The following is a 57,671-nucleotide window of genomic DNA, read 5'->3' on the forward strand; positions in this document are numbered from 1 at the left end:
ACTCGATGCCCTGGCCGGGGGTGACGCGCGCCTGGCGCGCAACTTGCGCATGGCCCGCCAGGGCTTGGGCAATGGCCTGCCGGTGCTGCTGCTGGGCGAGACCGGCACCGGCAAGGAGGTGGTCGCCCGGGCCCTGCACCAGGCCAGCCCGCGCGCCGGCAAACCGTTCGTGGCGGTCAACTGCGCGGCCATTCCCGAAGGGCTGATCGAGTCCGAACTGTTTGGCTACCGCGAGGGAGCGTTTACCGGTTCGCGCCGGGGCGGCATGGTCGGGCGGCTGATGCAGGCGCATGGCGGCACGCTGTTCCTCGACGAGATCGGCGACATGCCGCTGGCCCTGCAGGCGCGCTTGCTGCGCGTATTGCAGGAGCGCCGGGTGGCGCCGCTGGGGGCAGGAGACGAGCAGGATATCGATGTGGCGCTGATCTGCGCCACCCACCGCGACCTCAAGCGCCTGGTACAGGAACAGCATTTCCGCGAAGACCTGTACTACCGGGTCAACGGCGTGTCGCTGCGCCTGCCGGCATTGCGTGAGCGCGATGACCTGGCGGCGATCATCCAGGGGCTGCTGGACAAGTCGGATGCGCGCGGCGTCACGCTTGACCCGGGGTTGACCGCGTTGCTCGAAGGGTTCGACTGGCCAGGCAACATCCGCCAGCTGGAGATGGTCGTACGCACCGCGCTGGCCATGCGCGAGGACGGCGAGCAGGTGCTGACCCTGGAGCACCTCACCGATTGCCTGCTGGAAGAACTGGCCAGCGGCACGACACCCTCCGGCAGCCTCAAGGACAACGAACTGGAGCTGATCCGCGGCGCCCTGGCGCGCCACCAGGGCAACGTGTCGGCCGCCGCCGAGGCGCTCGGCATCAGCCGGGCAACGCTGTACCGCAAGCTCAAACCGTTGCGCGGCTGACGTGGGCGGCCTGTTCGCCCGGCTGGTGGAATCCAGCGACCCGCACCTCATGCGTCAGGCGCTGGCCTGGCTGTATGGTTTCGTGCGCCCGCATCGGCGCGCCATCGGCCTGTTGCTGGGCTTGTCGCTGGGTGCCTCGCTGCTGGCCCTGGCGCAACCCTGGCTGGTCAAGACGCTGATTGACCAGGGCCTGCTGGCCAAGGATTACCAGACCCTCTGGCACATGGCGGCGATCATGATCGCCGCCGGCCTGCTGGGCACCGGGCTGGCCGGGATCAACCGCTACCTGCACACGCGCCTGTCGGGGCGCATCCTGTTTGCCCTGCGCGATGATCTTTACCGGCACCTGCAGCAGTTGTCGCCGACGTTCTATGGCCGCCGACGTACCGGTGACATCCTTTCGCGGCTGGATGGCGACGTGGCGGAAATCCAGCGTTTTGCCGTGGACTCGCTGTTCTCGGCGGTATCGGCGGTGATCGGCCTGGTGGGCGCGGTGGTACTGATGCTGATGCTCTCCTGGCAGCTATCCCTGTTGCTGGTGCTGCTGGTGCCGATCGAGGTGCTGTGGCTGCGCTGGATGCGACGCAAGGTGGAGCGTGAAGTGCGCCAGCTGCGCGAGCGTTCGGCGGATGTGTCGTCATTTCTGGTGGAAACGCTGCCAGCGATGAAGTTCATCCAGGCGGCTGGCCAGCAAAGCCGCGAGGCCGGGCGCCTGGACCAACTGGGCCAGGGCTACATGCGCCAGCTGCTCAAGGTCCAGGTGACCGAGTTCTTCACCCAGGCCATCCCGGGCACACTGACCTCCTGGTGCCGCGCCTGCGCGTTCCTGGTCGGTGGTTGGTGGGTGATCCAGGGCACCTGGCAGCTGGGCGCGCTGATCGCTTTTTCCACTTACATGGGCATGGCGGTCGGGCCGGTGCAGAGCCTGCTGGGCCTGTACGTGGCAGTGCAACGCATGGCCGTGAGCCTGGGGCGGGTCATGGAACTGAAGCAGGAAGCGGTGGCGGTGCGCTCGCCGGCCAACCCGCAGCCGATGCCCGATGGGCCGGGCGAACTGCGCCTGGAGGCGCTGAGTTTCGCCCATGAAGGGCGCCAGGGCGCGGTGCTGAACAACCTGCAGCTGTGTGTGCCAGGTGGCCTGAAAGTCGCCATCAGCGGTGCCTCGGGGGTGGGCAAGTCGACCCTGATCGATCTGCTGCAGCGTTTCTACGACCCGCACGCCGGGCGCATCCTGCTGGACGGCATCGACCTGCGCGAGCTGGACCTGGTGGCGTTGCGCCGGCGCATCGCGGTGGTCAGTCAGGACATCGTGCTGTTCCGCGGCACCCTGGCGCAGAACCTCGCCTACGGCGCGCCGCAGGCCAGCCGCGCCGAGCTTGAGCGGGTCGTGCAGCTGGCCCGGCTGGACAGCCTGGTCGAAAGCCTGCCACTGGGCCTGGACGGCTTGCTCGGTGAGCGCGGCCAGCAATTGTCCGGCGGCCAGAAACAACGTATCGCCATTGCCCGCGCGGTGCTGCAGGCCCCGGCGATCCTGGTGCTGGACGAGGCCACGTCGGCAGTGGACGAAGCTACCGAGCGCGAGGTGATCGCGGCCATCGACCAGTTGTTCGCCGGCCGCACCCGCATCCTGATCAGCCACCGCGCTTCGACCTTGGCCGATGCCGACCTGCATCTGCAGCTGCAGGCTGGCCAACTGCAGGTACTGCCCCGCGAGGTAATCAGGCATGGGCACTGAGTTGCGCGTTGGCGTCATCGACAGCGGCTGCTCGCTGGCGCAGGGCCGCGGCCTGCTGGGGGCACGACGCTTCTGGCTGGAGGACGGTCAGTTGCGCGAAGGTGAACCTCTGCCCGACCAGCTCGGGCACGGCAGTGCGGTCGTAGAGGCTGTGCAGCGCGAGGCCGGGCCGGTGCCGCTGCTGGTAGCCCAGGTGTTCGCCGGCCAGGCCAGTACCAGCGCATTGCAGGTGGCGGCTGCGTTGCTGTGGCTGGTGGAGGCGGGGGCCACGCTGGTCAATCTCAGCCTGGGCCTGCAGCAGGACCGGCCGGTGTTGCACCAGGCTTGTGCCGAAGCCGTGGCTGCGGGAGTGCTGCTGTGCGCGTCCAGCCCGGCACAAGGCGGGCCGGTGTACCCGGCCAGCTACCCTGGCGTGATTCGGGTCACCGGCGATGCGCGCTGCGCGCCAGGCCAATGGTCATGGCTGGGCTCGCGGCAGGCCGACTTCGGGGGCTATGTGGGGGCGGGCGGCAAGGCAGGTGCGAGCCTGGGCTGCGCGGCCCTGAGCGGCAGGATTGCCGCGTTGTTGCGTGAGCAGCCGGGCATGCGCCAGCAGCAGGTGCACGACTGGTTGCGCCAGCACGCGGCGTTTGCCGGCCCCGAGCGACGGGGGGCCGAGCATGCCTGAACCGCGCATTGTGGTGCTGGGCGCGGGCCCGGCCGGTGCGGCCACGGCGATTGGCCTGCGGCGCCTGGGCTACGCCGTCACGGTGGTGTCCGAATGGCGCCGCTTTGCCGCGGTCGAAGGGGTTTCGCAGCGGGTGCTGGACGCCTTGCGTCATGCTGGCCTTGGCGGTGCCCTGGGCCAGGCGGCGATAGCGGCCACCCGGCGGGTGCACTGGGGCGGCCAACAACTCCAGCTGAACCAGGAGTTCCTGCTCGACCGGCAACAGTTTGACCGGGCACTGCGCGACGATCTGCAACGCGCCGGGGTAAGCGTGGTCGAGGGGCGGGTCGGCGAGCTCCGGCACGACGCAGGGCACCAGGTGCGTCTGGTCGATGGCCAGCTACTGCTGGCTGATTTCCTGGTCGAAGCCCGCGGCCGTCAGGCCCCGTTGGCGGCTGATCGCCTGCGTGGGCCGGAGACGGTCAGCCTGCTCAATGCCTGGCAGGGTGCCCCTGGGACCCCTGCCTCGGCGGTGGAAAGCCTGGAGGATGGCTGGGCATGGATGGCGCGGCTGGAAGATGGCCGCTGCTACTGGCAGGTCACCCTGGACGCCGCCGGCTTGCCGGGCAAGGCCGGGTTGGCAGCGTACTGCGCAGCGCGGCGAGCCCGCAGCGCGCTGGTGGCCGAGCTGTTCGATGCCCGGGCGCTGGCGCCGGCGCAGGTGCATGCGCGCAGTAGTACTGCGATTCTGGCGGGTGAATGTGTCGGCCAGGACTGGATACGGGTAGGCGATGCCGCGATGGCCGTCGACCCATTGTCGGGCAACGGCATATTCCAGTCGCTGTCTTCGGCGTTGCAGGCGCCGGTGGTGATCAATACCTTGCTGCGCAGGCCCGGGCGGGCTGCATTGGCGCGGCAATTTCACCAGCAGCGGGTCGAACAGCTGTTCTTGCGCTTTGCCCGCATTGGCCGGGATTTCCATGGCCAGGAGCAGGGCCGGGCCGAGCAGCCGTTCTGGGCACGGCGTCAGGGCTGGCCGGACAGCCAAGCGCTGCACGTGGCGGCGGACTGGCAGGCGCTGCGGGTGGAGCGACGGCCGGTGTTGCGTGACGGCCTGGTGGACGAGGCCGAGGTGGTGGTGACGGCGGACCAGCCGTTAGGGGTGTGGCATTTGCAGGGTGTGGAGTTGGCGCCGGTAGTGCGCGAACTGTGGGGCGGTCGGCCAGTTGAGGCAGTGCTGGCAGGCCTGCCGGGGGAGCAACAGATGAGGGTGCGGCGCTGGTTGTCGGAGCAGGGCCTGGCTTGAGATGGCCGGGCTGCTCTGCGGCCCACTCGCGACGGTGCCATCTACCGCGTCGCCTGCTTCGCGGATAAATCCGCTCCTACAGGTGTGAACCACCCGGCTTCGGGTTGACGCGGTCCCTGTGAGAGCGGCCTTGTGTCGCGATGGGCCGCGTAGCGGCCCCGAGGATTTCGGATCAGAAGAAGGTGCCGACGATCACCTGCATATAGGTCCCGCTATCCCGCCCACTCAGCTGGGTGCCGCCATCGGCCGCACTGCGCTCCGGCTGGTAGAAACCCACCAGCGGGCTGACCAGCAGGTGCTCGTTGACCATCCATTCCACATACAGGTCCAGCTCCCGTCCGCCCTGGTTGCCCCGGTCGGTGTCCAGCGTGTCGAAGTCGAAGTACAGCGCGCCCAGGGTCAGGTTGTCGCGTGGCTTGCCCTTCAGCGCCAGGTGATGTACCTGGGTATTCTTGTTGAATGGCCCGGCATAGTTGGCCGCCACTTCTCCCTGGAACCAGGTGCCATAGCCACGGCTCAGGCCGTAGAACAGCGGGTCGAAGTTTTCGGAAAAGCGGCTGTAGCGGTAGGTCGCGGTGGGTGTCCAGGGCCGTTCGGAAAAGGTCCAGTTGCCCTCCAGGTACCAGGCGTTCTCGCGCCTGCCGGTCTGGTCCTGGGTCACGTATTCGGCGGCCAGCTCCAGATCCTTGACGCCCAGGCTGCCGCGCCCGCGCAGGCTGGCCGTGTCCATGCCATCGCGGTGTTGCAGGCCCATGATCTGCGCGTAGCGCTGGTCCACGTCGAGGCCGTGGATCCAGCTCAGGCCGACACTACCGGCATCGGCGACGTGTTCCAGGTTGGCCACCGCCAGCGAGGTATCGGCCTGGTAGTGGTTGTCGGACTTCAGCCACATCAGGTCGCCGCGCCAGCCCTGTTTGCCGCCCAGGCGCAGGACTGCGGTGCGGTCGAAGGCCTTGCGTGCGGCCAGGTAGTAGGCGCCGCCGCGGTCGAAGTTGGCCCCCAGGTCGACCTTGCCCAGGTTCACCGGGTCACCCTGGATCAGGAAACCGTCACCCAGGGTCACCACCTGGCGGCCGCCGGAAATATCCACGCCGTCCTCGCCCAGGGCCGGGAACAGGTTGGCTGAACGCCAGCCCAGGTACAGGTCTTCGATGGCGGTGCGGCGCTCATCACCCAGCGTCAGGCCGGCAGCATCGCCATCTCCCCAGGTGGCGGAGCTGAGCAGGTTGAAGGCGCCGTAGAGGGTACCGCTATCGGCCATGGCCTGGCTGCCGCTGAGCCCGTACTTGACGTAGCCTTCCTGCCAGGCGCTGCTGCCGGGTTGGCGGTTGCCGGCCAGGTTGAAGCTTTCGTCGCTGTGGAAGCTGCCGAACAGCGCTTCGAGGTCGGCGTTGAGCATACTGCCACCGTGGTTGTACAGCTCGTAGGCCTGGCTGACGGGGGCGGCGAACAGCAGGGCCAATGTGCAGGCGAGGGTGTGCCTCATGGGTTTGCTCCATGGTTTCTTATTGTTGTTTTTGTTGCCTTGGCCGGCCTCTTCGTGGGCAAACCCCACGCAGAGGCCGGCAACAGGCGGAAGATCAGAGCTTGATCAGTACCGATTTGAGCTCGGTGTAATGCTCGATGGCAGCCGCCCCCATCTCGCGGCCGACGCCGGACATCTTGTAGCCGCCGAACGGCAAGGCCGGGTCGAGGGCGCTGTGGCAGTTGACCCACACCGACCCCGACTTGATGCGCGGGATCATCCGGTGCACGGCGGCGAGGTCGTTGGACCAGATGCTCGCGCCAAGCCCATAAGGGTTGTCGTTGGCCATGCCGATCACCTCGTCGAGGTCATCGAACGGCATGGCGACCAGCACCGGCCCGAAGATTTCTTCCTGGACCAGGCGATGGCGCTGGTCGACATCGACGATCACCGTCGGCTTGACGAAGTAGCCCGGCCCGAAGCCCTCGCCGCCGCAAGCGACGGTCGCGCCCAGTTCGCGGCCAAGCTCGATGTAGCCGGTGACGCGGTCCTGCTGCTTGGCCGAGATCAATGGCCCCATCTGCACTGCCGGGTCCAGGCCGCTGCCGAGTTTCATGCCATTGGCGATGCCGGCGATGTCGGCCACCACATTGTCGAAGTGCTTGCGGTGTACATACAGCCGTGAGCCTGCGCAGCACACCTGGCCCTGGTTGAAGAAGATCGCCGTGGCCGCGCCAGCGGCGGCCTCCTGCAAGTTGGCGTCGGGCATGACGATGGTCGGCGACTTGCCACCAAGCTCGAGGGTGACGCGGGTCATGTTGTCCATGGCGGCCTTGCCGATCAGCTTGCCAACCTCGGTGGAGCCGGTGAAGGTCAGCTTGTCCACGCCGGGGTGGCGGCTGAGCGCGGCACCGGCATTCAGGCCGGTGCCGGTGACCACGTTGAACACCCCGGCCGGGTAGCCGGCTTCCTCCACCAGTTCCGCCAGCTTGAGCACGCTCAGTGGCGTTTCGTCTGCGGGCTTGAGCACTACGGTGCAACCCGTGGCCAAGGCCGGGCCGAGCTTCCAGCAGGCCAGCAGCAGCGGGAAGTTCCAGGCGACGATGGCACCGACCACGCCCACCGCTTCGCGCCGGACAAAGCCGTGGAACTGCGCGTCGGGCATCAACGGCATCGAAGGTTCGACGGTGCTACCCTCGAGCTTGGTGGCCCAGCCTGCCATGTAACGCAGAAAGTCGATGGCCAGTTGGACGTCCATCACCTGGGCCACCGCGGCGCTCTTGCCGTTGTTCAGGCATTCCAGCTCGGCCAGTTGACGGGCGTCGCGCTCCATCAGCTCGGCCAGGCGCCACAACAGGTTCTGCCGCTCCCGTGGGCGCAGGCGGCTCCACGGCGAGTCGTCGAAGGCCTGGCGCGCGGCGCGGACGGCGCGGTCGACATCTTCGGCGTCGGCGCTGGGCACTTCACCCAGCACGTCGCCCGTGGCCGGGTTGCGGAACGACAGGGTGCGGCCGCTGGTGGCGTCCTGCCAGTCGGCGCCAATGCGCATCTTCAGCTTGCGCTCGAGGAAGGCGCGGGTGGCGGGCAGGATGGGCAGTTCGGAAAGCATTGGGCTGTGCCTCTTGTCATTGGATGTGACCGGCACCGGCGCAATGGGCGTGCCAAGCTGGCGCGATGGTCGCAACCCGTTGAAACGGTTGGCTTTTGTCCTGCTGCAAGGCTGGGATTGCAGGCTTGCGCTGTTGCACATTGAGACGGTGTGAGACGGTGGTGACACAGTGCGTATTGCCGGCTTCTGCGCGGGCATGCCCGCGAGGGCCTGCGCTGTCTCAGGATGAAACACCCTGTCGCGAAATGGCACGCTGCAATTGGCTTTCGCTGATGGCGGCCAAGCGCTGGAGACCGGCTAAGGGGTTGAAAGAACACACTTTTACAGCAACTGGCACAGTTCCTGTATCGCCACCGACACATGCACATCTGCTGTACCCGAGCGTGCGAAAACATAAGAACAACAACCGTGGAGGTCTGACCTTGAAGACGACTCGACTCCGGCGGCATGCGGGCAAACTGGCGCTGGTCGCCGCCGCGCTGCTGAGCACCCAGGCCATGGCGGCCGAGCAGGGCCCGAGCCTGTTGCAGAACAAGTGCATGGGGTGCCATATCCCCGAAGGCAACGACAGCTACAGCCGTATCAGCCATCAGCGTAAAACACCCGAAGGCTGGCTGATGAGCATCGCGCGCATGCAGGTGATGCACGGCTTGCAGATCAGTGACGACGAGCGCCGTACCCTGGTCAAGTACCTCGCCGACAAACAGGGCCTGGCGCCCAGCGAGACCGATGGCGTGCGCTACGCCATGGAGCGCCGGCTGAACACCGTCGAGCAATTCGACACCCAGCTCAGTGAAACCTGTGGCCGTTGCCACTCGGGGGCCCGCGTTGCCTTGCAGCGCCGCCCGGCCAAGGAATGGGAACACCTGGTCAATTTCCACCTCGGCCAGTGGCCATCCCTCGAATACCAGGCCCAGGCGCGTGACCGCGACTGGCTGCCGATCGCCCTGCAGCAAGTGGTGCCCGAGCTGGCCAAACGCTACCCACTGGAAAGCCCGGCATGGGCCGCATGGCAGCAGGCAAGGCCGAAAGCCGACGCGCTGCCGGGGCAGTGGGCGTTCAGCGGCCACATGCTGGCCAAGGGCGATGTGCGGGGGGTGATGACGGTGGTTGCCGACCAGGACGATACCTTCAAGGTCGAGGTCAAAGGCAGCTACGCCGACGGCACGCCGTTCAACGGCAGCGGCACGGCGCTGCTCTATAACGGCTATGAATGGCGCGGCAACGTCAAGGTCGGCGACAGCAACCTGCGCCAGGTGTTCGCTGCGCTGGACGGCGAGATGAAAGGCCGTATGTTCGAGGCCGATCACGACGAGCGTGGATTGGACTTCATCGCCGCCAAAGAGGGCAAGGCGCGCTTGTTGGCGGCTCAACCTGCGTTTATCAAGGCCGGTGGCGAGAGCGAGATCACCCTGGTCGGCACCGGCCTGGCCGGCAAGCCTGAGCTGGGGGCTGGCGTTGAGGTGACCGAGGTGCTGGAACAGACCCCGACCCTGGTGCGGGTGAAGGCCCGTGCGGCGGCGGATGCCAAGCCTGGCCAGCGCGACGTGGCGGTGGGTGGGCTCAAGGGCGTCAGCCTGGCGGTCTACGACAAGGTCGAAGAAGTGAAAGTGGTGCCGGCATTCTCCATCGCCCGTATCGGCGAGAACGGTGCCTCGGTGCCCAAGGTCCAGGGCCGTTTCGAAGCCGAAGCCTGGGGCAAGGACGCCGCCGGCCAGCCGCTGCGCATCGGCTATCTGCCGGCCAGCTGGAAGGTCGAGCCGTTCAACGAGCGTGCGGTCGAGGACCAAGACGTCAAGTTCGCCGGGCAGATGCAGGCCGATGGCGTGTTCGTGCCTGGCGGTGCCGGCCCCAACCCGGCGCGCAGGATGATGACCAACAATGCCGGCAACCTGAAGGTCGTCGCCACCCTGGCCGACGGCGGCCAGAGCGGTGAAGGGCACCTGATTGTCACCGTCCAGCGTTGGAACAACCCGCCGCTGCCCTGAGGGCAGGGCACAACGGTTTTGCCAACGAATCGATTATCGGGAGGTCGCCATGGGCGCACTACTGAACCTGGTCGAACGCAACCTGCACGAAGTGCAGGTCGATGCCGACCGCATGCTGTTCCATATTCCCAGCAGTTCGCTGTTCACTGCCGATGCGGTGACCGGGGGCATCATCGACACCCTGCGCCAGCACGGCTGCTCGGCCGAGGAGCTGTTGCAGCGCCTTGGTCAGCAGTTTGCCGGTGATGATATCCAGGACACCCTGCGCGAGCTGATTGCGCTGGAGCTGGTCAGCGACGGCTCGCCGCTGACCCCGGAAATCGCCGTCAGGCAGGTCGAACGCACCGCCCTGAATACCGTGGTGCTCAACGTCAATACCGGCTGCAACCTCAGCTGCACCTATTGCTACAAGGAAGACCTGGACAAACCTTCCGCCGGCAAGAAGATGAGCACCGCCACCGCCGAAGCCTCGGTGGAGATGCTGCTCAAGGAGTCGCCCGACGAGGAACGCTACAGCGTGGTGTTCTTCGGTGGCGAGCCGCTGTCCAACCGGCCGCTGATCGAGCACATGGTCGGCTACTGCGAGCGGCGCTTCGCCGAAGCCGGCAAGCAGGTGGAATTCATCATGACCACCAACGCGACCCTGCTCACCGAAGAGATCATCGACTGGCTCAACGCCCACCGTTTCGGCTTGTCGATCAGCATCGACGGCCCGAAGACCGTGCACGACCGCAACCGCATCACCGTGGGCGGGCAGGGCACCTATGACGTGGTGCGGCGCAAGGCCGACCTGCTGCTGTCGCGCTACACCAGCCGCCCGGTGGGTGCGCGGGTCACGCTGACCCGTGGCATCACCGACGTCGAGACCATCTGGAACCACCTGTTCAACGAAATGGGCTTTGCCGAGGTCGGTTTTGCCCCGGTCACCTCCGGCGACATGGCCGACTTCAACCTCACCGGCGAAGAGCTGGTGCAGGTGTTCGCCAACATGAAGGCGCTGGGCCGCAAGTACCTGCAGGCGGCGCTGGAGCACCGCAACATCGGCTTCTCCAACCTGCACCAGCTGATCACCGACATCCACGAAGGGCACAAGAAGGCCCTGCCGTGCGGTGCCGGGTTGAAGATGCTGGCGGTGGATCACCAGGGCGAGCTGAACCTGTGCCACCGCTTCACCGGTTCCAGCCTGCCGACCTTCGGCAATGTGCACCAGGGGGTGAAGCAGGCGCAGCTCAACGACTTCCTGTCGCAGCGCCTGGACCGCAGCGACACCGGCTGCGACAGCTGCCGCATCCGCAACCTGTGCTCCGGCGGCTGCTACCACGAAAGCTACGCCCGTTATGGCGACCCGCAGCACCCGACCTACCACTATTGCGAACTGATGCGCGACTGGGTCGACTTCGGCATCGAAGTCTACAGCCGCATCATGGCCGCCAACCCGGCCTTCATCGATCGCTACATCACTCCGCGGAAGGCGCACTGACATGAAGCACTTGAAGCCCCTGAACAACAAGGCGCGGATTCTCCAGCAGGCCGCCGCCGAGGACCGCGTCGAAGAAGTCATGGCCATGAGCGCAGTGGCGGGTTGCACCGCCACCACCGACCCGGGCTGGGAAGTGGATGCCTTCGGCGGCGTGAGTTCGCTGTGCCAGCCGATGGAGGCCGACCTGTATGGCTGCTCCGACCCTTGCTGGTGGCCGGCCCAGGTGCCGGACATGATGAGCACCTACCAGGACTGGAACGCCCAGGCGAGCAACTCGGCCGAAGACTGGCGCAACCTCGGCACCGTGTTCCCGAAAGACAAGTGACCGGCCCAACCAGAACGACAAGGGGAAACCGCATGAAAGCTGGACGCTGCGCGTCACTCGCGCTCACCATCGCCGCCACGGCATGCGCCGGGCTGGTACAGGCCGCCGACACCGGGCCGGCGCTGAAGGCTGGCCACGAATACATGATCGTGACCAACTACCCGAACAACCTGCATGTGGTCGATGTGGCCAGTGACAGCGTGTTCAAGAGCTGCGTCATGCCCGACAGGTTCGGCCCCGGCACCGCGATGATGGCGCCGGACAACCGCACCGCCTATGTGCTCAACAACCACTACGGCGACATCTACGGCATCGACCTGGACACCTGCAAGAACACCTTCCATGCCAGCCTGTCCAGCGTGGCGGGCGAAGTGGGCAAGTCGATGTACTCGTTCGCCATCAGCCCCGATGGCAAGGAAGTGTACGCCACGGTCAACCCGACCCAGCGACTGAACGACCACTATGTGGTCAAGCCACCGCGGCTTGAGGTGTTCAGCACTGCCGATGGCCTGCAGGCGAAGCCCGTACGCAGCTTCCCGATGCCGCGCCAGGTGTACCTGATGCGCGCCGCGGACGACGGCAGCCTGTATGTTGCCGGGCCGGACATCTACAAGATGGATGTGCACACGGGCAAGTACACGGTGGCGCTACCCCTGCGCAACTGGCAGCGCAAGGGCTACAGCGCCCCGGACGTGCTGTACTTCTGGCCGCACCAGAACCCGCGCCACGAGTTCTCGATGCTGTACACCATTGCCCGGTTCAAGGACGACAAGCAGGACCCGGCCACTGCCGACCTGCTGTATGGCTACCTGAGCGTCGACCTGAAGACCGGCAAGACCCACACCCAGGAGTTCGCCGACCTCACCGAGCTGTACTTCACCGGGCTGCGTTCGCCGAAAGACCCGAACCAGATCTACGGCGTGCTCAACCGCCTGGCCAAGTACGACATCAAGCAGCGCAAGCTGATCAAGGCGGCCAATCTGGAGCACACCTACTACTGCGTGACCTTCGACAAGAAGGGCGACAAGCTGTACCTGGGCGGTACCTTCAATGACCTGGCGGTGTTCAACCCCGATACGCTGGAGAAGGTGAAGAACATCAGGCTGCCGGGCGGTGACATGTCGACCACTACGCCGCAGGTGTTCATCCGCTGACCAGGTGTTGGCTTCATCGCGGATAAGTCCGCGCCTACAGGTCAACGGTGATCTTGTAGGCGCGGATTTATCCGCGACAGGGCCGGTACAACCCACACAAGAACAACAAGAGAACGCCCATGCCCCAGCCAAGCTACTCCCAGGGCAACCAGACCAAGGCCCTGCTCAGCCAATGCATCGGCGACGCTTTCGACAGCACCGTTGCCCGCTACCCCGATCGCGAAGCCCTGGTGGTGCGCCACCAGGCCCTGCGCTACACCTGGCGGCAACTGGCCGAGGCCGTCGACCAGCATGCCCGGGCACTGATGGCCCTGGGCGTGCAGCCCGGCGAGCGCCTGGGGATCTGGGCGCCCAACTGCGCCGAATGGTGCATCACCCAGTTCGCCAGCGCCAAGGTCGGCGCGATACTGGTCAATATCAACCCGGCCTACCGTTCCAGCGAACTGGACTATGCCCTCGGCCAGTCCGGCTGCCGCTGGGTGATCTGTGCCGACGCATTCAAGACTTCCGACTACCACGCCATGCTGCAAGGCCTGGTGCCGGGCCTGGCCTGCGCTCAGCCGGGTGCCCTGGCCTGCGAGCGCTTTGCGCAACTGCGTGGGGTCATCAGCCTGGCCACTGCGCCACCGGCGGGCTTTCTCGCCTGGCATGACCTGCAAGCCCTTGCCGCGGCCGTCAGCCGCGAGGCCCTGGCCGGGCGCCAGGCACAACTGCACTGCGATGACCCGATCAACATCCAGTACACCTCGGGCACCACCGGTTTCCCCAAAGGTGCCACGCTCAGCCACAGCAACATCCTCAACAACGGCTACATGGTTGGCGAAAGCCTGGGCCTGACCGAGCATGACCGGCTGGTGGTGCCGGTACCGTTGTACCACTGCTTCGGCATGGTCATGGCCAACCTCGGCTGCATGACCCACGGCAGTACCCTGATCTACCCCAGTGACGCGTTCGACCCGCTGGCCACGCTACGCGCGGTGGCGGAAGAACGGGCCACCGCGCTGTATGGCGTGCCGACCATGTTCATCGCCGAGCTGGACCACCCGCAGCGCGGCGAATTCGACCTGTCCAGCCTGCGCACCGGGATCATGGCCGGCGCCACCTGCCCGATCGAGGTGATGCGCCGGGTGATCAGCGAGATGCACATGGCCGAGGTGCAGATTGCCTATGGCATGACCGAGACCAGCCCGGTATCGCTGCAGACTGGCGCCAGCGACGACCTGGAGCGTCGCGTGACCAGCGTCGGGCGCACCCAGCCGCGGCTGGAGAGCAAAGTGGTCGATGGCGCCGGCAACACCGTGCCGCGCGGCGAGGTCGGTGAACTGTGCACGCGTGGTTACAGTGTGATGCTGGGCTACTGGAACAACCCTGAAGCGACCGCCGAAAGCATTGACCAGGACGGCTGGATGCACACCGGCGACCTGGCGCTGATGGACGAACAGGGCTACGTGCGCATCGTCGGGCGCAGCAAGGACATGATCATTCGTGGCGGGGAGAACATCTACCCGCGTGAACTGGAGGAGTTCTTCTTCACCCACCCGGCGGTGGCCGATGTGCAGGTGATCGGCGTGCCCTGCAGCAAGTACGGCGAAGAGATCGTCGCCTGGGTGCGGCTGCATCCGGGGCATACCGCGAACGCCGATGAACTGCGCGACTGGGCGAAGGCACGGATCGCCCATTTCAAGGTGCCCAGGTACTTCCGCTTCGTCGACGAGTTCCCGATGACGGTGACCGGCAAGGTGCAGAAGTTCAGGATGCGTGAGATCAGTATCGAGGAGCTGACGGCCAGTTGATGTATTGCCTGTGCCGGCCCTTTTCGCGGGCTCGCCCGCTCCCACAGGTACAGCGTATAGCTCAAGTAATGCGCAAGTCTGTGGGAGCGGGCGAGCCCGCGAAGAGGCCATCAAAGGCAGCAGAGGTTTCAGCCTTGTAGCAACGCCGGGCTATTGAAGTTGCTCAACCTGCGATCATCCTCGGCACACTCAAGCCCTTGCACCGCCTCCCGCAGCAAGGCCTTCTGCAAACTCCGCTCACCCGCCGCCCAGGCCTGCTCCAGCACCGGCAGCACCCGGCGCGGCAGTACACTGAACATCGGCTGCCAATACCCCCCCTGACGCACCATCGCAGCACCGTAACTGGACACTGCAGCCTCCCGCAGCGCATTGATCAGCGCCTGGTCAACCAAAGGCGCATCGCAGGCCAGCAGCACCACCCACTCATGCCTGGCTACCCTCAGCCCAGCTATCACCCCGGCCAGCGGCCCGGGGAAGTCTGCCTCGGCATCGCCCACCAGTTGGTCTGCATAAATGGCATACGCCTGCTGGTTACGGTTGCAGGAAATCACCAGGTCATCGCTGAGCGGCCTTACCACGCGCTGCACATGCGCCACCAGCGGTACGCCGTGCCAGTCGAGCAGGCCTTTGTCGCGGCCGCCCATGCGTTGGCCGCGTCCACCGGCGAGAATGAGGATCGAGCAGGGTGGCAGTGCATCAGGCATGAAAAAGGGTTCCGGGCAGTCATTGCCGGGAACCCTCCCATGTCATGTGAGGCTTGTCCAGTCAGCTTTCGCGGTTGGCGCTGGCCAGGTCGGTGTCACGCGTTCGACCTCGTCCCGCCAGGCGCATCACCACCACGAAGAACACCGGCACGAACACCACCGCCAGGGTGGCGCTGAGCATGCCGCCGATCACCCCGGTGCCGATCGCCTGCTGGCTCGCCGAACTGGCGCCGCTGGCGATGGCCAGGGGCACTACGCCGAGGATGAACGCCAGCGAGGTCATCACGATCGGCCGCAGGCGCAGGCGGGCGGCCTGTACGGCCGCGTCGACGGCATCGACACCCTGGTCGACCAGGTGCTTGGCGAACTCGATGATGAGGATGGCGTTCTTCGCTGACAAGCCGATCAGGGTGATCAGGCCAACCTTGAAGAACACGTCGTTGGGCATGCCGCGCAGGGTTACGGCCAGCACCGCGCCGAGTACGCCAAGCGGCACCACCAGCAGCACTGCGGTCGGGATCGACCAGCTTTCGTACAGCGCCGCCAGGCACAGGAACACCACCAGCAACGACAGCGCCATCAGCAGTGGTGCCTGGCTGCCGGACAGCCGCTCCTGCAGCGACAGGCCGGTCCACTCCAGGCCGGAACCGGCCGGCAGCTGGGCCACCAGGCGCTCGATCTCTGCCATGGCTTCGCCCGAGCTGTAGCCGGCTGCCGGTTCGCCGGAAACCGACACCGCCGGATAGCCGTTGTAGCGGGTCAGTTGCACCGGGCCAGTGACCCACCTGGCCTGGACGAAAGCACCCAACGGCACCATCTTGCCGCTGTCGTTGCGCACGTGGATCTTCAGCAGGTCTTCGACCTGGCTGCGCTGGTCGCCTTCGGCCTGCACCACCACCCGCTGCATGCGGCCCTGGTTGGGGAAGTCGTTGACGTAGCTGGAGCCAACGGCCACATCCAGCACCGTGCCGATATCGGCGAACGACACGCCCAGGGCGTTGGCCTGGCGGCGGTCGATTTCCAGCTGGATCTGTGGGCTTTCCGCCAGCGAGGCTTCGCGCACGTTGGCCAGCACCTTGCTCTTGCCGGCGTTGGCCAGCAGCTCGTCACGGGCCGCCATCAGCGCGGCGTGGCCCATGCCGCCGCGATCCTGCAGGCGGAACTCGAAACCGGTCGACTCGCCGAGGCCGTCGATCGGTGGCGGCAGCACGGAGAACGCCACGGCATCCTTGAGCTGGGTGAAGGCCAGGGTGGCACGGTCGGCAATCGACTGGGCGCTGTCGTCGGCACCGCGTTCGGACCAGTCCTTGAGCGTGGTGAAGGCCAGTGCCGCGTTCTGCCCGCTACCCGAGAAGCTGAAGCCCAGAATCAGCGTGGTGTTGCCTACGCCCGGCTCCTCGCTGTTGTGCGCCTCGATCTGGGCCGCCACCTGTTCGGTGCGCATGCGGCTGGCGCCGGGTGGCAGCTGGATGTCGGTGATGGTGTAGCCCTGGTCCTCGGTGGGCAGGAACGCCGTCGGCAGCTGGCTGAAACCAAAGCCCAGCACCGCCAGCAGCACCGCGTACACCAGCAGATAACGGCCGCTGCGCTTGAGCGCCTGCATCACCCAGCGCTGGTAGCCGTTGCTCATGCGCTCGAAGCGGCGGTTGAACCAGCCGAAGAAGCCTTTGCGCTCATGCTGCTCGCCCTTGGCCACCGGCTTGAGCAAGGTGGCGCACAGTGCCGGGGTCAGGCTGAGGGCAAGAAACGCCGAGAACAGGATCGACACCGCCATCGACAGCGAGAACTGCTGGTAGATCACCCCCACCGAGCCTGGCATGAACGCCATGGGCAGGAACACCGCCACCAGCACCAGGGTGATGCCGACAATCGCGCCGCTGATCTGGCCCATGGCCTTGCGCGTGGCCGCTTTCGGCGGCAGGCCTTCCTCGGCCATGATCCGCTCGACGTTTTCCACTACCACGATGGCATCGTCGACCAGGATGCCAATGGCCAGCACCATGCCGAACAGGGTCAGCACGTTGACCGAGAAGCCCATGGCCAGCATCACGGCAAAGGTGCCCATCAGCGCCACCGGCACCACCAGGGTCGGGATCAGCGTGTAGCGCAGGTTCTGCAGGAACAGGAACATCACTGCGAACACCAGCAGCATGGCCTCGAACAGGGTGCTGATCACCTGCTGGATGGACACCTTGACGAACGGCGAGGTGTCGTAGGGGATGTCCCACTTGACGCCTTCAGGGAAGTAGCGCGCCAGGTCCTGCATTTTCGCCCGCACCAGCGTGGCAGTTTCCATGGCGTTGGCACCCGGTGCCAGCTGCACGCTGAAGGCGGTGGCCGGCTTGCCGTTCAGGCGGGTGCCGTACTGGTATTCCTGGGCGCCGATCTCGACCCGGGCGACATCACCGATGGTAACGCTGGAACCGTCCGGGTTGGCGCGCAGGACAATGGCAGCGAATTCCTCGGGGGTGCTCAACTGGCCCTTGACCACCACGTTGGCGGTGATTTCCTGGGTGCTGCGGCCGGGCAGGTCGCCGATGCTGCCAGGCGCAACCTGGATGTTCTGCGCCGCGACGGCTGCGGCCACGTCGTTGGGCGTAAGGTTGAAACCGATCAGCTTGCGCGGGTCGATCCAGATGCGCATGGCGCGCTCCGAGCCGTACAGCTGGGCCTTGCCGACGCCCTTGAGGCGGCGGATCTCATCCATCACGTTGCGCGCGAGAATATCCGACAAGGCGGTTTCGTCGAGCTTGCCGTCCTCGGCGGTGAGCGTGGCCAGCAGCAGGAAGCCGGTGGATACCTTCTCCACCTGCAGCCCCTGCTGGGTGACCGGGCGCGGCAGGCGCGACTCGACCACCTTCAAGCGGTTCTGCACGTCGACCTGGGCCAGGTCCGGGTTGGTGCCCGGGGCGAACGTGGCGGTAATGGTGGCGCTGCCCAGGCTGCTCTGCGACTCGAAGTACAGCAGGTTGTCGGCGCCGTTGAGCTCCTGCTCGATCAGGCTGACCACGCTTTCGTCCATGGTCGCCGCCGAGGCGCCCGGGTACACGGCGTAGATCTCCACCTGCGGCGGAGCCACATTGGGGTACTGGGCCACCGGCAGCTGCGGGATGGCCAGCGCGCCGGCGAGCAGGATGAACAGTGCGACCACCCAGGCGAATACCGGGCGGTCGATGAAGAATTGCGGCATGAATCAGGCCCTCACTGGCCAGTGTGCTGTGCGATGGGCGGTGCCCCGGATGCGTTGTCGACCTGCACCTGGTCACCGGCCTTGACGTGTTGCAGGCCCTCGACCACCACCCGCTCGCCGGGCGCCAGGCCTTCGCTGACGATCCAGCGGTCGCCCTGGGCGCTGCCCAGGACCACCTGGCGCTCGCTGACCCGGGCCTGTGGGTCGACCACCAGCACCTTGGGCACGCCGGCGCTGTCGCGCAGGATGGCGCGCTGCGGCACGCTCAGGCCTTGGGGCTGCACGGCCTGTTCCAGGCGCACGCGCACGTAGCTGCCGGGCAGCAGGTCGAGGTCCGGGTTGGGGAACTCGCTGCGCAGGGTGATCTGGTTGGTGCTGGGGTCGACACTGATATCGGAGAACAGCAGCTTGCCGGGCAACGGATAGGCGCTGCCATCATCCTGGATCAGCGTGGCGCGGGCCTGGCCCTCGCCAACCTGCTGCAACTCGCCCGCCCGCAGGGCGCGGCGCAGGGCGTTGAGCTCACGGGTCGACTGGGTGACGTCGGCGTGGATCGGGTCCAGCTGCTGGATGGTCGCCAGCGGCGTGCTCTCGTTCTGCCCGACCAGCGCACCTTCCGTGACCAGGGCGCGGCCGATACGGCCGGAAATCGGCGCGGTCACGGTGGCGTAGCCCAGGTTCAGACGCGCGCGCTCGAGGGCGGCGCGGGCTTCGGCGACGGCGGCGTCGGCCTGCAGGAAGGCGGCCTTGGCATTGTCGTATTCCTGGCGGCTGACGGCCTTGTCGTCGACCAGCTCGCGGTAGCGCTGCTCTTGCAGGCGGGCCTGGTACAGCGTGGCCTCGGCCTTGGCCAGGGTGGCCCGGGCGCTATCATGGTCGGCCTTGAACGGTGCCGGGTCGATCAGGAACAGCACATCGCCCTGCTTGACGTCGCTGCCTTCGCGGTACACCCGCTTGAGCACCACACCGGCAACCCGGGCGCGGACTTCGGCGGTGCGCGGCGCCAGGATGCGACCGCTGAGTTCGCTGCTGATGGCCAGTGGCTGCAGCTGCAGGGTTTCCACCCGTACTTGCGGGGTGGCGGCCTGTTCATCTTGCTCGGCGCTGTCGCCGCAGCCAGCCAGGGACAGGCTCAGAAATGCCAGAAGCGCCACGGGGCGCAGGCATTGGGGGAGGGTAGTAGACATACGGATCTTCCGATGATGACCGCCCATATGCTAAGGCAGGCGCTGCCTGGGTGGCTGTTAATACCTGTAGGACGAGTGTGAAAAAGTGTGAAGAACAATCCTGTGTTGCCCTCGGGTTCTATATTCTGCGTACGTCTGTACCGGCCTGTTCGTGGTTTTTTTCGCGAACCGGTCGGTAAGGTCTACCACACCCGGATGCCCAGCCGCTTATGCCGAACATTTTCCTGGTCGAAGACGACAGCGCCCTGTCCGAGTTGATCGCCAGCTACCTGCAACGCAACGACTTCCATGTCCAGGTGATCGCCCGTGGCGACCACGTGCTGGACGAGTACCGTCGGCAAAAGCCCGACCTGGTCATCCTCGACCTGATGCTGCCGGGCATCGATGGGCTGCAGCTGTGCCGCCTGTTGCGCCAGGAATCGCAGAGCCTGCCGATCCTGATGCTGACCGCCCGCGACGACAGCCATGACCAGGTACTGGGCCTGGAAATGGGCGCCGACGACTATGTGACCAAACCCTGCGAGCCGCGCGTGCTGCTGGCCCGCGTGCGCACCCTGCTGCGCCGCAGCAGCATCCACGAACCGCGTCTGGACAACGAGCTGATCCTGATCGGCGGCCTGCGCATCGACCTGGCCGAACGCACGGTGAGCTGGCGCGGCGAGGAGGTGGAACTGTCCAGCGGCGAGTACAACCTGCTGGTGGTGCTGGCGCGCAATGCCGGCGAGGTAATGAACCGCGACCGCATCCTGCAGCAGTTGCGCGGCATCGAATTCAATGGCACCGACCGTTCAGTGGACGTGGCCATTTCCAAGCTGCGGCGCAAGTTCGACGACAACGCTGGCGAAGCGCGCAAGATCAAGACCGTATGGGGCAAGGGCTACCTGTTCAGCCGCGTCGAGTGGGAGTGCTGATCGGCCATGCTCAAGATCCTGGTGCGCCTGTACCTGGTGATCATCGTCGCCTATGCCGGCGCGCTGCTGCTCATTCCTGACACCATCGTCGGGCTGTTCCAGGAGCGCTTCATGGCCTACAACCTGGACCAGGCCAAGGGTGTGCAGGCGCTGATCGTGCGCCAGTTCCGCCAGGTCCCGCGCGAGCAGTGGCCGGCGGTGGAACAGGAACTGGCCAGGGATTTCGCGCCGCTGCAGTTGCAGCTGCTGCGCATGGACCAGGCCGGCTTGAGCGAGGCCGAGCAGGCGCGCCTGGAGCATGGCCTGCATGTGGTGCGCATCGCCGAGTGGGGCTACTACGAAACGGTACTGGCACCGCTGGACAAGGAGTGGCTGGTGCGCCTGCACTCGCCCCCCGACCCGCTGGACATCAACGTGCTGTCGTGGGGGGTGACCGTACTGATCGGTGCGGTCATGCTCGGCTGCCTGCTGCTGTGGGTATGGCCGCATTGGCGCGACCTGGAGCGTTTGAAGGAAACCGCCCGGCGCCTGGGCCAGGGACAGATGGCCGAGCGCACGCACATCTCGCCGCACTCCAACATCGGTGAGCTGGCCGGGGTGTTCGACACCATGGCTGGCGACCTGGAACGCCACGTCAACCAGCAGCGCGAGCTGCTCAATGCGGTATCGCACGAGTTGCGCACGCCGCTGACCCGGCTGGATTTCGGCCTGGTGCTGCTGTTCGACGAAGTCCCGCCGGCCAGCCGCAAACGTCTGCTGGAGCTGGTGGGGCATGTGCGCGAGCTGGATGAGCTGGTGCTGGAGTTGCTGTCCTATAGCCGCCTGTACAACGCCGACCAGGCGCGCGAGCGGGTCGAGGTGTCGTTGCTGGAGCTGGTCGACAGCGTACTCGGCGGCTTTGCCGAGGAGCTCGATGGCCGCGGCATCAAGTGGGAAGTGCGGGCCGAAGGTGATCTGCCACGTTTTGTCCTCGACCCGAGGCTGACGGCACGGGCAGTGCAGAACCTGGTGCGCAACGCCATGCGTTACTGCGATGAAAGCCTGTTGCTGCGTCTACGCCGCGAAGAGGATGGCAGCTGTCTGGTGACGGTGGAGGATGACGGCATAGGCATTCCGGTAGAAGAGCGTGAGCGGATCTTCCAGCCGTTCTATCGGCTTGACCGTAGCCGCGACCGCAATACTGGCGGGTTTGGCCTGGGGCTGGCGATCAGCCGGCGGGCGATCGAGGGGCAGGGCGGGACCTTGACCGTGGCCCAGTCGGCGCTGGGCGGGGCGCAGTTCCGGATTCGCCTGCCTGCCGCTTGAGGCGTCGCCTGGCCTGCTATTCGCTGTTCGCCAGCCGGGCCGACCACAGCACAAAGCGGTCCTTGCCACTGTGCTTGGCTTCATACAGCGCCTGGTCGGCGCGGACCAGCACCGTGGTCAGGCTGTCGTCCTGGTCGACCCGGGCCAGGCCGATACTGACGGTCACCGGGTGCTCGGCAGTGTCCTCGCGCACCCGTTGGCACAACCCTGCCAGCCGTTGCTCGACGTCTTGCTGGCCCAGCCCCTGGAAAAAGATCGCGAACTCCTCGCCGCCCAGCCGCGCATACTCGAAACCGCTCATGCTCGCCTTGATATGCGTGGCCACGCGCTTGAGCACCTCATCGCCGACCTCATGGCCGAAGCGGTCATTCACCCGCTTGAAGTTGTCGATGTCGATCATCGCCAGGTAGCGCTCGGACGTGGTCGTGCGCAGTTGGCGGTCGGCCTGGGTCATGAACGAGCGGCGGTTGGGGATTTCGGTCAGGGCATCGATATAGGCCTGTTCCAGCAGCACCTTGGACAGGTAGAAGTTGTGCAGCTTGGCCTTGCGCATCTGCAGGTAGCTGTAGATCACCAGGCCGCTGAGGAACACCGCATAGCTGAGCAGCATGGCGCCTTCGAGCTCGCCCGCGTCGATACGGGTGTGATAGAACGGGTTGAGCACCACCCAGGTGATGAGCATGGCGCAGAAGAACGACCAGCGCCGGACCGGTAGCACCGACACGGCATACAGCACGGTGGACACGCCGAGTACCAGCCACACCGGGCGCTGGGCCACCGGGATGCCTTCGATCACCAGGCGCATGCCCAGGGTGATCACGCTGATGAACAACAGGTTGAGCACATCGAAGTGTTGGCTGCGGCGGGTGAACCGCAGCACCAGGGTGAGGCAGCCGAGCAGGGCGATGAACAGCCCGGACAGCCAGGTGAGGTCCTGGCCGCCGAGGAAGCTGACGATCAGGTCGAAGACCAGCCAGATCAGGATGCTGACGCAGAACACCAGCAGGCAGAACGGGCGCATGGACTCGAATTCGTGCTGGCGGAACTCGGCGCGCAGGGCGGCCGGAGCGACCTGTTTGCGTACATGCGCTTCGATGGTCTTGAACATTCGTGGCTCCCCAGGCCGGCCCTGGCGACTCAGTTTTCGGGCAGAACACCGCGGGCCCAGGGCCGGTAACGCAGGTCGAACACCGCCTCGGCATGGCAGCCGCGGCCCAACTGCGGTTCGGCGGGCTCGGCGCGGAACGCCTGCCCTGGTGCGCTCACCTGGCGGAACGCCTCGCGCACCACGCCTACCCGGCACGGCAAGGCCTGCTCATAGCCTTGGCGCACCAGTGCGGGCAAGCGCTCGGTGCCAGTGCCATCCTGCCACCACACGCTCAAGCCCAGGCCGGCCAGTTGATCCAGCCATGCGCCATTGACCCGAGGCGACAGTTTGCCCGCACTGAACGCACTGATGTGCAGCGGCTTGTCGAGCTGGCGGTTGAACGCCTGCAACTGGCCATATAGCGCATCGCGCCGCTCAGCGTCACGGAAATGCAGGTCGTCCAGCTCCATCGGCAGGTACCAGCCCGCCACCGGCAATTGCCAGGTCTGGCGCAGTTGCCGGTACTGGTTGAGCGAGCGCCCCAGCTGCGCCTTCCAGTAGCTGTTCAGGCCGTCGCCATCCAGCTCGTCGAGGCGCTGGTAATAGGCCGGGTCCAGGTACAGCCCGAGCACCAGCTGCAAGCCTTCGGCCTGGGCGCTGCGCAGGCTGTTGGCCAGCCAGCCGTGGGCACCGCCGAAATCGCTGTCGCCATAGGCGCTCCATTGCACGATCAGGGTCTTGCCGCCCTGGGCCACGGTGGCCCGCCATAGCTGTTGCCATTGGCCGGGGGTGACGCCGGCGTCGCGGTTGAGGGGCTGGTAGAACAGGCGCTGGTCGGCGCTGGCCGGCAGGCACAGGGCGAGCAGGCAGAGGGCCAGGAACGTACGCATCAGAACGTCATCTCCGCACCGACCAGCACGCCGTTGGCGCGCTGGTATAGATTGCCACCCAGCGACTGCTGGTATTCGGCACGCACTTTCAGCGAACCGCGATAGGCGTTGTAGCGGTCGTCGTCGAACCACCATTGCCAGCGCACGCCGAACCCGGCCCGCGTGTCCTGGCGCCAGTCATTGCTCGGGTCCTGGCTGGAGAACTCGACGAAGCCGTACGGCATGAGGGTTTGCGGTGAACTGCCCGGCAGCTTCCAGGCGTGGCCCTGCTGGTAGCGCGACAGCCAGGCATGGTCGCCAGCACGTGTCCACCAGGCGGCGTCGAGGTAGAGGAAACGCTCGTTCCAATGGTCTTCATCGACCCGCCAGTCATTGCGCCAGGCGCCCTGGTCGAGGAACGAGGCGGTAGCGCGCAATAACAGGTCATTGCTCGATTCGGCGTGGTGACGCAGGTCGCCCCAGTTGCCGCCGACCTTGGCCGGGCTCAGCAACTGGCCCAGGCTCAGGCCGCTGTTGTGCGCTTCGTCGATCTGCCGCTGGTGGTACAGCTCGGCATACAGGTTGAGGTTGGCCTGGCCGAGCGGCTTGTAGCGCAGGCCGACGCCGGTGCCCATGCTTTGCGCGTAGTCGGTCCGGCTTTGCCCGCCGAACAGCACCCGGCCATACAGCGACAGGGTGCTGCCGTTGCGGCTGGGTTCTGCGCCCAGGGCATGGTCCCACATGGCCAGCTGCACGTTCTGTGATTGCGCCCGGCGTGAAGTGCCATTGCGCTGGCCGTCGTCGAGGAACTTGTCGTTGGTCGAGGTCCCCGCCGGCGACCAGGTGCTGGCGAGGGTGATGGTATCGCGCCGCGACAGGCTTTCATGGGCCCGGCGCTGGCGATACTTGCGCGCTTCCAGGCTGCCATATTCATCGCCGCCGTCGACCAGGTCCTGCTCCACATCCAGCACCCGGCGCAGCTGGCGACGTGCGGCGGCGCTGTCTTCGACTTCGTCGTAGCGCAGGGCCAGCGTCTCGCCCAGGCGGTAGTCCTCGGGGAAGTCGTGGGTGGCACGCTCCAGCAACGGGATCGACTGGCGGCGCTGGGCCTTGTCGGCCGAGCCGGCCAGGCGCATGCCGTAGTCGGCGCGATAGCGCGGCTGCTCCGGGGCCAGGCGCACGGCTTCGGCCAGCCAGGCAGTGCTTTGCGCGCTGTCGCCGGCCAGTTGCGCGGTGCTGGCGGCAGCGTAGTAATGCTCGGCGCGCGGGTCATGCGCCAAGGCCTGGCGCTGCAAGCCCAGCGCGGCCTGATAATCGCCTTGCTGTTGGGCGATCGCGGCACCCAGCGCCCAATCGTCGGCGCTATGGTGCCCGGCGGCGTCCCAATAGCGGCGCGCCGCCTGCGGGTCGCCGGCGTTCAGCGCGCCACGGGCAGCGGTGAGGCGGGCGTTTTCGGTCCAGGCACTGTCTGGCAAGCTGCGCCAGATGGCCAGCGCAGCCTCGGAATCGCCGGCGGCCTCGAGGGCATAGGCCAGCGGCAGGCGACTGCCGCGGTCACCCAGGCGCTCGGCGGCCTGGTAGTAGACGACCGCTTCTCCGGGCTGGTCGGGCATGGCGCAACGGCCCAGTGCACGGTACTGGCCGGGCTCGCTGGGGGTGGCCGGTATGGCCTGGCGCACGGTGTCGCAGTGGCCGGCCTCGGCCAGGCGGCCGAGCAGCTGGGCGCGGGTTTTGGCATCGACCTGGGGAACCAGGCCAAGCATGCGCTGGGGCTGCAACGGCCCGTCGTTGCGTGCATAAAGGTTGCCCAGGCGCTGCAGCAGCGACGGGGCGAGACGGCCCTGGCGGCGGTCGTAGGCCTGCTCCAGCAGTTGCCGGGCATGATCGGTTTGGCCTTGCTGCGTGAGCAGGAAGGTGGCTTGTTCCAGTGCGGCCAGGTCGCCGCTTTGCCGGTAGCGCTTCTCCCACTCGGCGGCTGTGCGTGGTTGCGGTGGCTGGGGTGGGTCGCCGTACAGACGCTGCCTGAGCACGGCGTAGGCCCTTGGATCGGTGCTGGTATTGCAGCCCTTGAACTGCTCGCGCGCCAGCGCCGGGTCACGGCGCGACAGCCAGTCGACGGTTTCCAGGCAAGGGCGTTGCAGTGCGTTGCTCAGGCGTTGCACCAGCGCGGCGTCCTGGCCTTGACGAGCCAGTTCCCACAGCTGCTGGCGCTGCAGCGGCTGGTCCAGCTGCTCGGCCGGCAGCGCTTGCAGCCAACGCTGGGCCTGTTGGTTCTGGCCGACGGCGATGGCCCGGTTGGCCATGGCCAGGCGGGCCTGGTTGGCGGCTTCCGGGGATGGGGCGCTGGGCAGCAAGGCGTTCAAGCCGTTTTCGTCCAGCTGCTGGACATAGGCATTGGCCAGGCGCTGCCAGTCCTGGGCAGGCAGTTGGCGCTGGGCGGCCAGTGGCTGCAGCTGTTCGATGGTTTCCTTCCAGTCACGCAGCTGTTCGGCGAAGTTGGCCCTGGCCAGGCGCAGGACCTGGCCATCTTCCTGTGGCGGCAGATGATTGAGCCAGTCCAGCGCCCGGGCGGCCCCGCCGGACTTGGCCAGGCTCAAGCCATAGGCCTGCCACAGACGGACACGCTGGGCACCCGCGCTGCTGGCGAGCCAGCGCTCCACCTCGCTGGCCGGGGGTGGGTCCTGCTCGATCCAGGTCAGGCGCAGTTCAAGCAGGGCGTCGGCATGCGCCGGGCTGGCGCCCAGTTGTTCGGCCAGCGCTTCGGCTTCCTGGTAGCGGCGTTGATGGGCCAGGGCCTCCACCAACAGCGAGCGGGCTTCGTCATTGTTCGGTACCCGAGCAAGCACATGGCGGGTCAGGCGCTCGACCTCGGCCCAGTTGTCCTTCTTCGCCTCGCGGTAGCTGCGCTCCATGAACGGGTAGCTGGTGAACCGCTGGAAGTCGGTCATCGACGACGAGGCAGCGGCGGGCAGGGCGGTGGAGCACAGCAACAGGCCAGTGAAAGTGAGGGAAAAGCGCGGCTTCATGCCACCTCCCGGGTCAGGTCAAAGGCGGCCTGCTGTTCGCTGGCCTGTTCGATCAGGGCCTGTTGCAGCACCTGCTCGGTGATGATGCCGCGGGTGATCAGGTATTCGCCGAGGCTTTGCTGTTCGGGGTTGAAGTCGATCAGCGCCTGGTTGAACAGGGTGACCGGTACCATGCCGCGCACCTGCAGCAGGGCACCCAGCATCACCTGGTGCTGGCTGACCCGTTCCAGCAGCGCTTCGTCGTCCTGGTTGCGTTCCAGCACGGCCAGCATCTCGCGGGTTTCCGGCTTCTGCCAGGGGCTGGGGTAGTGGTAGCGCAGGCCCAGGGTTACCCGGCCCTGTGGCGCCAGGCGGGCGCTGACCGGGCGTTTCAGTTGGCGGCTTATGACCCCCAGCGACACCTGGCTGACCGGGCTTTCGCTGGCCAGGATGAGCGTCTTGCCGTCTTCGTCCACCGGTAGCACGCCATAGTGGGTCGCCAGCTTGCGTGGCAGTTTGGCGATCAGTTGTGGGTCAAGCTTGAACGGGTTGAGCGGTGCCCAGGGCAGGTCGAGTTGTTCGGCCAGGGTCGCTACCAGCTGTTCGCTGTCCAGCCAGCCGCGCAGCAGCAGCTCGCGGCCCAGGCGTCGGCGCACCGGGCTGGTGATCGCCTGTTGCAGCTGTTCGTCGCTGATCAGGCCCTTGGCTACCAGGCGTTGGCCCAGCGGGGTGCGGGCCGGCGCGGCAATGGCAGGAAATTCGTGGGTGGTCTTGTCCCAGGCCACGCGCCGCGAGTCGCCCATTTCCATCACCTGGCGCAAGGCGCGCAGGTTGGCGAAGAAGTTGACGAAGTTGCTCCACATCATCCGCGGCGCCGACAGCAGGCCCTCGCCGATACCATAGAAGCGGGTGACGAACCAGGCGCGCTGGAACAGGCGGTTGACCAGCAGCAGGCCGTTCAGCCACAGCAGGGCGGCCAACAGCGGGCTGTCATCGAGGATGGACATGAAGCGCCATGACTCTGGCGCAATCACCGTGACCAGCCACATGGCCAGCAGCACCAGCAGCAACAGGTTGACCAGGAAGCTCAGCAGGTAGGCGAACAGCCCGCGGCGGTCACGCCAGAGGAAGTAGTTGAGGGCGCCCTTGCGGCTCCAGCCAAGGTTACTGGTGCCCTGGAACACAATGCCGACGATCCACCGTGACTTCTGCCGAATGGCATGTTGCCAGTCGCGCGGGAAATGCTCGCGTACGCAGATCACCTGGGAGAATTCGCGGCTCATGCCTGGGCGCCATTCCTGCTTCAGGGTCAGCGCCGGGTCGGTAATGGAATAGCGGGCGAAAATGCACTTCATGCCCTTTTGCTTCAGGCGAAAGCCGATATCGTAGTCTTCGGTGAGGCTCTGCACGTCGAAGGCGATGCCGTCGCCATCCTCGAGCAGCGCGGCGATGGCGCGGCGGCTGAAACAGGTACCCACGCCGGCACTCGGTACCTGACCGGTCAGGGCTTCGCGCACGATCACGTCCTTGCCGTGATTTTCGGCGAACTCGTCGACATAGTGGCCGGCGGTGAAGCCTTTCCATTCCGGTGCATAGGGGTACACCGGGATCTGGATCATGTCCTTGTTCGGCAGCAGGTAGTTGAACAGGCGCAGCTCCATGGGCGAGATCACGTCTTCGGCGTCGTGCAGGATGAACCCGGCGAACTCGATGCCGGCGTCCTGCTGGAAGCGCAGCAGGGCGTCGATGATGTTGTTCAGGCAGTCAGCCTTGCTGGTGGGGCCGGGGCGCGCGCAGACCACCTTGTGGACGTTGGGGTAGTGCAGGCACACCGCGTCGACATCGGCCTGGGTTTGCGGGTCATTGGGGTAGGTGCCGACGAAGATCTGGTAATTCTCGTAGTCGATGGTCGAGGCGGCAAGGCGCGCCATTTCTCCTACCACGCCCACTTCATTCCAGGCCGGAACCATGATGGCCAAGGGTTTTTCCGGCACTTCGAACAGGCGCTTCTCATCGGCCTTTTCGTATTTGTCATAGATGCGAAAGCGCCGGATCAGTTTGCGGCCCCAGAAACACAGGTCGATGAACAGGTCATCCAGGCCGAGCAGAAACATCAGCGAGGCCAGAACGATCGCGAGGATCTTCAGGCCGAACAGCACGTAGGTCAGAAAGTCGATGAATGCCAGGCTCATGTGCCGGCCACCGGCGGAAAGGCGTTAGCCATTGTCTTTAATCCTCGTTCGGGTCCTTGGACGAAGTTGTACGACATTCGGCCTTTGTACTGGATAGATACAAGCAGCCGAATGCGGGGTTGTCCAAATTTCAGGCTTTTTCTTACAAGCCACTTCTTGTAGTTTACAGGTCGTTTACCCAGGGAGCAGGAACATGCAAGGCAAGGCACGCAAGATCGTCCAGGCCATTCTCTACGAAGCCATCGCCGTCGCCTGCGTGGCGCCCGCGCTGGAACTGGCGTTCGGCGCTGGCATGGCACAGTCAACCGTGCTCTCGGTGCTGATGTCGGCCATCGCGATGAGCTGGAACATGGCCTACAACTGGGTGTTCGAGCGCTGGGAAGCGCGCCAGCGCCGACGTGAGCGCACCTTCCTGCGCCGCCTGCTGCACGCCCTGGGCTTCGAAGGCGGGTTGGTGCTGATTCTGCTGCCACTGGTAGCCTACTGGCTGGATGTCAGCCTGTGGGCGGCGCTGCTGACCAACCTGGCGTTGTTCGTGTTCTTCTTCGTTTATGCGTTTGTCTTCCAGTGGGGGTTCGACAAGGTATTCGATGTGCCGCTTTCGGCGCAGCAGGCGAAGTGTTGACTTCAAGCCGCACTAGCAGCTAAGTTCCTACCCCATGAGAACTTTCCCGCACGCCCACGCCATTATTATTACCGCCATTATCAGCTTGGCGGGCTAGCGCGTACGTGCACCGAACCCGCCCTGGAGGCGGGTTTCTTCTCTCTGACTCCTGGGCAACGTGAATAAAAGCCAAGGAGTTGCCATCGATGACCAGCCTCAACAGCCCTCGTACCTCGTCCAGCGTGCAGCAATTGCTGTCGGAGCAGGTGCGCCGTATCCTGTCCGCGCCCGTGTACGACCTGGCCATCGAGACGCCTTTGCAGGCCGCCCCTGCGTTGTCGGCGAGCCTTGGCAACCAGGTGCTGCTCAAGCGTGAAGACCTGCAACCGACCTTCTCGTTCAAGATCCGCGGTGCCTACACGCGTCTTTCGCGTCTGAGCCCAGTACAGCGCGAACGCGGGGTGATCACCGCGTCGGCGGGCAACCATGCTCAGGGCGTAGCCCTGGCGGCCGCGCGCCTGGGCCTGAAGGCCACCATCGTCATGCCCACCACCACACCGTCACTCAAGGTGGAAGGCGTGCGTTCGCGCGGTGGGCATGTGGTGCTGCACGGCGAGAGCTTCCCGCATGCCCTGGCCCACGCGCTGAAACTGGCTGACAACGAGGGCGCCACCTTCGTGCCACCGTTCGACGACCCGGATGTGATTGCCGGGCAAGGCACCGTGGCCATGGAAATCCTCCGCCAGCACCCGGGTGCGCTGGACGCGATCTTCGTCCCGGTTGGCGGTGGCGGGCTGATCGCTGGCATTGCCGCGTATGTGAAGTACCTGCGCCCGGAAGTGCAGGTGATTGGCGTCGAGCCGGAAGATTCCAACTGCCTGCAGGCCGCCATGGCCGCTGGCGAACGGGTGGTCCTGCCGCAGGTCGGCACCTTCGCCGATGGTGTGGCGGTGGCGCAGGTGGGCGCCCATTGCTTCGAGCTGTGCCGGCATTTCGTCGATGAAGTACTGACCGTGAGCAGCGATGAGCTGTGCGCGGCGATCAAGGACATCTACGACGACACCCGTTCCATCACCGAACCATCCGGAGCCCTGGCTGTGGCCGGAATCAAGAAGTACGTGGCGCGCCATGGCGTGCAGGGGCAGACCCTGGTGGCGATCGATTCCGGCGCCAACGTCAACTTCGACCGTCTGCGCCACGTCGCCGAGCGCGCCGAGCTGGGCGAGCAGCGCGAGGCGATCATTGCCGTTACCATCCCGGAGCAGCCGGGCAGCTTCCGTGCCTTTTGCCAGGCGCTGGGCAAGCGGCAGATCACTGAGTTCAACTACCGCTACTATCCTGGCAAGGAGGCGCGCCTGTTCGTTGGCGTGCAGACCCACCCGCTGCACGACCCGCGCGAACAATTGCTGGCCAGTTTGCGCGAGCAGGGCTACAGCGTACTGGACCTGACCGACAACGAACTGGCCAAGCTGCATGTGCGCCATACGGTCGGCGGCCACGCCGCACCGGGGGCTGACGAGCGGGTGCTGCGCTTCGAGTTCCCGGAGCGCCCGGGGGCCTTGCTGGGCTTCCTCGAACGATTGGGCAAGCAGTGGAACATCAGCCTGTTCCATTACCGCAACCATGGGGCGGCGGAGGCACGGGTGTTCGCCGCGCTGGAAGTGCCGAGTGATGAATTGGCAGGCCTGCCGCTGGCGCTGGATGAGATGGGGTACCGCTATTGGGACGAGACCGACAACCCGGCGTACCAGCTGTTTCTCGGCTGACCAGGTAAACGCCGGGGCCTCCACCGCGTCGCCTGTTTCGCGAGTAAATCCGCTCCTACCCACGGCTTTGACTTGACGCTGCACCGGTAGGAGCGGCTTCGGCCGCGATCAACGGCAAGGCCGGTGCCATCCACCGCGTCAAGGCCCGCAGGAGGTTCCATAGTTGACGGAAAATGTCGTTCAACGCTCGCGCATGAAGAACCCCGCAACGTATTTGCGGAAGGTTTCCGGGCTCTTGAAGTCAGCGTAGCGCTTGAAGTTGTCGGTATCCGGCTCGGGCCCGATCGGCTGCTCCAGCAGCGATACCGACAGCACCCGGTCCTGGTCCGAGGTCAGCACCAGTTCATCCATCACTTCGCCGCCGACCACCGGGCGGCGCATCTGCACTTTCACGCCCTTGCTGGCCATCCAGTCGATCAGTGACACCAGGGCCTTGAGCGGTTCGCGCTCTTCAGCGCGATAGACCGGGAACAGGTGTGCGCGCGAAAGTACCGGTACGCTGGCTACATGGATCAGTTCATAGAAATGGCTGCCAGCGCTGGTTGGCGAGTACAGCGCGAGGGCCAGCAACGGCCCAGCGGTACGGCTGCCGCCCCAGTACAGGTGGTGCCCCTGGAAGTCGAAGCCTTCGGCATTGCCGTTATTGAACAGCTTGCGCCCCTTGACTTGGTCCACGCAGTCCAGCAGCAAGCCGTGGCGGCGATGGTTGCCGAACACCGTGGCTTCGCGCAGGCGAGCCTTGAGCATCATCATGTGCTTCATGTCCAGGCGGGTTTCCAGGTAGTTGCTGGCCGGCACCCGCTCCAGCAGCGGGTAGCGGCTGGCCACGCTGCGCAATTCGGCAAACTGCCCGGTCAGGTCCTTTTTCAGGTGAGTGGCATACAGGTTGAGGCCGCTGGTTTCGATCCAGGTCAGTAACAGCGCCAGCAAGCGCTGCTGTTCGCGCCGCTCGTGGTTGTCGCCGCTGGCACCTGGGGCGCTGCCGCTGCGGAAGTCGCCGATCAGGCGCAGGGGCGTGTCCGGAGGCAGCCAGGCCGCAGGCGGCGTGGGCTGGCTTTCGCGCTCGGCAGCTTCCCGCTCGTCCTTGGTGAACGGGCAGCCGGGCGCGTGCTCGGCTGTACCCGGGTTGTTTTTGAGAAACAGTGTGCCCGTGTTGCCATTGAGGGTGACATTGAGCACCGGCAAGGCATCGCTGCGGCAGTCGCAGGCCAACCACTGGTTGGCGCTGCGCACTTTCATCAGCATCTGGTTGGCTTGCAGCAGGCGCGGGCCGGCGAGGGTGCCGCTGGCAAAGCCGACCAGCAGCTCCTCTTCCGCGGGGGTCAGGCTGCGCACCTGTGCGGCGGTTTTGTCGATGATTCGCATGAAGCGGCTCCAGGCTACGAGCGCCAAGCTTCAGGCAAAGTCGCGCCGCTTTCAACCTGCCGCTCAGTTGCCGCCGAACAGCTTCGCGGCGCGGGCGCGAATTTCGTCCGGGGTCAGGTCCTCCTTGTGGGTGGACACGAACCAGATATTGCCGAACGGGTCCTTCAGGGTGCCGCTGCGGTCGCCGTAGAACTGGTCCGTCACTGCGTTCAGCTGGGTGGCGCCGGCCGCCAGGGCCTGGGCGTAGACCTTGTCGCTGTCCTCGACATACAGGTGCAGGCCGACGCCTGCGCCGCCGAGCTTCTGGCTGGCGGTGAGGCCGCCTTCCATGTCGCAGGGGTCGCCCAGCATCAGTGACGAGTCACCGATCTTCAGTTCGGCGTGGCCAACGCGGCCACCCGGGGCGTCGAGGCGGAACATCTCGACGGCACCGAAGGCCTTCTTGTAGAACTCGATGGCCTTGGCGGCATCGTTGATGGCCAGGTATGGGGTGATGCTGTGCTGGCCTTCAGGAATGGGTCTGGCTGCCATGTTCGACTCTCCTTCGCAGTGGGCGCCGGCGGGCGCCCTGTTGCTTAGAGTCGTTTGCGCGGAGGGAAAATCGACCGTATTGATAGATCGATTTTCCATAAGCGCGGTTCAGAAGATGTAATCGGTGGTCAGGAAGCTGGACTGACGGTTGCGGATGATCTCGCTGATGAGTTCCTTGTTGGCGGCCTGGAAGCGTGTTGCCACCAGCGTACGAATCGAGAACACGCGCAGGGCGTCATGCACCGACAGGGTACCTTCGGCGCTGTTCTTGCGGCCGTTGAACGGGTAGGTGTCAGGGCCGCGCTGGCACTGCGCATTGATGTTGATCCGCCCGACCTGGTTGGCGAAGGTATCGACCAGGCTGCCGATGGTTGCCGGGTCGTTGCCGAACAGGCTCAGTTGCTGGCCGTAGTCGGAGTCGAGGACATAGTCGATCACCGTCTGCAGGTCGCGGTAGGGCACTACCGGCACCAGCGGGCCGAACTGCTCCTCGTGGTATACGCGCATGTCCGGCTTTACCGGGTACAGCACGGCCGGGTAGAAGAACGAGCCGCGGCTGTGCCCGCCACCTTCGTTGAGCACCTGTGCGCCCTTGGCCCTGGCATCGGCGACCAGCCCATCGAGGTAATCGACCTTGCCGGGTTCGGGTAGCGGCGTCAACGCCACGCCAGGCTCCCAGGGCATGCCGGGCTTCAGTGCGGCCAGCTTGCGCTGGAATTTGTCGAGGAACGCCTCGACCACGTCCTCGTGGACGAACAGGATCTTCAGCGCCGTGCAGCGCTGGCCATTGAACGACAGCGCACCGGTGACGGCTTCCTCGACGGCGTTGTCCAGGTCGACCTGGGGCAGGACGATGCCGGGGTTCTTGGCATCCAGCCCCAGCGCAGCGCGCAGACGGTGTGGGCGTGGGTGGAGTTTCTTCAGGTCGCTGGCGGCCTTGTGCGTGCCAATGAAGGCGAACACATCGACCTTGCCGCTGGCCATCAGCGCGCTGACCGTCTCCCGGCCCCGGCCATAGATGACGTTGATCACGCCTGGCGGGAAGCTGTCGCGGAACGCTTCGAGCAGCGGGCGGATCAGCAGCACACCGAACTTGGCCGGTTTGAACACCACGGTGTTGCCCATGATCAGCGCCGGGATCAAGGTGGTGAAGGTTTCGTTGAGCGGGTAGTTGTAAGGCCCCATGCACAGGGCCACGCCCAGCGGCGCGCGGCGGATCTGCCCGAGCGTGCCCTGTTCCAGCTCGAAGCGACTGGAGCGGCGGTCGAGGTCCTTGAGCGCGTTGATGGTGTCGACGATGTAGTCGCAGGTACGGTCGAACTCCTTTTCCGAGTCCTTGAGGTTCTTGCCGATCTCCCACATCAGCAGCTTGACCACTGCCTGGCGCTGCTCACGCATGCGCGCCAGGAAACTTTCCACATGCTGGATGCGCTCGGCCACGCGCAGGGTTGGCCAGGCACCACGGCCTTTGTCATAGGCCTGCACGGCGGCATCGAGGGCGGTGAGCGCGGTGTCGGCATCGAGCAGCGGAGCGCTGCCCAGCACCACTTGCTGCTCTTCGCTGCCTTGCTTGAGCCACACCGGGCTGCGCACCGTGGCCAGGGGGCCGTCCCAGCGCCTGAGCTCGCCGTTCACCAGGTATTCGCGTTGTTCCAGGGGAGCCCCCAGGCGCCAGGTTTCCGGGATGTTTTCGGCACTGGGGAAAAGTGAATCGAGCAGACGGTCCATGGGTACTGCACCTCACATTGCTGGGCGGGTTTAGAGCCGGGTGAAACGCTTCAGCTGCGAGCATGCACCGGCTACCGGAAAAACACCAGTCTGGCCCAAGCTGGCCGCAAGTGCCTGCCTGTTGTTCAGGCAGGCACCCGGGCCATGTCAAAGCGGCAGGTTGAACAGGTCGTACGGCGGGTGCGTCAACCATTGCTGGCGCAGGGCGGGTTCTGCGTCGATCAGGGCCAGGCGTCGCCAGAACTCTGCACGGGCCTGTCGCGGGTGCGACAGGAATGGTTCAAGTTCTAGCAAGGGCCGGAGATCGCGGCGGTACTGCAGCGGTAACCGCTGCCACAGCGCCGCTTCGGCCGGGCCGGTCTGTTCGAAGAATTCCAGGTAGTCACCTTCGCACACCAGCAGGTCCACCTGGTGCATGGCGTTGTAGGTTTCGATCTGGGCAAGTACCGTAGCACCCAACCAGTCGCTTTCCAGGCGCAAGGCGTCTGCGACTGGCCGAGGCACGTTGAAACCGTCTGGCAGCCGCAGCAGCTGGTTGCGGCCAATGTCGAGGATGACCGGCGTGGTTACCAGGTCCAGGCCCTGTGGCAATTCGCTGAGCATGCAGTCGTTCAGGAACAGCGTTCTCAGATTACCCAGCTGGCGCAGGTCCGGTGCCTCCAGCAAGGGGTTGGCCGACAGGTCCAGAACTGCCAGCCCTGTGCAGCGGTTCAGGGCCTGCTGGGCATTGGCATCCCAAGTGATGCGGTTACCTTCCAGGTCCAGCCAGTGGAGCTGGGAGGGGTTGCCCAGGTGCGGCAGTGTGTCGAACCGGCAGTCGATCAGCAGCAGGCGTTTCAGGTTGGGAAAGCGTTCGTGGAATTCGGCTGGCAACTGGCTGAGCGCCCGGTTGTTGCTGAGGCACAGGTGCTCCACGTGGCTGAAGTCATCGGGCAAGGCCAGGCTGGCCAGGGCCTGGTTGTCCAGGTCCAGGCCGGACAGGTCCAGGCTGTGCAGACGCTCTCCGCCTTCAAACCAAACGGTCGACAACCGCCGCCAGGCATTGAGGATGGGGCGGATGGCCCGGTGCCTCTGGTGGGGGCGCTGCGGGTCCGGGCGGGCCCATTCCTGCAGGTCGCGGCGCAGGGTATCCAGACGCTGTTGCAGGTCATGCAGCCGCTGGCTGGGCGAGCGCATGTCATACAGGTTCGGGTTGTCCTCATCGCTGCCGAGCCAGGCTTCGAATTCCTGATCGGTGGCGTCCGGGTACAGGCGGCGATAAGCCCCGACCAGCGAGCCTGTCAGGCGCGGCCGCGGTGGTTCGGGGTCAAGCGGGCGACCGCCCTGCAAGCTGCCTTTGGGCCTGCGCAGCAACGCTTGTTGGCCCCAGAGCCGTTGGGCCAATGTCGCTCTGTGCTGGTCGGCCCAGTCCAGTACCCGCTGGCGCAGTGCGCTGCCATCGTCCGTGGTGATTCCCAGCGCCGGGCGTTGCGAGCGCGGCAGTGCCTGCTCCACGGCGCGGCACAGGTCCGGACTCCGCGCGGCGGGCACAGGACGTTCGCCCAGGTCGGCCTCATAGCCTTCGGCGGATTTGATCACACGACACAGTGTGCGCGCCTGACCGCTGCCGACATGCTCCAGTCGCGGGCCTTCGGGGCTGGCGCCGCGCAACTCGAGGCGCAAGTCTGCGGGCCATTCAGGCATGGCATCCAGGGCACTGAATAGCAGGCGTTCGCTATCGCTGCTGGCCCGGGCTGGCTGAAGCACACCCTCCAGCGCACGTACCAGCGGCAGGTCGCTGTGCACCTGCTCCAGCGTCTGGCGAAGGTACGCAGGTAACTGACCATGCTGTTGCCAGGCGAGCGTTTCGGCCTGGCCCAGCGTTGCCAGCAAACGCCTGGCCAGGGCGGGGGGAAGCCGCGGGTAGGCCTCGAGCAGTTGCTGCAACGACGGGGTGATGGGCGCGCTGCCGTTGTAGAGCCTGTCGAACAGCCCCGGCGGGGCCTTGCTCGCCAGTGCTTGTACTTCGGCCTGTGCCGCCATGCGTTGCAGGGTATCGAGCAACAGCGCAGGCGCCGGCTGGCCCTCAAGGTGCACCCGGCGCAAGCGCGCGGCGTCGATGCCACAAAGGCGGCCTGCCTGGGCCAGCTGGTCTGGCGTGAACGCGGTGTATGCCTCGCCAAGCCGGCGCGCCAGCTTCGCGAATGGCCACTGGCCGGGCTGTTCATGCTGGCCGCGCCAGGCACCTTCGCCGTTGTGCGTCAGCGGTGGCTGCCAGGCATCCGGCGTCTGCGGGTGAACGACCCGCCATTGCTGCAGGTCGTTGTCGAACCGTTGTTCGAAGAGATGGCCGTCCATACGGATGAAATGGCGACCCTCGTAGCGGTATTGGCCAAGTGTATTGGGCCGCAGATGCTCCGGCAGCAGCACGGCACTGCGGTAGGGGGTGAGGTCTTCATTCCAGAGCCGGTAGCGGCCATCGCTGCCGCGTACCTGCTGGAGGCTTTCCATCAACCGGCTGTTGAACAGCTTGGGTACGCCCTTGGCCGCTGCCGCGAAGCCGCCTATCAGGGCCAGGTTCAGCCCGACGGCCTCCAGGTGGCGCAGTGCCAGGTGGCGGTCGCCTTCCTGCCAGGCCTCGTAGCCCTCGAAGGCTTCGCCAAGCAGTTGGCAGGCCGTAACGGCCAGCATCAGGGTACCTACAGACGGAATGAAGAACCCGGCAATGTTCAGTACATCCAGGCCAAGGCTTGCCCATTCCTCCAGGCGTCTGGCCCGCGCGTTGGCATCGGCTGCGGCGGTCGGCACCGCCAGCAGGCTGGCTTCGTGCCTGAGGCGGGCCAGGTGCAGGTCCTGGCAGTGGCCGAAAGGCTCGGCCGCCAAGGCCAGGCGTGTGGGGCGCAGGTCTGCGTGCGCGGCCCGCTGCCAGGTGCGGTCGAAGGCTGTGTTGCCGGCAGCGTCGAGGTTCTGCTGCAGCAGGTCGAGAAACTGCGCGCGCTGGTCCTGGCTGATGTAGGCCGTGAATGCCTGGCGGGCATCGGCTTCCAGCAGCAAGGTCGCCAGTGCCTCGTGCACCGCGTCCAGGTTGTGGCACTGGCGCAGTGCCGGGTCATGGCCGGGCAGGTACAGCGCCAGCCCCGCGCGGCCGGCGTCGATCAGCATGACGTCGTGCAGGGTGATGCCGAACAGCGCCAGCTGCCAGCACTTCACCTCGCCACCCTGCAACAGCCGCTCGACCTGATCACGCGTGCTGCCATCGACCAGATGCCGCAGGTAGGCAAGGTCGGCGGCCAGGCGCAAGCGGTTCTTTTGCACCTGGATGGCCAGCGCGCGGGTAGCGGGCCGGGCGAAGTAGTGTTCCAGGTGGGCCTGGTACGCACCGCCCAGGTCCAGGTCACGGCACAGTGTGGCGAAGGCGGCGGGTACCAGCGGCAGGCGCTCCACCCGGTAACGCTCGGACTGTAGCGGAAAGTGGGCCGCGGGTACCTGCATGCCCAATGTTACCGAACCTTGTACTTCAACCGTCGTCACCTGGATGTTGCTGCTCAGGGCAACGGCACTCTCGGGGGTGAACGCCTCGTCGTCGGCGAAGTTCTGCAGGGCGGCCTGGAGCAGGTTATGGCGCTGATGACGATAGAGATAGCGCAGGCCGACCCAATGCCAGCTGCGTTCGACCCGCAGTAGCTCGGCGGTGCGCGGGGGCGCGTGAATGCCTTGTTCGGCCAGGCGCTCCTGGAGCAAGGGTTCAGCGAATTCAGTGATCTGTTTCAGGCCTTTCAGTGCGTGGGCCAGGGCTGCTTGCGCTTGCAGCAGGCGCGTGCTGCTGGTGTGCACGGCCTGGCGCAGGTCTGGAGGAGAATTGGCGAACCAGTCCTGTGCCTGCCATGGGGTGGCCTGGGTCCGTTGTAACGCGGCCCACTGCTCGGCTGTCGCGTGGTGGGCCCAGTGCGGCAGTTGCGCTTCGAGCATGGATTGATGGGGGTTGCTGGCGCGCATGACGATGCTCCTTCTAGGCAAAGAAGGCATCAAACGTTATTTCTCGATTGCCAAGTGGTAGCGGGATAACGCGGGAACGGCAGGTATCCAGAAGCGTCACCGTGGCAGGAAATTTGGCGCCATGAACCGTTGCAGGCGCTTGCACAGGCGTCGGGAAATGCAATCAGGGTGCTGCTTGCGAAACGGTTTATGGGCACCTTAAATGGAATCGATAGTCGGCTTTGTGACTGAAGCGCGCGTATCCGGTAACAACAATTGTTCTTTTCCGATAGACCAAGTGCACATCGAAGGACGTCGAAGCAGAAATGAAAGCGACCTTGACGGCATTGGCGCGAAAACACCTGTCGCCCTCGATACGCTACGAAATGAGACACTTGGCCAGCCAAGTGCGCGAAGTGCTGGCGCGTGCCTGTTTCTGGCGCTGGGAAGTTGCCAGGTTCCGCCTGCAGCAGGAAAGCCCGTACGAAATTGTCTATGTCGGCCGCAAGCAGCAAAGGGAGATGGCCAAGCTGCTGATCGCCGGCAAGGGCCAGGGCAGTGCCGGGATCGTTGACAGCACGAGCGCGACGACGGCGGCCAGCCATGTGGTGGTGGTCAGCGAAATGCCCACGGCAGGAGCATTGTCGGTACCGCACTACCTGAGCGCGGTGGTGCCGCTGGGCCGTGCGCTGGAGGACATCACGGCGCGCTACGACAGCGAACTCAGGCGGAGCATTCGCAAGCATCGCCCGCTATACCGCATGCGCCAGGCCCTGACGGACGAGGAGATCGCCATGGCCGACCGTGATCTTCTGCGCCCGTATGCCAGCGCCAGGCAGGGTATTCATGCGGCACAGTTTCCCACGGCGGAAGTGTTTCGTATCGCCAGAAGCGTCGGCCGGCTCGACCTGATCACCTGTGGTGACGAGGTGATTGGTTGTCATCTGGGCTGCGAGGTAGTGCGTGGTGGCAAACGTTACTGGAGCACATTGCGTTTCGGTTATTGCCAGGCGGTGTTCTCCGACGCGCGCAAGTTGCGCGAGGTGAATTCCATCACCACGTTCATGGCGCTGGAGTGGGCACTGGAGAAGGGGTTTGATTACTACGATATCGGCCTTTGCCTGGCGCGCCCGGATGACGGTTTGTTGAAATGGAAGCGCCGTCGCGGCGGCGATATCGATTCGCTGGGCAACCATGCCTATCTGTTTGTCCGCCTGCCCAGGACCGGCACGGCGAAGTTTCTCTGGGACACACCGATGTTTGCGGTGGAAGGTGACAAACTCACCTTGCACCTGGGGCTGCCCGACGGCCCGAGTGACGAGGAAGTGGCCAGCCGCTATCAGGAAATGGTGTTTGGCGGCGTGCACAAGATCTATCTCTATGGCCGTAACGGCGCGGGCGAGTCATTCCTGGAAACCTTGCGCAATCGTTACGCCAACCTGCAGTCACCGCCCACCCTGGAGCGGGTCATGTGCAGCTGAAAGCTGCCGAGGCTGCGTTGGCCGGCCGCGCCGTGCCAGGCTTTTGGCTTCGTCACCAAGGGAGGACGCTTCATGGACAGCGACATCTCGCAGTTCAGTGCATCGCCGCTGGCCCGGCAGCACACCTGGACCCTGGCTGCCTACCGCTACATGCTGCGCAAACGGTTGGGCAGGCGCAGCAACATCGACCTCAGGAGCGTGGCGGCCAAGCGCTGGGAGATCGCTCCTGGTGAGCTCACGGTCTCGCCATCGGCCTTCTACCTGCCAGGCCAGCTGGAGCGGGTGACCGGCTGGGAGGGCAAGCGCTTTTATCCGTACGTGCATCCGGGCCCGACCATGCAGGGCGGCATCAGCATGCAGCAAGCGCCTACCCGCGGTTACCTGCTCAAGGATGTATGGCTGGTCGAGGGGGCGTTGTACAAGGGCAGGGCCAGCCATTGGCTGTCGCTGAAGCCAAGCACCTTTCCGACCATCAGCGTGGACCACGAAGTCGATCGCGCGGCGATCTACTGCACGCAGAACGGCAATACCTGGTTCGGCAACTGGATGACGGAAGACTGCCCGACCTATGCACTGGCTTGTAACGAGGGCGTACCGGTGACCACCGCGCCTTCGGCGAGGTTCCCGTTGTATCCCCAGGTGCCGGCCTATGAAGACTGGCTGGAGATGAAACCGCTGCGCCTGCGCAGCGCGTTCTTTCGCGAACTGGTGCTGTTCGATGACCAGGGCAACAACCGCAGCCGGCATGTCCGCTACCGGGCCATGGGCGACAAGTTGCTGGCCCACGTGGCGCATGCGCCACACCCTGGCGTGTTCCTGCTGCGCGGGGGCGATGGCGACTTGCGCCTGTTGCGCAATGAGCTGGCGCTGGCCGAGCACTTGCGGGCCAGCCGCGGCTTTCGCATCGTCAATCCGCTGAAGTGCGATGTACCCGCTATTGTGGCGGCCTGCGCCGGGGCGAGGGTGGTGATGGGGGTGGAGGGTAGCCAGCTGGTGCATGGCGTGAACGTACTGCAACCCGGCGGTTGTCTGCTGACTTTGCAGCCGCCGAACCGGTTCGTCAGCTACTACAAGTACCTGACGGACCGTGACGACCAGCATTTCGGCTTCGTGGTCGGGACCCCGGAAGGCGATGGTTTCAGCATTGATATCGGCGAAGTGGAACGGACGCTCGACCTGTTCCCTCGGCAAAGTGTGTAGTATCCGGATGCATGACTGCGGCGAGCGAGGCGGGGAATGATCGAAGTATCAAGGTTCTGGCGCGATCCGGCGTTGCCCTTCGTCGAAGCCCGACGGGTAGGGGACGGGCGCCAGGTGTGCTATGCCGCGCATTCCCACGAGAGCTTTTCCCTCGGGGTGATCACCGGAGGGCGCAGTACCTACCGGAACGCCGACCGGCACATCGAGGTGGAGGCCGGTACCACGGTGCTGATGAACCCAGGCGTGGTGCATGCCTGCAATCCCATCGCAGGGGAACCGTGGTCGTACCTGATGCTGTTCGTCGATATGCCCTGGCTGCAGGCACAGGGTTTTACCTTGCCGTCCCAGGCCTGGAGCCGCTCGCCAGCGCTGTACCGACGGCTGTTGCAGCTGTTCGCCGACCTTTTCGACGCCAGCCTGGCAGACCGGGAAGACCGTCTGGCGGCACTGTTTGCCACGTTGCCGTCGCTGCTCGAGGCTGGTAGTGCCGACGTGCACGACGCCGGTAACCCGCGGCTGGACACCGCGGCAGCCTTCATACGTGCCCATCGCTGCGACCCGCTGAGCCTGGAAGACATCTGTGCAGCCTGCGGCCTGTCACGCTCGTACCTGATCCGGGCGTTCCGCCAGCGCTTCGGCCTGACACCGCACGGCTACCTGCTCGACCAGCGCGTGCAACTGGCCAGGGCGCAGTTGCGCCAAGGGCGGGCGATTGCCGAGGTTGCGCAGGAGGCCGGGTTTGCCGACCAGGCGCACCTGCAGCGGGCCTTCAAGCAGCACCTGGCGACGACCCCCGGGCATTACCGCAAGGCTGCCGCTTGCTGACCTTGCATGAGCAGACAGGCTGCGCTGACCAGCAGCAACACCGCCAGGCCCCGATTCAGCAGGCGCAGGTGCCGAGGGTCGCCCAGGTACTGCCGGATCACGCTGCCTGCCCACGCCCAGCTGGCTACCGAGAGGAAGCAGATCGGTCCGTAGATCCAGGCAAACAACCACAGCAACTGTTGCTCACCGCCGGTGTAGGCGCCGACGCCGGCCACCGCTGCCAGCCAGGCTTTGGGGTTGAGCCATTGCATTGCGGCACCGTGCCACGCCGAAGGCGCCCGGAGCAGGTGCGCGCTGCCCAGTTGCCCGTCGTCGCCAGCCAGCTTCCAGGCCATGTACAGCAGAAACGCGACACCGCCCCAGTGCAGCAGCAAGCCCAGCAGCGGCCAGCGCAACAGCAACTGGTGCACACCCAGGCCGACCAGCACCAGCAGCAGGCAGAAGCCCAGCGTGGCCCCAGCCACATGGGTCAGGCTGGCGCGCAGGCCATGGCGGGCACCGCTGCCCAGCGCGACGATGTTGACCGGGCCGGGGGAAATCGAAGCCGCCAGTGCGAAGGCGGCCATGGACAAGGACAGGCTCATGCGGAGCTCCGTTTGCTAGGGGAGGGTTGTCATGCTCGGCTATCGACAGGCGGTGATATTGAAGAAAAGTACCCAGTGCCCAGCGCATTCGCGTCCGCGGGCTTGTTACAGGTTTTGTAATAGTTTTCCGTTATCGAGGTTGCTTGTTCAGGCTGTACGATCCTGTTCCCTACTTGCAATCAAGGTCTATATGAGCACCTTCGCGGAGCCCCCCAGTTCCCGGCCTACACGGCCTCCCTTCCCCCGTCCTCGTGACGCTGCCCACATGAGTATCCGCTAATGGAATGGCTAGCCGACCCCACGGCCTGGCTGGGCCTGTTGACGCTTATCGTCCTCGAGCTGGTGCTGGGTATCGACAACCTGGTGTTCATTGCCATTCTCGCCGACAAGCTGCCGCCGCATCAGCGCGACCGCGCGCGGGTGATCGGCCTGAGCCTGGCGTTGATCATGCGCCTGGGCCTGTTGGCCAGCATTTCCTGGATGGTCACCTTGACCGCGCCGTTGTTCGAGGTGTTCGACAAGAGCTTCTCCGGCCGTGACCTGATCATGCTGTTCGGCGGCGTGTTCCTGCTGTTCAAGGCCACCATGGAGCTGCATGAACGCCTGGAAGGCCATGTGGCCCAGGCCAGCGGCGCGGTACGGCATGCCGCGTTCTGGCCGATCGTGGCGCAGATCGTGGTGCTCGACGCAGTGTTCTCGCTGGACGCGGTCATCACCGCGGTGGGCATGGTCGAACAGCTGTCGGTGATGATGATCGCGGTGGTCTTCTCGATCGGCATCATGATTGTCGCCAGCAAGCCGCTGACCCGCTTCGTCAACGCCCACCCCACGGTGATCATGCTGTGCCTGGGCTTCCTGATGATGATCGGTTTCAGCCTGACCGCCGAAGGCCTGGGCTTCCATATTCCGAAAGGTTACCTGTACGCGGCGATCGGCTTCTCCATCCTGATCGAGCTGTTCAACCAGCTGGCCCGTGCCCGCCGCAAGCGCAGCCTGCAGCAGCATCGGCCGTTGCGCGAGCGTACTGCGCATGCCGTGCTGCGCCTGCTGGGTGGCCGCCGGGTCGAGGCTGACGAGGTGGGTGAAGAGATCGCCGACCTGGTCGACGGCGGTGGGGAGCAGGTCGTGTTTGACCGCCGCGAGCGGGTGATGATCAGTGGCGTGCTGAACCTGGCCGAGCGGCCGATCCGCACGCTGATGACCGCCCGCGCCGAGGTCGATGTGATCGACCTGGCGCAGCCGGCCGAGGCCATTGCCCAGGCCCTGGCCAACTCGCCGTACTCGCGCCTGCCGTTGATCCGTGATGGCCGGGTGGACGAGCCGCTGGGCTTCGTGCACAAGAAGGAACTGCTCAAGGAACTGCTGGCAGGCAACCAGCCGGACCTGGAAGGCATGGCACGGGCACCGTTGAACCTGCTGGAGAGCTTCAGCATCCTCAACGCCCTGGAACAGATGCGTGGCCAGTCCACCCACATTGCCTTCGTGGTCAACGAGTTCGGTGACTTTACCGGCCTGCTGACCATGACCGACATCCTCGAGTCGATTGCCGGTGAACTGCCCGATGCCAGCGAGGTTGAAGGGCCGGGCATCGTCGAGGACGGCACGGGCTTCGTGGTCAGCGGTGCGGTGAACCTGAGCCAGGTGCAGGCGCGCACCGGTTTCAGCGCCCGCGCCACCGAGGACTACCAGACCCTCGCGGGCCTGGTGATGAGCCTGCTTGACCGCCTGCCGGTGGTAGGTGATCGCCTGGCCTGGAATGGCTGGACGCTGACCGTGGAGGCGGTGGAAGAACGGCGTGTGCGCCAGGTTCGGCTTACACCGAACGGCGACGTTGGCGCAGCAGGTGCCTGATACCTTCGAGGATCAGCACCAGCACCGCGGCCCAGATTGGCAGGTAGGTCAACCATTGGTCCGGGCCGATGGTTTCACCGAGCAGCAAAGCCACGCCTACCAGGAGCACCGGTTCGACATAGCTGAGCAGGCCGAACAGGCTGAAGGGCAACAAACGGCTGGCCAGCACGTAGGCAATCAGCGCCGAGGCGCTGATTGCACCAAGGACCGGGATCAATGCATATAGGCCGGGGTGGGCCTGCAGGTCGGCAGCGGACAGCGGGCCCTGGATAACGAAATACAACGCCCATGGCAACAACAGGCACATGTCGCACCACAGGCCGCCCAGGTGGTCGGTACGGCAACGCCGGCGCAAGACGAAGTAGATCGGGTAGCCGATCGTGACCACCAGGGTTTCCCAGGCGAAACTGCCATGCTGGAACAGCTCGTGGCCCACGCCCAGCGCGGCACAGGCCACCGCCACCTTTTGCAGGCGCGACAGCCGCTCGCCATACACCAGCCGCCCGGTCAGGACCATGGCCAATGGCAGCAGGAAATAGCCCATCGACACTTCCAGGCTGCGCCCATGCAGGGGCGCCCAGAGAAACAGCCACAGTTGCACACCCATTAGCCATGAGGTGCCGAGCATGCCCAGTGCCAGCAGCGGCGTGCGCTTTACCCGGGCAAGCAATTCGCCGACCCGCTTCCAGTCTTTCGAGACAAGCATGAACAGGGTCAGGCAAGGCAGGGTCAACAGGGTGCGCCAGCCAAAGATCTCCTCGCCATCGAGTGGCGACAGCAATGAGGTATAGAAGTACATCACGGCGAACAGACAGGACGCCATGACCGACGAGAAAATGCCTTTTGACACGAATGCCTCGAATTGGGAGTTGAGCGACTGGATCAGCCGCGCATGATCTCAGGGGGCGCAGCTTGCGGCAACCGCGATGCGCTCGCATGTGCAGCCAGCGCTTCGAGGAACGCGGCCGCCGGCATGGGCCTGGCGTACAGGTAGCCTTGCTGGTAGTCCACGTGGTGACGTGCCAGGTAGTCGCGCTGGGCTTCGGTTTCCACGCCCTCGGCGACGATGCCCAGGCCCAGCTTGGCCGACAGCTCGATGATGGTATCGAGGATATGCACCGACAGCGCGTCACCACCGATCATGGCGACGAAGCTCTGGTCGATCTTCAGGTAGTCGACCTTGAACTGGCGCAGGTAATTGAGGCTGGACTGGCCGGTACCGAAGTCGTCAAGGGCAATTTTCACCCCCATGGCGTCCAGCTTTTCGAACAGTTCCAGCGTCACTGGCGTGGCCTCGATCAGCTTGCGCTCGGTCAGCTCCAGGGTCAGCACCACCCGGCCAGGCGGGAAATGCTGGAGGAAGGTACGACAGTCGTCCAGCAGGCTGAAGTCGCGACAATGGTCGGCGGTGATGTTGATGCCGATATGAAAGCCGTCGTCCAGCAGCCCGACATAGGGCGCCAGGCTCTGCGCAGTGTGGGTCATCAGGGCGCGGGTCATGGCGACGATCTGCCCGCTGTGTTCAGCATAGGGGATGAACAGGTCGGGCCTCACCAGGCCTTCCTGCGGGTGGTTCCAGCGCATCAGCACTTCGGCGCCGGCCCAACGGTAGTCACCCTTGCGTACCACTGGCTGGAAATACGGCAGGAATTCGTCAGCCTCCAGGGCACGGCGCAGTTCGGCACGGGGCGAGGTGATACGGCGTATCTGCCAGCGGCACACCAGCGCAGAAACCGTACCCAGCACCAGCAGCAAGCCGAACAGGGCGGGGTAGTGGCTGCGCCAGAGCTGGCCTTGCCTGTCGCTGCCATAGCCACCCTGCACGCTGAACGGGTAGCGTGTCGAGCCAAACTGCACATTGGCCTTGGCTGCGGCAGGTGGCTGGCCCTGGCGTACGATGCCATCCTTGCCCAGCCAGGCATTGCCCACGCGAAGCTGCAGCACTTCGTCAGGGCCGATCAGGCGCAGCGCCGTGAGCAGGTGCTCACCGTCCACCGTGCTGATCGCGCCTTGGTCCCCCTTGCTGACGCGGTAGACCAGCAGCGGGTGGCCCGGGGTGACCGAGTTGCCATCCATCAGCCATAACTTGCCGTCGGCGTAGTCGCCGGCGTTGACCGGCTCGTCGAAGTCGCCGAACAGCGAGGAACAATACAGGGTGTTGTGCCTGACCAGGTTGGTCGAGCGAACGAAGGCGTTGCGCGTGACTTCGGCGCGCAATCTGAGCTTGGCCTGCTGGCATGGGCTGCCGGCAAGCGGCAGCAGGGCATCGGCAGCGCTGGCCAGGTTGTCGAGAATACGTTCGACATGCGCCACCACCTGGCGGGTGGTGGCTTGGCTGCTGGCCTGCATTTCACGTTCGATCTGCCAGTTCATCACGGCCAGGCCGCCTATCACCGGCAGCGCGCCGACGACCCAGGGCAGCAGGGTGCGCCAGGTAAGGCCGGCGCGGCGTTTGGCGGTAAGGGGCATACTGACTGATCTGCAGGAACAATAACGAGAGGATAGCCGTTTGTCGGCACCCACGAGTAACTAAAACGCGACAAACGTTTTTACGCCCTGTAGAATCGATTTACGAATACAACAATAAGGTCCTTCAATGGCGAAGGATCAAGCCCGCCGAGAATGGTCCATATGACATACCATGGGTTCAAGCTGATCATAGGTGACTTCCTCGCCCGCAGCGTGCGTGGAATTCCCTGCTCACCGCCAGTTCTGTTCGACATCCCGCGCAACCTATAAATTTTCGCTGCAGATGAGGACACGAACATGGCTGATATCTTTGACAATCCAATGGGCCTGATGGGCTTCGAATTCATTGAACTGGCTTCGCCGACCCCTGGCGTACTCGAGCCGGTATTCCAGATGCTCGGCTTCACCAAGGTGGCTACCCACCGCTCCAAGGATGTGCACCTGTATCGCCAGGGTGGCATCAACCTGATCCTGAACAACGAACCCAAGAGCATCGCCTCGTACTTCGCCGCCGAGCATGGCCCTTCGGTGTGCGGCATGGCGTTCCGCGTGCGCAACGCCCATGAGGCTTATGCCCGTGCGCTGGAGCTGGGCGCCCAGCCGGTGGAAATCGAAACCGGGCCGATGGAGCTGCGCCTGCCAGCCATCAAGGGTATCGGTGGTGCACCGTTGTACCTGATCGACCGCTTCGAAGAGGGCAGCTCGATCTACGATATCGACTTCAAGTTCATCGAAGGTGTGGACCGTAACCCGGTGGGTGCCGGCCTGAAGATCATCGATCACCTCACCCACAACGTCTATCGCGGGCGCATGGCGTACTGGGCCGGCTTCTACGAAAAACTGTTCAACTTCCGTGAAATCCGCTACTTCGATATCAAGGGCGAATACACCGGGCTGACCTCCAAGGCCATGACCGCACCGGATGGCATGATCCGCATCCCGCTCAACGAAGAGTCTTCGAAGGGCGCCGGGCAGATCGAAGAGTTCCTGATGCAGTTCAACGGTGAAGGCATCCAGCACGTGGCCTTCCTGACCGATGACCTGCTCAAGACCTGGGATGCCTTGAAAGGCCTTGGCATGCGCTTCATGACGGCACCGCCGCAAACCTATTACGAAATGCTGGAAGAACGCCTGCCTGGCCATGGCGAGCCAGTCGATGAGCTGAAGGCACGGGGTATTTTGCTCGATGGTGCCTCGCAGCCAGGCGACAAGCGCCTGCTGTTGCAGATCTTCTCGGAAACACTGCTCGGCCCGGTGTTCTTCGAGTTCATCCAGCGCAAGGGCGATGATGGCTTTGGTGAGGGCAACTTCAAGGCGCTGTTCGAATCCATCGAGCGTGACCAGGTACGCCGTGGTGTACTGAGTACCGACTGATAGCTCAAGGGAACCGCCGTCATGGGTCAATGGCGGCGGTGTCACCCTTTCTCTTGCGCGTTCTGGCCAGGCCCAGGTATGTAATGAACATGCTGGCGACCCCGACCAGTACCAGCGAGGGGAGTACCTGATGCAGGGAAAGGCGGAACTCCTGCGCTGCATACCCTTTGGCGTAGCCACCGATCACCACGTAGCCATATTTTTCCGATACTGCTCGCTGGTTGTATTCGGCTTGCGAAGGGCGTTGTGCGTCGCGGCTATCCCCGTCGCTCCAGATGTATTGGTCGTTGAATTCCAGCAGCAAGGTCAGGCCGTCCTGGAAGCCGCGAAGTTCGTCGCGTAGCAAGCGACCGTAGGCTGTTGCGATGACACCGGGATCGCTGTGCGGTTTCTGGAGCTTGATGATTGCCGCGTTGGGCGACGAAGGGACGTCGAATGCCAGTTTCACCTGCTGTCCGGACTCGGAAAAAGCGGAGAGGTACTCCAAGGGGTCCATGTCCGTCGCACAATACGCTTGTTTGCTGCGGGTCAGCGCCAATGAGCGAAGGTGTGGGCTGCTGGCGACGCTCTGGTCGAGCGCATCCAGCACTTCGGCACAGGGTTTGCCGGCCAGCGGCAGGATTGCTTCCAGGCTGGACTCCATGCGGCCCAGTGCGTGGTCGACGCTGAAAACCGCCTCCTTGACGGAAACCTGGGCATTTTCTTCGAGTTTCCTTCCCAGCTGGTAATTCATCATCAGCAACCCGGAGAGCACGGGTATGATGCCGATGGCCAGAATCAGTAACAATTTTCGCCAATTGATAGTTTGAATCATGATAATTGCCATAGGCGTGCCGCTCCGTTGACCTTTGCTGTTCGGGGTGAACAGGTCGGCATCGATCCTATGTGCTTGATGACACTTCTGCTGTAGGCGACTAGTGTTGCGTCTTTACAGAAAAGCCGAAGCTCATTGTCAGCTTCACCTCTGCTTCAATTTCGCCAATACCTGCTCGGCCAGCAGGGCGGTGGAGGCCGGGTTCTGCCCGGTAATCAGCCGATCATCGGCCACCACGTAGGGCATCCACGGGTCCTCATGCTTGCTGTAGTGGCCGCCACGGGCAACCAGCTCGTTCTCCGTCAGAAACGGGACCACGTTGTCCAGTTCGGCGAGCTTCTCCTCGGTGTTGGAAAAGCCCGTCACCTTGCGCTCCTTCAGCAACAGGCGGTGGTCGCTGAGCTTGATGTTCAGCAGGCCGACAACACCGTGGCAGACTGCAGCGACAATCCCGTTGTTCTCATATACCTGGCGCGCCAGCCCCTGCAGCGGCTGGTTATCGGCAAAGTCGTACATGACCCCATGGCCGCCGGTGTAGTAGATGACGCTGTACTCGGTGGCCTTCACCTGGCCAGGGCTCAAGGTGTTACCCAGGCGGGTCATGAAGCGTTTGTCGTCATACCACTGCCAGTCCAGGTCAGGGGCCATTTGCAGGCTGTGCGGGTCGATGGGCACGTAGCCACCCAGGGGGCTCACATAATCGACCGTGTAGCCGGCCTTTTCGACCTGTTCGACAAAGTGCACGGCTTCCCCGAGCCACAATCCGGTTGGCCGCTTGAGGGTCGGATACTTGGCCGTATTGGTCAGCACCGCCAGCATTTTCTTGCTCATGACCACGCTCCCATTGGCAACCTGAATGGGCCGTTGCTCCCTGGCCCGGGAAAAGCCTATTGAGCATAGCTGTCCGCTGCTGGTGCGTCATAGCGCCTGGTGTGCGTTGTGCTAACTTGAACAGCACTCATGGGCGAGCCCGCCGCGGGCGGTGATGCCCATTCAGCCTTGAGCACAGAGGGGGTGAGGATAATTGGTCGCAAACGTTACGCCGCACGAACCTGCGTCGCAGGTGGCTCTGCAGCCGCCTGCTGCGCCGCCGGGCGAGACGATGGCCGAACGGATTGCGCAGTTCGACTGGGGGCGAACTTCGCTCGGGCCCTGGCCGCGCTGGCCGGCATCGCTGCGTATCGCCGTCGACATGATGCACCTGTCTCCGTTCCCATGTGCCGTGGTCTGGGGGGCCGATCTCAGCGTGGTTCACAATGATGCCTACCGGGCGTTGCGGGCCGTTGCTCCGGACGCGTTGGGCATGGCCTTCGATGCATTATGGAGCGATGTCTGGCCACACATGGGGCCGTGGGTGTTCAAGGCCCTCGAGGGGCGCCCGAGTTTTGTCGAGTATCCACCGCTGCGTATCACCTGCGGCGCAGGTGCCGAGCCGCTCTGGTGCGCGTTCGGGTATGCCCCGTTGCACGATGAACTGGGCAGCGTGGCAGGGCTGCTGCACACCGTGATCGAGACCACTGCCGGACTCGACGCCCACTATCATTGGCGCGAACAGGCACGTAGTTTCGAATTGCAGATCGAACGGCATGTGGCTGAGCGCGAGCAGTTCTGGCAGTTGTCGCGTGACGCGATGATGACCGTTACCCCCGACCTGAGGCTGTGTGCCGCCAACCCTGCCTGGTACCGTATCCTGGGCTGGTCGGAAGAGCAGGTACGCGGTGCCCTGGTGCTGGACCTGGTACATCCGGCCGACCGTGCTGAAGTCCAGGTGGCCGCCAGCGGGCTCCTGCAGTTCCACAATACCGAGCAGATCGAGACCCGCCTGCGTCATCGTGATGGCCATTACCACTGGTTTCGCTGGAGCGCGCGGTTCGATGGCAGCCTGCTGACCGCGGTTGGTCGCGACATTACCGAAGACCGTGAGGAAGCCGCTCGTCAGTCCGAAGCACTGATGCGCAACCATCAACGCCTGGAGGTAGTTGGTCAGTTGGCCGGCGGCGTGGGCCACGAAATGAACAATTTGCTGTCCGGTATTGGCGGTAGCCTCGAGCTGTTGCAGCGCCGCTTTCAGGAGGGACGCCTGGAACGGGTCGAGGCCTATGTGGAAGTGGCGCGCGATTCGGTGCAGCGCGCCATGGAGCTGACTCATCGCCTGCTGGCGTTTTCACGCCACCAGCCCTTGGCCCCGAAGGTGCTGGATTTAAACCGGCAGTTGCGCTTGAGCGAACCTCTGCTGCTCACGGCGTTGGGCGTGGAAATGTGCCTGCACTGGCAGCTGGATGTTACACCGTGGGCGGTATGCCTGGATGTGGCCCAGCTCGAGAATGCCTTGATCAACCTCTGCACCAACGCGCGCGAAGCCTGCCTTGAGCGGGGCAATGTCACGTTGCGCAGCGTCAACAAGCGGCTGACGACCTGGTTTCCGGATGAGCAGGGCTTGCCGCCAGGCGACTATGTAGCCTTGCAGGTCGAGGATGATGGTCACGGCATGGCAGCAGCAGACATTGCCAGGGCGTTTGAACCTTTCTTCACCAGCAAACCCATCGGGCGTGGGTCCGGGCTTGGCTTGTCGATGGTGTATGGCTTCGTCGGTCAGTCGGGGGGCTACACCTGGATCGAATCGGCGCCGAACCAGGGCACCCGGGTTTCCATGCTGTTTCCAAGGTGCCATGAGCCGCTCCCCGAGGCGCCGCGGGTGATCCAGCGCGCGCAGCGCATGGCATGCGGAGAGCGCCTGCTGCTGGTCGATGATGAGCTGGGTTTGCGGTCAGTCATGCGCGAGTACCTGGCTGAACGTGGCTTCGACGTGACTGAGGCGGGCGACGCCAATACCGCGCTGGAGCGCTTCCGCCATGACGGCCCGTTCGCCCTGGTAATCACCGACATCGGCTTGCCGGGTGGTTTCAGTGGCCGACAAGTGGCCAAGGCCATGCGCATGCAGCTTCCGCAGCAGAGGATCCTGTTCATCACCGGTTACGCCGACCAGCGGATCGAGGCACAGTTGCTCGAACACCCAGGCACGGCATTGATGAACAAACCGTTCTCGCTGGGGGACCTGGCGGACGAGGTACTTCGTCTGCTCGACGAGTGAACGGCTCAGGGCCTGCCCAGAATCTGCGTCACCAGGGCCTGCAGTTGCTGCAGTTCGAACGGCTTGCCCAGCAGGTGCATGCCCGCGGCCAGGAAGCCGTCGCGGACCATGGCCGTTTCCGCGTAGCCGGTAATGAACAGAACCGGCAAGCGCGGGCGCAGGCTGCGGGCAATCTCGGCCAGTTGCCGGCCGTTCATGCCGGGCAGGCCGACATCCGTGAGCAGCAGGTCGACGGGCTGGTTCGAGCGCAGTACCTTCAGCCCGTCATTGGCATCGGCGCCACTCTGGCAGGCAAAGCCCTCTTCGCGCAGGGCCTGGCACAGCAGCTGGCGTACATCCGGATCGTCCTCGACCACCAGCACGTGATGGCCCTTGCCACCCTGCACGGGTAACACCGGCTCCTGCGAGGGCTGGGCCTGGCCCAGGTGGCGCGGCAGGTACAGTTCCACCTGGGTCCCTTGGCCAAGCTGGCTATGCAGGGTGACATGGCCGCCGGACTGCTTGCTGAAACCGTACACCATTGACAGCCCGAGGCCGATGCCCTGGCCGATCGCCTTGGTACTGAAGAACGGCTCGAAAGCGTGCTCCAGCGTGCTTTGCGCCATGCCTTGGCCGTCATCGATGATTCGCAGGCGAACATAGTCACCGGCACACAGGGCGCCTTCGGTGACATGCCCGGCACCGATGGCCTGGTTGGTCGCCTCGATGCGCAAATGGCCACCACTGGGCATGGCTTCGCAGGCATTCAGCAGCAAATTGTCGAGCGCCTCCTGTAATTGCTGGCCATCGGCCTCTACTGGCCACAGACCCTCGGTAAGATCCACCTGCACGCGCACGGACGGGGTCACGCAGGCCACCAGGCGCTTCGTCTGCAGCAACTGGTGCAGGTCGATGCGCTGGCTGTGCAACGATTGTCGGGAAGAGAAGGCCAGCAGGCGGTGGGTCAGCCGGGCGGCGCGTGACACCGCTTCGCGGCCCATGCGCAGCATGGTGTCCAGGCCGTCACTGCGGCCCTGCTGCAGGCGCCGGTCAATCAGCTCGAAACTGCCGCCGATACTGGTGAGCAGGTTGTTGAAATCATGTGCGACCCCACCGGCGAGTTGGCCAATGGCCTCCATTTTCCGCGCCTGGTAGCGGGCAAACTCGCTGCGCTCCTGCGCCTCGCCGGGCGATACGCCCTGCGCTTGCAGGCGTAGCTGCAGATCCAGCAGCTGATCGCGTACCAGATACTGTCGGCGTCGGTTGCGCAGCGCGGACTGGGCCATCTGCAGCAGTTGGGCATTTTCGAACGGTACCGCCAGCCACATCAGATTGCCCAGTGGCGTGTGACCTGAAGCCGTAACGCGGCGATTACCCTGGACAAGCAGCACGATAGGCAGGTCCGACCAGCCGGGTTGCTGGTCGAGGAACGCCTGCAACAAGGGGCTCGGGCCTGCGTCGAATACCTGCTCGGCAATGATCGCGAGGCCTGCGCCCTCCGCCAGACAAGCCTGTAGCCGGGTCAGGTCGGGCGCGCACAGGCTGTCGATGCCGGCGCAAGCGAGCGGCCGAGCGATATCTGCGGCTAACGGCGCGGGCGCGAGGATCAAGGCACGTTCTTCCAGCGCCGACGAACTGACCAAGACGATTCCCCCAAGGGTGGTCCGATACCCACTGGACCTTGGAGACGACCGCGGGGTTCAACCGAATTGCAGCGTTGCCTACAGGCCTTGTTGCAACACCGGGTCGTCCGGGTTCTGCTGTTCCAGTTCGGCCAACAGCACCTGCACGTTCTGCAACTGGCCGGTCTCTTTCCAGTACTGGATCAGCAACACCCGTGCCCGGCGATTGGCCGGTTGCCGATTGAGCACGGTTTCCAGCTGCTTCTGCGCGGCATCGACCTGTTCCAGCTCATGCAGGGTGACCGCCAGGGTGTAGCGGTAGTCGGTATTGTCCGGGTCCAGCTCGACAGCGCGGGACAAGGCCAGCAGCGCGTATTCGCGCTGTTCATGGCGGTTCAGCCAGAGGCCTAGCTCGTACTGCAGGAAAGCCGAGTCGGGACTCAATGCCAGGGCCTTGGCCAGTACCTGCCGCGAGGCATCATGATGGCCCTGGCGTTCCAGCAGGCGTACCTGGGTGGCCAAGGCATCGAGGTTGCCAGGGGCTATCGCCAAGGCACGCTGCAGAGCGGCGGCGGCTTGGTCGTAGTCGTTTTCATGGAGGTACAGGCGCGCCAGGTGGACCTGGGCGTCAGTATCCCCGGGTTGTTGCTCCAGGGCCTGTTGATACTGTTCGAGGGCTGCCTGCAGCGGGCCGAAATACAGGCCGATGGCGTCCGGGTCGAGACCCAGCAGGGCGTCCACGGCGGCAAAGCGCACGCTTTGCTCCTGGTCGTCCAGCAGCGGGCCAAGCACCAGGCTGCGCTGCGCCGCCGGCAGCAGGCGGCGGATGCTGGCGATGGCCGCCCGACGTACCAGTGGGTCGCCATGCTCGAGGTCCTGGCGGGCGAGCTTCAATGCCTGCGGCGAAGGGTAATTGGGCAATTCGGCGTACAGGGCTGCACGCCGAACCGGGGGCAGGTCGTTGCGTTGCAGTTGCTGGTACAACACCCGCGCAGCGCCGGGCTGGCCTTCGTGGGCCTGGCGCAAGGCCTTGGCGTAGCTGTGCGCAGGCAAGGTTGGCGGCGGCGGCTGGTCGTCGCGCCACAGGTAGCCGAACAGGGCCGACACCACGATCAACAGCAGCAGGGCGATCAGGTAGCGGTTGCGTCTGGGCATCGGACGATCCGTGGCGGCGGGAAGGCAAAGCTTGGGGCAGGTGGGGGGGTAAATGCAACCGGGTGGGGGTTGTCAGGTGCCTGGCTCGGGTTTGGTGGGCGGCGCTCGGCCTCACAGGCAATGCACATCCCATGGCGTACACCCCGCGCACGATAGACCTCCCCGTTCATAAAAAAGCCCCGCGGGCCTTCGCCTGCGGGGCAAACGGTTGGGGGAGGAGCCAACCAAAGGAGTCGTTGGAACAGGGCGAATCAGCGGGCGCTGGCGACGGTCTCCGGTTGCCAGCCGCCGCCCAGGGCCTTGTAGATCGAGACGATGCCGCGGTACAGCTCGACCTCACCCTGGGCTTGCGCATCTTCCGCACTGAGCCGCTCACGCTCGGCATCGAGCAGCACCAGGTAGTCCACCGTACCCTCGCGGTAACGAACCGAAGCCAGCTCCGCAGCCTTGCGGCTGGCATCGCTCTGGCGCATCAGCGACAGCAGCCGCTGCTGGGTCTTGTCGTAATCGCTGAAGGCATTCGCCGATTCTTCCAGGGCCAGCAACACCTGCTGTTCATAGTTGGCCAGCGCCCCTTCGGCATCGGCCTTGGCGCCGCGCAGGCGAGCCCTCACGCTGCCGAGGTCGAAGGCCGCCCAGGTGATGCTCGGGCCGAGGGCCCAGGCGTTGGCTGCCGAGGAACCGATCTGCGAACCGCGGGCGGCAGTAAAGCCGAGGAAGCCACTGAGGCTGACGCGGGGAAACAGGTCAGCCGTGGCCACGCCGACATTGGCCGTGGCCGCCGCCAACTGGCGCTCGGCACTACGGATGTCCGGGCGACGACGCAGCAGTTCTGCCGGGTCTCCCACCGGCAGCGCCTTGGCGATTGCCGGCAGGGCCTTGGGCGACAGGTCGACACTGAGCGCCTCGGGGCGCTGGCCAAGCAAGGTGGCGATACGGTGCCGGGCGCGGGCCTGTTCCGCCTGCAGTTGTGGCACCGTGGCCTCGACCCCGGCCAGGCGCGCATCGGCACGCACCACATCGAGGTCGTTGCCGACACCAGCGTCCCGCAGGGTTTCAGTGATGGCCCGCGATTCCTGCTGGGTCTTGAGGTTGGCCAGGGCGATCTTCTCGCGCAACTGCGCACCGCGCAGCTGGCCATAGGCATCGACCAGTTCGGCAATCAGGCTGACCTGCAGCTGCTGCAGGTCGGCCGCAGCCACCGCTTCCTGGGCTTCGCTGGCTTCGATCTGGCGCTGGATGCGGCCAAACAGGTCAAGTTCCCAGGCCATGTCCAGGCCCAGGTCGTAGCGCTCGCTGTTCACGCGCTGGGTGGTCTGGCCGGGGACCTGGCCCTTGCCGATATCACTGCTGGCGCGGCTGGTGACCACCGGGAACTGATCGTTCTCGGCGTCTTCACGGATCGAGCGGGCCGCTTTCAGGCGGGCGAAGGCCACGCGCAGGTCACGGTTGCCATCCAGCGAAGCCTGCACCAGCTGGTTCAGTACCGGGTCGTCGAACTGCTTCCACCACAGGCTTTCGAAGCGGCTACGGTCGTACGCCTTGGCCTGTACATCGCTGGCCAATTGCGCAGGTTCGGTGGCTGGTGCCTGGTAATCCGGGCCTACCGCGCAGGCCGCCAAGGCCAGCGCCAGCAGGCTCGGGGTCAAGGGTTTGAGCAGGTTCATGCATGGCTCTCCAGCGAGTGCACGCGTTCGGCCTTGCGGGCCTGGCGGCGTTCGACGAAACGGCGGATCAGGAAGAAGAACACGGGGGTGAGGAAGAGGCCGAACACGGTCACCCCGATCATCCCCGAAAACACTGCCACGCCCATCGCATGGCGCATTTCCGCGCCGGCACCGGAGGAGAACACCAGCGGGACCACACCCATGATGAATGCGATCGAGGTCATCAGGATCGGTCGTAGACGCAGACGGCAGGCTTCCAGCACTGCGGCCAGCGGGTCGAGGCCTTCGGCCTGCTTGTCCTTGGCGAACTCGACGATCAGGATCGCGTTCTTGCACGCCAGGCCCACCAGCACGATCAGGCCGATCTGGGTGAAGATGTTGTTGTCACCACCGGAAATGATCACCCCGGTAATCGCCGACAGCAGGGTCATCGGCACGATCAGGATCACCGCCAGCGGCAGGCTCCAGCTTTCGTACTGGGCAGCCAGCACCAGGAACGCCAGCAGCACGCACAGCGGGAAGACGAACAGCGCGGTGTTGCCCGCCAGGATCTGCTGGTAGGTCAGGTCGGTCCATTCGAAGGTCATGCCGTTGGGCAATTCCTCTTTCAGCAGCTTCTCGATTGCCGCTTCGGCCTGGCCGGAGCTGTAACCCGGCGCTGCAGCGCCGTTGATTTCTGCGGTGATGAAGCCGTTGTAGTGCATCACCCGGTCCGGCCCGGAGGTGTCGCTGACCTTGAGGAAGGTC

At 65.0% G+C, this 57,671-nt stretch carries 42 protein-coding genes (2 of these 42 cut by a window edge); 20 read left to right on the plus strand and 22 right to left on the minus strand.

Going from position 1 to position 57,671, the window contains the following annotated elements:
* The 4 genes in view from ACLEJP_RS02510 to qhpG are tightly spaced (at most 1 nt apart) and all read left to right on the plus strand, a layout consistent with a single transcriptional unit that may run on beyond the window.
* Positions 1–913, plus strand: partial view of a sigma-54-dependent Fis family transcriptional regulator gene (locus ACLEJP_RS02510; RefSeq protein ID WP_440804300.1) — the 3' end only. The gene continues 1,001 nt to the left of window position 1, outside the view; only the last 913 of its 1,914 coding nucleotides appear in the window; its start codon lies beyond the left edge, outside the window; its stop codon occupies positions 911–913.
* Position 914: 1 nt separating this feature from the next.
* On the plus strand, positions 915–2,648 hold the full coding sequence (locus ACLEJP_RS02515; protein ID WP_440804303.1) for an ABC transporter ATP-binding protein: 1,734 nt from the start codon (positions 915–917) through the stop codon (positions 2,646–2,648).
* Entirely contained in the window at positions 2,638–3,315 is a 678-nt protein-coding gene (gene qhpE / locus ACLEJP_RS02520) for a subtilisin-like serine protease QhpE (protein ID WP_440804305.1), read from the plus strand. The genes ACLEJP_RS02515 and qhpE overlap by 11 nt, the downstream gene beginning before the upstream one ends.
* Positions 3,308–4,600, plus strand: a complete 1,293-nt coding sequence (gene qhpG / locus ACLEJP_RS02525) for a flavin-dependent monooxygenase QhpG (protein ID WP_440804308.1) — start codon at positions 3,308–3,310, stop codon at positions 4,598–4,600. Before qhpE ends, qhpG begins: the two co-directional genes overlap by 8 nt.
* 172 nt (positions 4,601–4,772) lie before the next feature.
* On the opposite strand, the gene ACLEJP_RS02530 is transcribed toward qhpG, so the two are convergent.
* Together ACLEJP_RS02530 and ACLEJP_RS02535 are read right to left on the minus strand one after the other, a co-directional pair.
* The gene (locus ACLEJP_RS02530) at positions 4,773–6,086 is read right to left on the minus strand and encodes a hypothetical protein (protein ID WP_440804311.1); all 1,314 of its coding nucleotides are present in this window, start codon (positions 6,084–6,086) and stop codon (positions 4,773–4,775) included.
* Positions 6,087–6,180: 94 nt separating this feature from the next.
* Positions 6,181–7,674 (minus strand): aldehyde dehydrogenase family protein, encoded by a 1,494-nt coding sequence (locus tag ACLEJP_RS02535; protein ID WP_440804313.1) that lies wholly within the window; start codon positions 7,672–7,674, stop codon positions 6,181–6,183.
* On the opposite strand from ACLEJP_RS02535, the gene ACLEJP_RS02540 reads away from it, so the two are divergent.
* The 6 genes from ACLEJP_RS02540 (at position 7,655) to ACLEJP_RS02565 (ending at position 14,414) form a co-directional block, all read left to right on the plus strand.
* Positions 7,655–7,828 carry a hypothetical protein gene (locus ACLEJP_RS02540; protein WP_440804315.1) on the plus strand — a complete coding sequence of 58 codons (174 nt, stop codon included), beginning with the start codon at positions 7,655–7,657 and terminating at the stop codon, positions 7,826–7,828. The two genes, ACLEJP_RS02535 and ACLEJP_RS02540, sit on opposite strands and share 20 nt — an antisense overlap.
* A gap of 268 nt (positions 7,829–8,096) precedes the next feature.
* Positions 8,097–9,662 carry a quinohemoprotein amine dehydrogenase subunit alpha gene (peaA, locus tag ACLEJP_RS02545; protein WP_440804318.1) on the plus strand — a complete coding sequence of 522 codons (1,566 nt, stop codon included), beginning with the start codon at positions 8,097–8,099 and terminating at the stop codon, positions 9,660–9,662.
* Positions 9,663–9,711: 49 nt separating this feature from the next.
* Positions 9,712–11,142 carry a quinohemoprotein amine dehydrogenase maturation protein gene (gene peaB / locus ACLEJP_RS02550; RefSeq protein ID WP_440804320.1) on the plus strand — a complete coding sequence of 477 codons (1,431 nt, stop codon included), beginning with the start codon at positions 9,712–9,714 and terminating at the stop codon, positions 11,140–11,142.
* Between the two features lies 1 nt (position 11,143).
* Positions 11,144–11,467, plus strand: coding sequence for a quinohemoprotein amine dehydrogenase subunit gamma (gene qhpC, locus ACLEJP_RS02555; protein ID WP_440804322.1), 324 nt, complete (start codon positions 11,144–11,146; stop codon positions 11,465–11,467).
* A gap of 32 nt (positions 11,468–11,499) precedes the next feature.
* The gene (gene peaD, locus ACLEJP_RS02560; protein WP_440804324.1) at positions 11,500–12,621 is read left to right on the plus strand and encodes a quinohemoprotein amine dehydrogenase subunit beta; all 1,122 of its coding nucleotides are present in this window, start codon (positions 11,500–11,502) and stop codon (positions 12,619–12,621) included.
* 119 nt (positions 12,622–12,740) lie between these two features.
* The gene (locus ACLEJP_RS02565) at positions 12,741–14,414 is read left to right on the plus strand and encodes a fatty acid CoA ligase family protein (protein WP_440804326.1); all 1,674 of its coding nucleotides are present in this window, start codon (positions 12,741–12,743) and stop codon (positions 14,412–14,414) included.
* A gap of 128 nt (positions 14,415–14,542) precedes the next feature.
* On the opposite strand, the gene mobA is transcribed toward ACLEJP_RS02565, so the two are convergent.
* The 3 genes from mobA to ACLEJP_RS02580 form a co-directional block, all read right to left on the minus strand.
* Entirely contained in the window at positions 14,543–15,118 is a 576-nt protein-coding gene (gene mobA, locus ACLEJP_RS02570; RefSeq protein ID WP_440804329.1) for a molybdenum cofactor guanylyltransferase MobA, read from the minus strand.
* Between the two features lie 61 nt (positions 15,119–15,179).
* Positions 15,180–18,308, minus strand: a complete 3,129-nt coding sequence (locus ACLEJP_RS02575) for a multidrug efflux RND transporter permease subunit (RefSeq protein WP_440804331.1) — start codon at positions 18,306–18,308, stop codon at positions 15,180–15,182.
* 11 nt (positions 18,309–18,319) lie between these two features.
* Entirely contained in the window at positions 18,320–19,495 is a 1,176-nt protein-coding gene (locus tag ACLEJP_RS02580; protein WP_440804334.1) for an efflux RND transporter periplasmic adaptor subunit, read from the minus strand.
* Between the two features lie 209 nt (positions 19,496–19,704).
* Between ACLEJP_RS02580 and ACLEJP_RS02585 the strand changes: the two genes are divergently transcribed.
* Both ACLEJP_RS02585 and ACLEJP_RS02590 read left to right on the plus strand, forming a co-directional pair.
* On the plus strand, positions 19,705–20,406 hold the full coding sequence (locus tag ACLEJP_RS02585) for a response regulator transcription factor (protein WP_225777608.1): 702 nt from the start codon (positions 19,705–19,707) through the stop codon (positions 20,404–20,406).
* A gap of 6 nt (positions 20,407–20,412) precedes the next feature.
* Entirely contained in the window at positions 20,413–21,711 is a 1,299-nt protein-coding gene (locus ACLEJP_RS02590; protein ID WP_440804337.1) for an ATP-binding protein, read from the plus strand.
* Between the two features lie 16 nt (positions 21,712–21,727).
* Here the strand turns inward: ACLEJP_RS02590 and ACLEJP_RS02595 are convergent, their stop codons facing one another.
* From ACLEJP_RS02595 to nfrB, 4 genes are read right to left on the minus strand one after another with little or no spacing between them, the layout of a single operon-like run.
* On the minus strand, positions 21,728–22,819 hold the full coding sequence (locus ACLEJP_RS02595) for a diguanylate cyclase domain-containing protein (protein WP_440804339.1): 1,092 nt from the start codon (positions 22,817–22,819) through the stop codon (positions 21,728–21,730).
* Positions 22,820–22,848: 29 nt separating this feature from the next.
* Positions 22,849–23,688: a DUF4434 family protein gene (locus ACLEJP_RS02600; protein ID WP_440804341.1), complete on the minus strand. Its 840-nt coding sequence runs from the start codon at positions 23,686–23,688 to the stop codon at positions 22,849–22,851.
* Entirely contained in the window at positions 23,688–26,693 is a 3,006-nt protein-coding gene (locus ACLEJP_RS02605; protein WP_440804343.1) for a phage receptor, read from the minus strand. The genes ACLEJP_RS02600 and ACLEJP_RS02605 overlap by 1 nt, the downstream gene beginning before the upstream one ends.
* A complete protein-coding gene (gene nfrB / locus ACLEJP_RS02610) occupies positions 26,690–28,864 on the minus strand; it encodes a cyclic di-3',5'-guanylate-activated glycosyltransferase NfrB (protein WP_440804345.1) in 2,175 nt (724 codons plus the stop codon). Before nfrB ends, ACLEJP_RS02605 begins: the two co-directional genes overlap by 4 nt.
* A gap of 193 nt (positions 28,865–29,057) precedes the next feature.
* Here nfrB and ACLEJP_RS02615 point away from each other — a divergent pair, with 193 nt between their 5' ends.
* Positions 29,058–29,489 (plus strand): PACE efflux transporter, encoded by a 432-nt coding sequence (locus ACLEJP_RS02615; RefSeq protein WP_225777614.1) that lies wholly within the window; start codon positions 29,058–29,060, stop codon positions 29,487–29,489.
* Positions 29,490–29,674: 185 nt separating this feature from the next.
* Positions 29,675–31,234, plus strand: a complete 1,560-nt coding sequence (ilvA, locus tag ACLEJP_RS02620; protein ID WP_440804348.1) for a threonine ammonia-lyase, biosynthetic — start codon at positions 29,675–29,677, stop codon at positions 31,232–31,234.
* A 180-nt stretch (positions 31,235–31,414) separates the two neighbouring features.
* Here ilvA and ACLEJP_RS02625 read toward each other — a convergent pair whose 3' ends face one another.
* The 4 genes from ACLEJP_RS02625 to ACLEJP_RS02640 all read right to left on the minus strand — a co-directional run bounded on the left by ACLEJP_RS02625 (position 31,415) and on the right by ACLEJP_RS02640 (position 38,833).
* Positions 31,415–32,599 (minus strand): hypothetical protein, encoded by a 1,185-nt coding sequence (locus ACLEJP_RS02625; RefSeq protein ID WP_440804350.1) that lies wholly within the window; start codon positions 32,597–32,599, stop codon positions 31,415–31,417.
* A 63-nt stretch (positions 32,600–32,662) separates the two neighbouring features.
* Positions 32,663–33,130 carry a VOC family protein gene (locus ACLEJP_RS02630; protein WP_440804352.1) on the minus strand — a complete coding sequence of 156 codons (468 nt, stop codon included), beginning with the start codon at positions 33,128–33,130 and terminating at the stop codon, positions 32,663–32,665.
* Between the two features lie 108 nt (positions 33,131–33,238).
* Positions 33,239–34,858 (minus strand): NADP-dependent glyceraldehyde-3-phosphate dehydrogenase, encoded by a 1,620-nt coding sequence (locus tag ACLEJP_RS02635; RefSeq protein WP_440804354.1) that lies wholly within the window; start codon positions 34,856–34,858, stop codon positions 33,239–33,241.
* A 147-nt stretch (positions 34,859–35,005) separates the two neighbouring features.
* Positions 35,006–38,833: a dermonecrotic toxin domain-containing protein gene (locus tag ACLEJP_RS02640; RefSeq protein WP_440804357.1), complete on the minus strand. Its 3,828-nt coding sequence runs from the start codon at positions 38,831–38,833 to the stop codon at positions 35,006–35,008.
* Positions 38,834–39,138: 305 nt separating this feature from the next.
* On the opposite strand from ACLEJP_RS02640, the gene ACLEJP_RS02645 reads away from it, so the two are divergent.
* From ACLEJP_RS02645 to ACLEJP_RS02655, 3 genes are all read left to right on the plus strand, one after another.
* Entirely contained in the window at positions 39,139–40,293 is a 1,155-nt protein-coding gene (locus tag ACLEJP_RS02645) for a hypothetical protein (protein WP_440804359.1), read from the plus strand.
* Positions 40,294–40,365: 72 nt separating this feature from the next.
* Positions 40,366–41,493 (plus strand): glycosyltransferase family 61 protein, encoded by a 1,128-nt coding sequence (locus ACLEJP_RS02650; protein WP_440804362.1) that lies wholly within the window; start codon positions 40,366–40,368, stop codon positions 41,491–41,493.
* Positions 41,494–41,529: 36 nt separating this feature from the next.
* Positions 41,530–42,318, plus strand: coding sequence for an AraC family transcriptional regulator (locus tag ACLEJP_RS02655; protein ID WP_440804364.1), 789 nt, complete (start codon positions 41,530–41,532; stop codon positions 42,316–42,318).
* On the opposite strand, the gene ACLEJP_RS02660 is transcribed toward ACLEJP_RS02655, so the two are convergent.
* Positions 42,294–42,902: a LysE family translocator gene (locus ACLEJP_RS02660; protein WP_440804366.1), complete on the minus strand. Its 609-nt coding sequence runs from the start codon at positions 42,900–42,902 to the stop codon at positions 42,294–42,296. The genes ACLEJP_RS02655 and ACLEJP_RS02660 overlap by 25 nt on opposite strands.
* Positions 42,903–43,181: 279 nt before the next feature.
* Between ACLEJP_RS02660 and ACLEJP_RS02665 the strand changes: the two genes are divergently transcribed.
* Entirely contained in the window at positions 43,182–44,753 is a 1,572-nt protein-coding gene (locus ACLEJP_RS02665; RefSeq protein WP_440804368.1) for a TerC family protein, read from the plus strand.
* Here the strand turns inward: ACLEJP_RS02665 and rarD are convergent.
* Together rarD and ACLEJP_RS02675 are read right to left on the minus strand one after the other, a co-directional pair.
* On the minus strand, positions 44,716–45,603 hold the full coding sequence (gene rarD / locus ACLEJP_RS02670; RefSeq protein ID WP_440804370.1) for an EamA family transporter RarD: 888 nt from the start codon (positions 45,601–45,603) through the stop codon (positions 44,716–44,718). The two genes, ACLEJP_RS02665 and rarD, sit on opposite strands and share 38 nt — an antisense overlap.
* A 32-nt stretch (positions 45,604–45,635) precedes the next feature.
* Entirely contained in the window at positions 45,636–47,222 is a 1,587-nt protein-coding gene (locus ACLEJP_RS02675; protein ID WP_440804373.1) for an EAL domain-containing protein, read from the minus strand.
* Between the two features lie 297 nt (positions 47,223–47,519).
* On the opposite strand from ACLEJP_RS02675, the gene hppD reads away from it, so the two are divergent.
* Positions 47,520–48,596 carry a 4-hydroxyphenylpyruvate dioxygenase gene (gene hppD / locus ACLEJP_RS02680; RefSeq protein ID WP_440804376.1) on the plus strand — a complete coding sequence of 359 codons (1,077 nt, stop codon included), beginning with the start codon at positions 47,520–47,522 and terminating at the stop codon, positions 48,594–48,596.
* A 19-nt stretch (positions 48,597–48,615) separates the two neighbouring features.
* Here hppD and ACLEJP_RS02685 read toward each other — a convergent pair whose 3' ends face one another.
* Both ACLEJP_RS02685 and ACLEJP_RS02690 read right to left on the minus strand, forming a co-directional pair.
* Positions 48,616–49,422: a CSS-motif domain-containing protein gene (locus tag ACLEJP_RS02685; protein ID WP_440804378.1), complete on the minus strand. Its 807-nt coding sequence runs from the start codon at positions 49,420–49,422 to the stop codon at positions 48,616–48,618.
* Between the two features lie 132 nt (positions 49,423–49,554).
* The gene (locus ACLEJP_RS02690; RefSeq protein WP_440804379.1) at positions 49,555–50,241 is read right to left on the minus strand and encodes a type 1 glutamine amidotransferase domain-containing protein; all 687 of its coding nucleotides are present in this window, start codon (positions 50,239–50,241) and stop codon (positions 49,555–49,557) included.
* Between the two features lie 193 nt (positions 50,242–50,434).
* On the opposite strand from ACLEJP_RS02690, the gene ACLEJP_RS02695 reads away from it, so the two are divergent.
* Positions 50,435–52,501 (plus strand): ATP-binding protein, encoded by a 2,067-nt coding sequence (locus ACLEJP_RS02695; RefSeq protein ID WP_440804380.1) that lies wholly within the window; start codon positions 50,435–50,437, stop codon positions 52,499–52,501.
* A gap of 5 nt (positions 52,502–52,506) precedes the next feature.
* Here the strand turns inward: ACLEJP_RS02695 and ACLEJP_RS02700 are convergent, their stop codons facing one another.
* The 4 genes from ACLEJP_RS02700 to ACLEJP_RS02715 form a co-directional block, all read right to left on the minus strand.
* On the minus strand, positions 52,507–54,123 hold the full coding sequence (locus tag ACLEJP_RS02700) for a response regulator (RefSeq protein WP_440804381.1): 1,617 nt from the start codon (positions 54,121–54,123) through the stop codon (positions 52,507–52,509).
* Positions 54,124–54,201: 78 nt separating this feature from the next.
* Positions 54,202–55,257, minus strand: coding sequence for a tetratricopeptide repeat protein (locus ACLEJP_RS02705; protein ID WP_289135045.1), 1,056 nt, complete (start codon positions 55,255–55,257; stop codon positions 54,202–54,204).
* Between the two features lie 251 nt (positions 55,258–55,508).
* Positions 55,509–56,924, minus strand: a complete 1,416-nt coding sequence (locus tag ACLEJP_RS02710; RefSeq protein ID WP_440804382.1) for an efflux transporter outer membrane subunit — start codon at positions 56,922–56,924, stop codon at positions 55,509–55,511.
* On the minus strand, positions 56,921–57,671 hold the final stretch of the coding sequence (locus tag ACLEJP_RS02715; RefSeq protein WP_440804383.1) for an efflux RND transporter permease subunit. Its footprint extends 2,429 nt past the window's final position; only the last 751 of its 3,180 coding nucleotides appear in the window; its start codon lies beyond the right edge, outside the window — the gene reads right to left on this strand; the stop codon is at positions 56,921–56,923. Before ACLEJP_RS02715 ends, ACLEJP_RS02710 begins: the two co-directional genes overlap by 4 nt.

Source organism: Pseudomonas sp. SMV7 (genome assembly GCF_052041995.1).
In the GTDB taxonomy this organism is placed as follows: Bacteria; Pseudomonadota; Gammaproteobacteria; order Pseudomonadales; family Pseudomonadaceae; genus Aquipseudomonas.

Excerpts from the sequence above, each read along its gene's own strand:
- ACLEJP_RS02630 (WP_440804352.1), bottom strand. The coding sequence starts at position 33,130 with ATGGCAGCCAGACCCATTCCTGAAGGCCAGCACAGCATCACCCCATAC.
- ACLEJP_RS02645 (WP_440804359.1), top strand. The coding sequence starts at position 39,139 with ATGAAAGCGACCTTGACGGCATTGGCGCGAAAACACCTGTCGCCCTCG.
- mobA (WP_440804329.1), bottom strand. The coding sequence starts at position 15,118 with ATGCCTGATGCACTGCCACCCTGCTCGATCCTCATTCTCGCCGGTGGA.
- ACLEJP_RS02650 (WP_440804362.1), top strand. The coding sequence starts at position 40,366 with ATGGACAGCGACATCTCGCAGTTCAGTGCATCGCCGCTGGCCCGGCAG.
- hppD (WP_440804376.1), top strand. The coding sequence starts at position 47,520 with ATGGCTGATATCTTTGACAATCCAATGGGCCTGATGGGCTTCGAATTC.
- ACLEJP_RS02580 (WP_440804334.1), bottom strand. The coding sequence starts at position 19,495 with ATGTCTACTACCCTCCCCCAATGCCTGCGCCCCGTGGCGCTTCTGGCA.
- ACLEJP_RS02625 (WP_440804350.1), bottom strand. The coding sequence starts at position 32,599 with ATGCGAATCATCGACAAAACCGCCGCACAGGTGCGCAGCCTGACCCCC.
- ACLEJP_RS02535 (WP_440804313.1), bottom strand. The coding sequence starts at position 7,674 with ATGCTTTCCGAACTGCCCATCCTGCCCGCCACCCGCGCCTTCCTCGAG.
- ACLEJP_RS02635 (WP_440804354.1), bottom strand. The coding sequence starts at position 34,858 with ATGGACCGTCTGCTCGATTCACTTTTCCCCAGTGCCGAAAACATCCCG.
- ACLEJP_RS02600 (WP_440804341.1), bottom strand. The coding sequence starts at position 23,688 with ATGCGTACGTTCCTGGCCCTCTGCCTGCTCGCCCTGTGCCTGCCGGCC.
- qhpE (WP_440804305.1), top strand. The coding sequence starts at position 2,638 with ATGGGCACTGAGTTGCGCGTTGGCGTCATCGACAGCGGCTGCTCGCTG.
- ACLEJP_RS02575 (WP_440804331.1), bottom strand. The coding sequence starts at position 18,308 with ATGCCGCAATTCTTCATCGACCGCCCGGTATTCGCCTGGGTGGTCGCA.
- ACLEJP_RS02595 (WP_440804339.1), bottom strand. The coding sequence starts at position 22,819 with ATGTTCAAGACCATCGAAGCGCATGTACGCAAACAGGTCGCTCCGGCC.
- ACLEJP_RS02530 (WP_440804311.1), bottom strand. The coding sequence starts at position 6,086 with ATGAGGCACACCCTCGCCTGCACATTGGCCCTGCTGTTCGCCGCCCCC.
- ACLEJP_RS02585 (WP_225777608.1), top strand. The coding sequence starts at position 19,705 with ATGCCGAACATTTTCCTGGTCGAAGACGACAGCGCCCTGTCCGAGTTG.
- ACLEJP_RS02640 (WP_440804357.1), bottom strand. The coding sequence starts at position 38,833 with ATGCGCGCCAGCAACCCCCATCAATCCATGCTCGAAGCGCAACTGCCG.
- ACLEJP_RS02705 (WP_289135045.1), bottom strand. The coding sequence starts at position 55,257 with ATGCCCAGACGCAACCGCTACCTGATCGCCCTGCTGCTGTTGATCGTG.
- nfrB (WP_440804345.1), bottom strand. The coding sequence starts at position 28,864 with ATGAGCCTGGCATTCATCGACTTTCTGACCTACGTGCTGTTCGGCCTG.
- peaD (WP_440804324.1), top strand. The coding sequence starts at position 11,500 with ATGAAAGCTGGACGCTGCGCGTCACTCGCGCTCACCATCGCCGCCACG.
- ACLEJP_RS02710 (WP_440804382.1), bottom strand. The coding sequence starts at position 56,924 with ATGAACCTGCTCAAACCCTTGACCCCGAGCCTGCTGGCGCTGGCCTTG.
- ACLEJP_RS02605 (WP_440804343.1), bottom strand. The coding sequence starts at position 26,693 with ATGAAGCCGCGCTTTTCCCTCACTTTCACTGGCCTGTTGCTGTGCTCC.
- ACLEJP_RS02565 (WP_440804326.1), top strand. The coding sequence starts at position 12,741 with ATGCCCCAGCCAAGCTACTCCCAGGGCAACCAGACCAAGGCCCTGCTC.
- peaB (WP_440804320.1), top strand. The coding sequence starts at position 9,712 with ATGGGCGCACTACTGAACCTGGTCGAACGCAACCTGCACGAAGTGCAG.
- ACLEJP_RS02655 (WP_440804364.1), top strand. The coding sequence starts at position 41,530 with ATGATCGAAGTATCAAGGTTCTGGCGCGATCCGGCGTTGCCCTTCGTC.
- ACLEJP_RS02590 (WP_440804337.1), top strand. The coding sequence starts at position 20,413 with ATGCTCAAGATCCTGGTGCGCCTGTACCTGGTGATCATCGTCGCCTAT.
- ACLEJP_RS02660 (WP_440804366.1), bottom strand. The coding sequence starts at position 42,902 with ATGAGCCTGTCCTTGTCCATGGCCGCCTTCGCACTGGCGGCTTCGATT.
- ACLEJP_RS02690 (WP_440804379.1), bottom strand. The coding sequence starts at position 50,241 with ATGAGCAAGAAAATGCTGGCGGTGCTGACCAATACGGCCAAGTATCCG.
- ACLEJP_RS02685 (WP_440804378.1), bottom strand. The coding sequence starts at position 49,422 with ATGGCAATTATCATGATTCAAACTATCAATTGGCGAAAATTGTTACTG.
- ACLEJP_RS02540 (WP_440804315.1), top strand. The coding sequence starts at position 7,655 with ATGGGCAGTTCGGAAAGCATTGGGCTGTGCCTCTTGTCATTGGATGTG.
- ACLEJP_RS02665 (WP_440804368.1), top strand. The coding sequence starts at position 43,182 with ATGGAATGGCTAGCCGACCCCACGGCCTGGCTGGGCCTGTTGACGCTT.
- qhpG (WP_440804308.1), top strand. The coding sequence starts at position 3,308 with ATGCCTGAACCGCGCATTGTGGTGCTGGGCGCGGGCCCGGCCGGTGCG.
- ACLEJP_RS02615 (WP_225777614.1), top strand. The coding sequence starts at position 29,058 with ATGCAAGGCAAGGCACGCAAGATCGTCCAGGCCATTCTCTACGAAGCC.
- ACLEJP_RS02675 (WP_440804373.1), bottom strand. The coding sequence starts at position 47,222 with ATGCCCCTTACCGCCAAACGCCGCGCCGGCCTTACCTGGCGCACCCTG.
- ilvA (WP_440804348.1), top strand. The coding sequence starts at position 29,675 with ATGACCAGCCTCAACAGCCCTCGTACCTCGTCCAGCGTGCAGCAATTG.
- qhpC (WP_440804322.1), top strand. The coding sequence starts at position 11,144 with ATGAAGCACTTGAAGCCCCTGAACAACAAGGCGCGGATTCTCCAGCAG.